Here is a 57,671-nt window from a genome sequence, read left to right as displayed (position 1 = left end):
TGCTAACCGCACTTAAATCGCCAACTGAACTTAAAGGCCATGTCCGTGGTGCACTCAACAATGGTTGTACAGTTGAAGAGATTCAGGAAACTTTATTGCATAGTCTGCCATATTGCGGTGCTCCCGCTACTCAAGAAGCTTTTCGTGCTGCTTTAGAAGTGATTCAAGAATATCAACAACAATAACTTCAATCTGAGCCAGAACTCTACTGGCTCACTTTGATCTAATTTAATTTAGTCGAATAAATATTTAAATTACGATCACCAATTACAATAGCCTGTCGACAAATTCCTTCTGCTTTACGTTGATTCTCAAAAACTGCTGCCGACATCGGCTCAAAACTATCAAAAAAGCAAATTTCTTTTGAATCTATAGAATAAACAAGAGACTGATTACCGACCCCATCCAAAGTGTCGTAGTACACGATTACCATTTGCCCATTTTGAATTGCGACTTGAATGTCATAATAGCTCAGTGCTGGTCCCGTTGGTATTTTTAATACCTTTGCTTCTTTATAACTCATGCGTTCGCTGGGGCTAATGTTAGGATCTTTATCTGAGTGAAATGAAACATCAAATCCAAACTTTTTTAAAGCAACAGCTAAAGCAATGGTATAGGTACCATCTTGCTCATATCGGCAAACTTTAATTAACTCAGCAACATCAATTTGTACCCCATAATGCTTTAGCACCATCCAAACTGCAAAAACACCACTGTTTGCCTCGAGGTTTGCCAAAGATTCGGGAATATTTAAGGCCATAATTTAAATCTAAAGTCGTAATTAAGCAGATAATAAACAAAACTGGATTGGCACTAAAAGCTTTTCCAAGTACAATGTTTCACTAGTCGAGGGATGCTGCGACAAATGATCGGCACTAAAGATCATTTTGCCAGGCTCGACGATCGGTTAAACAATCGTTTTAACCAACAACGGCATCCGCGAACAGAATGATCAATACTATTTTTTCCTAGGAGATCCTGATGAACGCGGTTAATGCTTCATTTACAGATTACAAAGTTGCTGACATCTCACTTGCTGACTACGGTCGTAAAGAAATCAAACTTGCTGAAGCAGAAATGCCGGCTCTGATTGGCTTACGTAAACGCTATGCAGCATCTAAACCACTTGCTGGTGCAAAAATTCTTGGTTGTATTCACATGACCATTCAAACAGCGGTTCTAATTGAAACGCTTGTTGAATTAGGTGCTGAAGTTCGCTGGACATCATGTAACATTTTCTCGACTCAAGACCACGCTGCTGCTGCAATTGCTGCTCGCGGTATTCCAGTTTTTGCTTGGAAAGGTGAAACTGAAGAAGAATATGTATGGTGTCTTGAACAACAAATCAATGTAAATGGTCAACCTTGGGATGCCAACATGATCTTGGACGATGGCGGTGACTTAACTGCTCTTGTTCACGACAAATACCCTGCTCTTTTAGAACGTATTCACGGTATTACCGAAGAAACAACTACAGGTGTTCAACGTCTTATCGAAATGTGGAAAGACGGTTCTTTGAAAGTACCTGCAATTAACGTAAATGACTCAGTTACTAAGTCTAAAAACGACAACAAATATGGCTGCCGTCACTCATTAAATGACGCAATCAAACGTGCTACAGATATGTTGTTATCTGGCCGCCGTGCGCTTGTGATCGGTTACGGTGACGTAGGTAAAGGTTCTGCTCAATCTTTACGTCAAGAAGGTATGATTGTTCGTGTAACAGAAGTTGACCCAATTTGTGCAATGCAAGCATGTATGGACGGCTATGAAGTTGTATCTCCATACAAAAACGGCGTACAAACAGGTAAAGAAGAAGACATTAACCACGACCTTCTTGGTAACACTGACCTTGTTGTAACAACGACTGGTAACTACCACGTGTGTGATGCAGCAATGTTAGACAGCTTAAAAGCTGGTGCAGTTGTATGTAACATCGGTCACTTCGATACAGAAATCGACACTGCGTATTTACGTGGTTACAAGTGGGTTGAAGTTAAGCCACAAGTTCACCAAGTTTATCGTTCAGAAGACGAAAACAACTACCTTATCCTTCTTTCTGAAGGTCGCCTTGTAAACCTAGGTAATGCAACTGGTCACCCATCACGCGTGATGGACGGTTCTTTTGCTAACCAAGTTTTAGGTCAAATTCACTTATTCCAAGAGAAATTTGCTGACCTTCCTGCAAGTGAAAAAGCTGCAAAAATTCGTGTAGAAGTTCTTCCTAAGAAACTTGATGAAGAAGTTGCTGCGGCAATGGTTGCAGGTTTTGGTGGTGTACTTACTCAGTTAACTCAAGAGCAAGCCGATTATTTAGGCGTAGCTGTTGAGGGACCATTCAAGTCTGACGCTTACAAGTACTAAGAACTTAAGGGCAGACGGTGAACCGACTGCCCTTTTTTCTAAATAATGTTTCGCTGTTTACAAGGATTTGACATGACTAAACGTACACCTATTTCTTTTGAGTTTTTCCCGCCAAAAACTGATGCTGGTGCTGAAAAACTTCGTATTGTTCACCAAGAATTACAGCTATTAAACCCTGAGTTTTTCTCAATTACTTATGGTGCTGGTGGTTCTACTCGTGAGCGTACGCTTGCTGCCATTGATGATTTCAACGGTAAAGGCACGCCTGTTGCTCCTCACCTCTCTTGTATTGGCGATGATAAGACACGTATTGCTGAACTACTCGATTTGTACAAGGCACAAGGCATTGACCGTATAGTCGCTTTGCGTGGTGACTTACCATCTGGTCAGGTTGGACTTGGCGAGCTTCCTTATGCTCAAGATTTAGTACGTTTTATTCGTGAACACTCAGGTGATCATTTTCATATTGAAGTTGCAGCTTATCCAGAAATGCATCCTCAAGCTGAAAGCCTTGATTCAGATATCCAACGTTTTATTGAAAAAGTACAGGCTGGTGCCAATGCAGGAATTACCCAATTCTTCTTTAATCCAGACTCATATTTTTATTTTATAGAGCGTTTGGAGAAAGCTGGAATTAATATTCCGGTCGCTCCTGGTATCATGCCAATTACCAATGCAAGCAACTTAATTCGCTTTGCAGATGGCACTGGTGCTGAAATTCCTCGCTGGATTCGTAAGCAATTACAAGCCTATGGTGATGACAGTGAAAGTATTAAAGCTTTTGGTCATGAAGTTGTTGTTAAGCTATGCGAACGCCTGATTGCAGGTGGTGCACCGAGCTTGCACTTCTACTCAATGAACCAAGTCGAACCAACTCGTCAACTTGTTGTTGATCTTGGTTTAAATTAATTTTGTAAGGCGTACCCAATGAATCGTTTTTTTATCGAAACTGAACTTACAGTTGGCTCAACAATTCAACTGACTGAATCGGTATTCCATCATTGGGTACGTGTTTTACGCGCACAACTACAAGAACAAGCGACGCTATTTAATGGGCAAGGTGGCGAATATCTCGCGACACTCACCGAAATTAATAAAAAAAATGCATTTGTCACCATTGAGAATTTTAATCCTGAAAACCGTAATGCTCCTTTTAAAGCTGTTCTTGGTCAGGTCATGAGTAAAGGTGACCGAATGGATTATGCCATTCAAAAAGCCACCGAACTTGGTGTAAGCAAAATCCAGCTTTTAACCAGTGAACGTTGTGAAATGCGTTTAAAATATGACAGAGATCAAAAAAAATTAGATCATTGGCAAGCCGTTGCAATTGCAGCATGCGAGCAATGTGGGCTTAACTTAGTCCCAGAAGTTTTAGCGCCAATTTCTCTTCATGAATGGTTAAATTCTTCTGATCTTCCTGCATCTAAATTTGTTTTAGCTCCGGAAAAAGAACAAAAAGATGTATTGGCAGGAATACAACCCGAACTTGCTCTCTTAATTGGTCCAGAGGGTGGTTTAAGTGAAAATGAAATTACTCAGGCCAATGAAGCAGGTTTTATGAACTGGTGCATTGGAGACCGTGTATTACGCACTGAAACTGCCCCAGTTGTTGCATTATCTATTTTAAATTATCGGTTTTTATCCATATAAACTAATTGAACATTGATTAAATCAACAATTAAAGTTAACTTACTTTTACTGTATGAATATTAATTTAAATTTTTTTCCACTGATAAATCAGATTCTTTCTGTATAAATGTAAAAAAATAGGATAGAAAAATCTTATGTCTGGCCTTCAGGAAGAATATTTACAGCATCAAACCAAAATTGAACAGCTCCGGCTCTCAATTCAATATATTCGCTGGTATCTGATTAGCTTAATATTACTTTGTCTGATTTCAGCCATTATTTTCTCTTGTTACTTTATTTCTTACATTACTAAATTTATTTGGTCAATTGGCTTTACTGTTTTAACTTTTACTTGTCTATTATTTATTCCAAAACTTTTAACCCAGTATCGTGATATTAATTTTATTAAAAAAACTGATTTAACGCTGCAAGGTATTTGTTTGCTCTCTGGAATTTTAATGGGAATAAATATAATTGTTCTTCATTTTTCACTTCCAGCTACATTAATATCCGTCTCTGATGTTCATATCCTCATTGCTCTATTTATTACCTCAGCACACATTATTGGCCTGACCTTTCTGACTCAGCAGCCCCGATATTTTTATTTACTGTTTATTCCAAGTACAGTTCCACTCATTATTAGTCAATTTACCCATTCTCAAATCACGCAACTTCCTTTTTACTTTGCTTATAACTTAGCCTTTGTCGCAACTTTACTTTGTGCTTATGCAACTCAACGTAACTATCAAAAAATCTCTCAACTACTATTTAAAAATAAACAACTCGTACAAGTCGCAGAACAGCATACACAATGGGCTGAAGAATTATGTGTACAGCTTCAGCAAGAAGTAAATAAATCCAAAGATATTGAGGCACAGCTTCAATTTAATAATCATTTACTCGAACAAAAAGTACGTGAAAGAACATACGACTTAACTAAAATGAATGAGAGGCTTGAAAGCAATCATCATAATTTAGCATTTGCCCATGAAACCGCAGGTATTCGACCGTGGGACTGGGATATTGAAAAACAAAAACTAGAAATCACTTTCTTTGATCAGCAAAAACAAACGCAAAATACGTCTTTACACCTCAAGACCATATTAGAGCGTATTCATCCCAATGACCGACAATTATTTGATGAGCGTTTAAAAGAACACTTGGAAGGAAAATCTGATCATTTCAATATTACTTTCCGTATCTTACGTCGTAATGGCTCTTGGCGTTGGATTCATGATGTAGGTCGTGTCATTAGCCGTGATCCTAAAACCAATAAAGCTTTACGTATGGTCGGAATGACCAGAGATATTCATCAAGAAAAAAAAGATCAAGAGCATCTAAGACTCTGCGCTATTGTGCTTGAACAAGCTGCTGAAGGAATTTTTATTCTAGATGAAAAACTTAATTATATTGATGTTAACCCCTATTATGAAAAATTAACTGGTTTTTCAAAGTCTGAATTATTAAATCAGCAGCTATTTAACATCGCAATAAATCAGAAATTACAGCAACAACAGTTTCATGACTCAATTACTCAACAACTTCTAAAAACTGGCGAATATATGGGCCAATTTGATGAAAAGTTTGCATCGGGTAAGAGTGTTTATTTATGGCTTCATATTAATGCAGTGAAAGATGAACACAACCAAGTTATTAATTATATTGGTTTTGCACGTGATTTAACTGAGCAAAAACGCCAAGAGCAACATTTATCTTATTTAAAAAATTATGATAGTTTAACTCACCTTCCTAACCGTTTTTATTACTACAATCAATTACATCAGTATTTAGTCAATCCCTCTTATAGTTTTAAAAATTTGGCATTAATAAGAATTAATATTGATAGATTTAGAGCATTTAATGAATTTCTAAATAATGATAGTGGCGATGAACTGCTAAAACAATTCGCACAGCGTCTACGACTCACTAATATTAATGCCATTTTAGTTGCTTATTTAAATGGGGATGATTTTGCAATCATTTATGAAATATCACCGATTCACCCAAATATTGAGCAATATTGCCAAAATATATTACAAGCATTAAATGCCCCTTTTTATATTGATCAGCAAGAATATTTTATTACAGCCTCTATTGGAGTTGCTTGTTTTCCTGAGCACGGCAGACAAATTGACCATCTCAACAACCACGCAGAACAAGCATTGTCCGAAGCAAAACGCTTGGGTGGCAATACTATTAGCTACTATTGTAATAAAACAACGAATCCCTATAAGACAGCAGATTTAGAACAAGAGCTACGAAAAGCCATTCAAAATGATGAATTTGTGGTCTATTACCAACCAAAAATTAATTTAAATGATAAATCGGTTAAGGGCTTTGAAGCTTTAATTCGCTGGCAGCATCCTGAAAAAGGACTAGTTATGCCAAATATGTTCATTCCTTTTGCCGAGCGTAGTAGTCTTATTTCCGATATTGGTAAAGTTGTTTTAGATAAAGTCGGCAAACAATTACAAGAATGGAAAAATGCTGGCTATACAGATATTCAAGTCTCTGTAAATATTGTGGCTCAACAAATTCACCGTGGATTATTGCTTAACGATTTAGATGAATTTTTAGAGAAATATCAGCTAGATGGCTCAAATATTGAACTAGAAATTACTGAATCAGCTTTATTGGACAATACCGATAATGTGAAGAAACTATTGCACTCAATTAAAGAGCGCAACATTTCGATCGCACTCGATGATTTTGGTACTGGCTATTCATCTTTAGCTTATCTAACCGAATACCCAATTGATGTTTTGAAAATTGATCGAGCCTTTATTTCGAAAATCGGTGATCAAAAACAAGAAGCTATTGTCAATGCCATGATTGCAATGGGCAAAAGTATGGGACTTAAACTGGTTGCTGAAGGTGTTGAAACTGAAGAGCAAGTTATTTATCTACAAAAACAACAATGTGATTTTTTACAAGGCTATTTCTTTAGTCGCCCGCTCCATCCAAATCAGATTATTCAATATCTACAATCAAATACGTATATTTCATAATTGTTTTAACAGTCTATTTTACATGCGCTGGTTTTTCCAAAAATGAGCGTTTTTGACTGTGAGAAATAAAGAAGTAGTGTTATATTCTTTAGCATTTAGCTCACTACGGGGCTATTGGCAATTCGTCTACTATTCTCTTAATTGGTAAAAATTAAAGCATAGTAAAAGAACTGAGTTGCCTCCCCCTAAATGAGTGATTTGACTAGTTTGCTTTTTTGTATCAAATAGAGACTCAGATGGACGATCAATCTTTAAAACAGGCCGCTTTAAATTACCACGAATATCCAAATCCAGGGAAAATCAGCGTCACGCCTAGTAAGCAACTCGTCAACCAACGAGATTTGGCTCTAGCTTATTCACCAGGGGTTGCTGCTCCATGTTTAGAGATTGAACGTGATCCTTCAGCTGCTGCAAAATACACTGCACGTGGCAACTTGGTTGCTGTTGTAAGTAACGGTACTGCGGTTCTTGGTTTAGGTAACATTGGTCCATTAGCTTCTAAACCAGTAATGGAAGGTAAAGGCGTTCTGTTCAAAAAGTTCGCTGGTGTTGACGTATTTGATATTGAAATTGCTGAAAACGATCCAGATAAAATCGTTGATATTGTTGCTTCATTAGAACCAACTTTCGGCGGTATTAACCTTGAAGATATCAAAGCGCCAGAATGTTTCTATATCGAGAAGAAACTTCGTGAACGCATGAAAATTCCTGTGTTCCATGATGACCAACACGGTACAAGTATTATTGTAGGTTCAGCATTATTAAATGCTCTACAACTGGTTAACAAGAAAATTGAAGAAATCAAAATTGTTGCTTCAGGCGCAGGTGCTGCTGCCCTTTCTTGTTTAGATTTACTTTGCGCTCTAGGCGTAAATAAAGAAAATATCATTGTTGCCGATTCTCGTGGTCTACTTACGACTTCACGTGAAGGCTTAGATGAATCTAAAAAACGTTATGTACAAGACATTAAAGCGACGCAATTACATGAAGTAATGGCTGGTGCAGATATGTTCTTGGGTCTTTCAGCTGCGGGTATTCTCACCAAAGATATGGTGAAACAAATGGCTGAAAATCCAATTATCTTTGCTTTGGCAAACCCGGATCCAGAAATTTTACCTGAACATGCACATGAAGTACGTCCTGATGTCATCATGGCAACTGGTCGTTCGGACTACCCGAACCAAGTAAACAACGCTTTATGTTTCCCTTATATCTTCCGTGGCGCACTTGATGTAGGTGCGACAACCATTAACGAAGATATGAAAATTGCATGTGTACACGCAATTGCACGTATGGCTCATGTAGAAGCTGATGCTGCAACATATGGTGAAAAATCTGCTTCATTTGGTCGTGACTACTTAATTCCACGTCCACTTGACCAACGCTTGATTTTAGAAATCGCGCCTGCTGTTGCTAAAGCTGCAATGGACTCAGGTGTTGCAACTCGTCCTATCGAAGATTTCTCTGCATATCGTCAAAAACTTTCTGAGTTTGTTTATAACTCAGCATTCTTGATGAAACCAATCTTTGCTCAAGCAAAAACAGATCCTAAACGTATTGCATACGCTGAAGGTGAAGATGAGCGCGTATTACGTGCTGTTCAAATTGCAGTTGATGAAGATTTAGCTAAACCAATTTTAGTTGGTCGTACTGCAGTCATTGAAGCAAATATCAAAAAATTAGGCCTACGTTTACAACATGGCGTGAACATTGAGATTGTAGATCAAGAACAAAACCCAATGTATGAAGAGTTTTGGAAAGACTACTATCAAACAATGCAACGTAAAGGCATTACTGTTGAATATGCTCAACGTGAAGCTCGCCGTCGTTCAACTTTAATCGCATCTCTTCTGGTTAAATTTGGTAAAGCAGACGGTATGTTATGTGGTACTTACAGTAGCTATAACATTCACCTTGATTTCGTACGTAACGTTATTGGCCTTAAAGAAGGTATGAACAACTTCTTTACGCTAAATGCATTAATGCTTGAAGACCGTAACTTGTTTATTGCTGATACGTATGTAAACACTAACCCGACTGCTGAACAACTTGCTGAAATGACAATTTTAGCAGCTGAAGAAGTACGTCGCTTTGGTATTACACCACGTGTAGCTTTACTTTCTCACTCAAGTTTCGGTAGCGACCAGACTGATTCAAGTGCTCAAAAAATGCGTGAAGTTTATCGTATTTTATCTGAGCAAGCTCCTGAGCTTGAAGTTGAAGGTGAAATGCATGGTGATGCAGCATTAGACGAAAGCATTCGTCAATATGCTTTCCCAGGTTCACGCTTCAAAGGTTCAGCAAACTTGCTTATTATGCCGAACCTAGATGCAGCAAACATTTCATTTAACTTGTTAAAAGCAACTTCTGGTAACAACGTTACAATTGGTCCAATTTTGCTAGGTGCTGCTAAACCAGTTCATATTTTGACACCTACAGCGACGACTCGCCGTCTTATCAATATGACTGCTTTAACAGTTGCTGAGATTCAACAACAAGAAAAGTAATTTAGAAACCGCTTTTTACGAAAAGCCTTTCTAATGACTTGAGAAAACCTCTATTCTGTAGCATGATTGCTTGAAGAATAGAGGTTTTTTCATGCAAGTGTATTTAGTAGGCGGTGCTGTTCGAGATTATTTACTTGGGCACCCCTATCAAGAAAAAGACTATGTTGTGGTCGGTGCAACGCCGGAACACATGCTCGCCCAAGGTTTCCAACCTGTAGGCAAAGATTTCCCTGTGTTTCTTCATCCCCAAACCAAAGAAGAATATGCACTTGCACGAACCGAGCGAAAGTCTGGTCAGGGATATCACGGTTTTCAATTCTTTACTGATACCACTGTAAGTTTAGAAGACGACTTAATTCGTCGTGACTTAACTATTAATGCAATAGCCATGGATCAAGACGGCAAAATATACGATCCATATGGTGGCCAAAGCGACTTAGAAAATAAAATTTTGCGTCATGTTTCGGAAGCATTTGCTGAAGATCCTTTACGGGTTTTACGTGTTGCTCGTTTTGCAGCTCGATATTTCCCATATGGTTTTCAAATTGCTCCTGAGACCTTGCAGCTTATGCAAACCATGGCAGAGTCAGGCGAACTAGATGCATTAACACCAGAGCGTGTCTGGAAAGAAACTTCTCGCGCTTTAATGGAAACTCATGCTGATATTTATTTCCAAACTTTGCGTGATTGCGGCGCATTGAAACATCTTTTCCCTGAGATTGATGCGTTATTCGGTGTGCCTCAACGCCCTGAATACCATCCAGAGGTAGATTGTGGCGTTCATACCCTCATGTCTCTGCAACAAGCTTGTAAATCGAATTATTCACTCGATGTACGTTTTGCTGTTTTAGTACATGATCTGGGTAAAGCGCTTACTCCAGCCGATGAGCTTCCTCGTCATATCATGCATGAAGAACGTGGAATTAGACCGGTTACTCAATTATGTGAGCGTTTAAGAGTTCCAACACAAACCAAGCAATTGGCATTATCAGTGTGTAAAGAACATTTAAAATGCCACCAGATTATGTCATTAAAACCAGGCACTTTATGGCGTCTATTACAGCGCTTAGATGTTTTACGTCGCCCAGAAAGAGTTGAGGCTTTTGTCCAAGCCTGTGAATGCGATGCAAAAGGAAGATTAGGACTAGAAGATCGTCCGTATCCTCAAGCTCAATATATGCGTGAAGCCATGCAGATTGTTCGCTCTATTAAAGTTCAGGATTTACCAGAGAACATTAAAGGTGCGGAAATTGGTGAAATGCTCATTCAATATCGAATTGAGGCTTTAGCTGAGTTTAAAAACCAACATCAAAGTCTTAGCCACTCTTAATCAGTAGTCATAAAAAAAGCCTCATCATGAGGCTTTTTTTATTGAGGTTCTAACGTTTAGGAAGCGGGATATACTGGGATTGCGTATTTTGCGCTTTTCGCTCACCCACAGTCACAACAAAGTTTTGTTGTTTCCCATCTCGTTCAACCAACACATTAATTTCGCTATTTGGCGCTTGTAAAGCCACGTAATTAATCAAATGAGAAGCCGAAGTAATCGGTTCATTATTTACCTGAACAATTTTATCGCCAACTTTAATGCCAGCAGAAGCCGCTGGACCACTTTTTAATACATCAGCAACAACTACACCTACTGGTGGTTTTGGTGCCAATACATCATCTTGTGTAGGTGGAAGTAAACTAATACCTAACCAACCACGAACTACACGACCATCTTTTAAAATTGAGTTGAGTACTTGTTGACAAACCTTAGCAGGAATTGCGAAGCCAATACCTAAAGAACCACCTGATTGTGAAAAAATAGCAGTATTCACACCAATCAAATTACCAGCCACATCAATTAAAGCCCCACCTGAATTCCCAGGGTTAATTGCTGCATCAGTTTGAATAAAGTCTTCATAGGTATTAATACCTAAATCTGAGCGACCTGTTGCTGAAACAATACCTTGGGTTACCGTTTGCCCAACACCAAACGGATTACCAATTGCTAAAACAACATCACCTACCTCATTACCACTTAACTTAAATGGCAATACTGGCAGCTTATCTAAATCGATTTTAATGACTGCCAAATCGGTATCTGGATCAGTTCCAACAATTGTAGCTTCTGCACGACGCCCGTCATGTAAAGCAACTACAATCTGGTCAGCTTGAGCAATCACATGATTATTGGTAAGGATATAGCCATCAGCACGAACAATAACCCCTGAACCTAAGCTATTTTCATTTTGCTGTTGTTGTTCGGGAACCTGATTTCCAAAAAATTCACGGAAAACCGGATCACTTAATAAAGGATGATTTTGTTTAACTTTCTGGGTCGTAAAAATATTAACAACTGCCGGCGCTGCAACTTTTACCGCAGCACTATAAGACACCACCCCGCCCGTTCGAGAAGTATCCACCAGTGGCTCAACTTTCTCAGCAGGCATTTGCACCCCATCAACTGCAACAGTTGGTTTCGGCTGATGGTATTTTTGCCATGCAATAAAACTGGCAATTACAATAATAAGTAACACCCAAGGTAACCATGTAAAGGTGCGGCGCACGTTCATATCCTCTACGCAAAGAAGTTTTTAATTAAATTAATATATTGAACAAAAAGAGTTTTCAGTTAAGCATTTTAAATTAAATATGTCGATATACATAAAAAAGTCAAAAAAGATTTGTCTAGCTTTAGTTACACAACAAAATATGTTTCTATAGCTTTAGCAACTATTTACTACTCAATTCAGGAAATATCATGGCGAATTTGCATGAAATTATTCAGTGGTGCGACCAAACCTTAAAAGCAGCAGAGTTTAAAGATTACGCACCAAATGGCCTGCAAATTGAAGGTTCAACTGAAGTAAAACGTATTCTTTGTGCGGTTACTGCTTCTGAAGATGCAATTGATGCAGCAATTGCTCAAAATGCAGACTTATTACTCGTACATCACGGTTATTTTTGGAAGGGCGAACCATATCCAATCACTGGTATGCGAGGCAATCGCATTAAAAAACTTATTCAAAATAATATTTCATTAGTGGCTTACCATCTACCTTTAGATGCGCATCCAAGTTTAGGCAATAATATCGCTATTGCAGAAAAACTAAACTTACAAAATTTAGAACCCCTTGATCCAAATGAGAAACATCCGATTGGTAATATTGGTTATTTAGAACAAGCGCTTTCTGTAGATCAATTTAAAGCAAAACTACAAAACAGTTTTGATTTTAAAGTGATTCACTTACCAGCGGAAAAACAAAGCATTCAAAAAGTAGGCTTCTGTACAGGAGGCGCTCAAGATTTTATTGCTAAAGCTGCTTTGCAAAACTGCGATGCTTACATTTCAGGCGAAGTCAGTGAACGAACTTTTTATGAAGCAAAAGAATTAGGTGTTCATTATTTTGCCTGTGGTCACCATGCAACCGAACGTTATGGTGTTCAACGTTTGGCACAAGCTATTTCAAAACAGTTCTCTGTTGAAAGTGAATATTTTGAATTGAATAATCCGATTTAATTAAGTCTTTTTTTCAATCTGTGTTATGCGTATTAATTAGATCTTTATTGTGTATAGTTCTTTAAAACGATGCCCTATTGTGAACAGAATCATTTACAATAGAGCCACTTAATATTGTATAACCCAGCAAATGCAAGGAATAGAACATGACAACCATTACTTTACCTGCACTTCCATATGGCTATGATGATTTAGCGCCACATATCAGTAAAGAAACTTTAGAATACCATCACGACAAACACCACAATACCTATGTTGTTAACTTAAACAACTTAATCAAAGGTACTGACCTTGAAGGTAAAACTTTAGAAGAAATCATTAAAGCAACTGCTGGTGATGCATCTAAAGCTGGTATTTTCAACAACGCTGCTCAAGTTTGGAACCACACGTTCTACTGGAACAGCATGAAACCAAACGGTGGTGGTAAGCCTACTGGCGCGATCGCTGCTAAAATTGACGAAGCTTTTGGTAGCTATGAAAAATTTGCAGAAGAATTTACTGCTGCTGCAACGACTCAATTCGGTTCAGGTTGGGCTTGGTTAGTTGCTGATGAAGTAAACGGTAAACTTTCTATTACTAAAACTTCTAATGCAGACACTCCACTTGCACATGGTCAAATTGCTGTATTAACAATTGACGTATGGGAACATGCTTACTACATCGATTTCCGTAACTTACGTCCTAAATACATCGCAACTTTCTTAGAAAGCCTTGTGAACTGGGACTATGCAAATGCAAAACTTGCAGGTCAACCAGCTGGTGTAGAGAAATAAGTTTATTTCTTTATAAAAAACCACCCTCTTTAGGGTGGTTTTTTTATTTTTAGTACAACAAAAGCATATTAATCAAGCAAACGATTCATTTTCTTTAATATTCTTATTGACGCTTTTAGATTTCATCCATAAAATGCGCATCAGATTCTCCAATAGCTCAGTCGGTAGAGCGACGGACTGTTAATCCGCAGGTCCCTGGTTCGAGCCCAGGTTGGAGAGCCATCTACTAATCTCCCATAGCTCAGTCGGTAGAGCGACGGACTGTTAATCCGCAGGTCCCTGGTTCGAGCCCAGGTGGGAGAGCCAAGATTCTAAAAGCCCGCATTTATTGCGGGCTTTTTCTTTTCTAATCATTTAATAATTTTCTATTATTTTGAATAAAATCAATGTTTCGAGTATTTTTAAGCCAATCAGTTAGATATTCGCTTTAATTCTCTTATTAACCCTTGACCTAGCCCCCTTTCCTGCCTAAAATCCTTTTCCAGATTCTCCCATAGCTCAGTCGGTAGAGCGACGGACTGTTAATCCGCAGGTCCCTGGTTCGAGCCCAGGTGGGAGAGCCAAGATTCTTAAAAACCCACTCATTACGAGTGGGTTTTTATTTGTATGATGTTATCCCATGTTCGAATCGAGTCATTTATTTTTTATTATTTTAGGTTGCTTAAGCACCTGCATTTTTCTTGTTGTTTGTTTACGTCCCTATTTATTTCCAAAACAAAAATTCTTTGCCCGTCCTGTCATTACTAATTTTGAAACTCAGATGTTTATACGTTTAAAACAGAGTTTCCCCAGTTACCATGTTTTAGCTCAAGTGGCCTTTAGCGCGTTAATTACCAGTAATGATTATAAAATTCGTAGTCAGTTCAACCGTAAAGTTACCGACTTTGTGGTACTAAACGACAAAATGGAAGTCATTGCAATTATTGAATTAGATGACCCCTCTCATCTTGAGAAAGCAGAAGAAGACCGTATCCGTGATCAAATGCTTACCGAAGCAGGTTATATCGTAAAACGATATACAAGCATTCCTAGCGTACGCCAACTACAAAGAGATATTCTTTAAATAGCTAATACTATTTTTTATCCGAATTTGCAGCTTCTTTCTCAGCTATTCTTTTTTCCATTTCTAAACGTTGCTGCTCATATTGCTTTTTATTCTCAGCATCACTCTTTGCAGCAAAGAAAAGTATTGCAATAATCAAAAAAGGAATAAGCAACCCTAATCCCATTAATAGCCAAGGAACAGATTTCTTTTCAACAGGTTGCTGGCTCATAAGTGCTTTAAACTCGAACATCGTTAATTTTAAGATATGTAACAATATAACAAAAAAGAGCCCTTTTTAGGACTCTTTTAAATTGAATATTTTAAATACAAAAATTATTGTGCTACACCAGTGCATTCAAAATTCTTACTTGCATCTATTACCGATGGATCGAGCACGATATTGGTTTTTGCTGGCATCTTAGATTGTACAAATTGATAAATTTCAGCATTTCTACATACAATCGCTTGAGTATGGGCAGCCCCTAGAACAGGTACAAACGTCACGTCAGTTCCCATATTTTTAAGCCCCTTTTGCAAGGCATCTGTGACTGGATATGGTACAGCCATATCAGCAGTACCTTGAACAATCATGACAGGTGAATTAATTTTTTTAGTAGCAGGTTGGTTATCTACCAAGAATTTTTTCACAGTTGGGTTTTCTTGGAAATTACCCGCTAAACCAGGATAATCAGTAACTGTTTTACCAGCATTAGCCGCAAGATAATCACGAATATCAGCTGCAAATTTATTATGTAAATCGGTTAAGCACATACCATTTTCGCCTGTAGTGCCCTCTGCGAACTCAGCTATACTTTGTGAACGTTGTTGGAAAATTTCACGATAATTAAATTTAGGCTCATAAGCCGTAATACCTACCGTGGTATATGCAGCATATGCAAGTAGCTCAGCATAAACTTCTACAGCCGTACCAATAGGTGCTGTACCAGCTTGCTCTTTTTTAAGAATATCTTGGATTGCTTGTGGTGCAACTGTAGAAATAATATAGCCAAGGCTAGAAGCTGGTGCTGTTGCAACTGCACCTTTATAGTTGGTGTCGTTATTTGCAAACTCTGCAGTACCTAGTGAAGCATGCCCACCTTGAGACTGTCCAATCGACATCCACGCACCGTTTAGCTGATTACCATAATGATCTTTTGCAGCCTTAACCGCTGCAATTGCAGATTTAGCTTCACTTCCCAAATTAAGGTATGGATGCATTCCTCGCGTACCTAAACCTTCATAGTCTGGGGCAATCACAACATAGCCAGCTGCCAATAAAGTATCTGCTAAAATTTTGAAACGTGGATTAATTGTATTATTGCTTGGTGCACAACCATCCCCTACACCTACTGTTCCATGTTCCCAGACCACGACCCTATAACCATCTTTAGGTTGAGCAATTTTAGGGAACATGACAAGTGCCGTTGCTTGAGCTGTGTTCCCTTGTACATTCTCCATGTTATAGGTCATCACTTTGATAGATGCAGCGCCACTTAAACTGTCCTGAGAATAGTTTTTTTCTGAAATATAAGTTTTATCAGGGTTTACACCAATATAGTCATCATCATTGTCATCACAGGCTGCAAGAAAAAAAGTTGAAGCTGTTAATGTTATAGCTAAAGCAATGTTTGACCGTTTCATACAATATCCTTTTTATGTTATGTGTTATTTATTCCGCATATTTCTTATGCACAAATATTAAGACATAAAAAAAGTGCTCTGCATAGAACACTTTTCAACCTCACGGTCATTTTTACTATATGAAATTTAAAAATATTCCTATAAAAATGATTAATCCAACCCAGCGATTGTGACGAAATGCCCAGAAACAAACCTGAGGGTTGCGGTCTTTGGTTTTAATTGTTTGATATATAAAATCGAATGCCACAACAATTAAAGTAATGATCGCCCATGGAAATAAGATATTTTCTAAATATAACGCCGTTCCTATCAAAACAAGACTGGTTGCTTGTAAAAGTGCAATAATTTGGATGTCATACCGACCAAAAAGAATAGCTGTAGATTTCACACCAATTTTTAAATCATATTCACGATCGGTAATTGCATATTGAGTGTCATAAGCCACTGTCCAAGCCAAATTGCCAAAATAGAGCAACCAACAAGTTAAATCTAAGGGCTTACCCATTGCTGTAAAAGACATTGGAATGCCCCAAGAAAATGCCATACCTAATACGACTTGAGGTAAATGGGTATATCTTTTCATGAAAGGATATATAAATGCTAAAACCAACCCTCCTAACGCACAATAAAATGTCGCGATAGGTAAAAAGAAAAGCGTACAAGCACTTGCAAATACTAAAGCTAAAAATACATATATAGCTTCTCTTGGGCGAATTACACCAGTTGCTAAAGGACGAGTTTTTGTACGTTCTACATGACCATCCACTTTACGATCAGCAAAGTCATTAATGGCACAGCCAGCAGCACGCATAAAAATTGTACCTAATACCATTGCTAAAAGAATATGTAGAGGCGGCATTCCCTCTGCTGCAACCCAAAGTGCCCACATGGTTGGCCAAAACACCAGCTCAGTTCCAATTGGCTTATCAAATCGGCATAGATAATAATAAGCCTCTAAACGCTGACGCCATGTTGTGCCTGTTGCAGTCGTCATAGTAATTCCTTGTCGTGCTGCTGATATAAAAAAGCTTCAAAAGCCGGTAAGAATGTTTCTTGAACAATAAATTTACATCCATGCCAAGTATAGCAACTTTGTCGCGTCCAGCCTTCTGGTAAGCGAATAACACGGCGGTCACACAGAGGTGTTGTTCTTTGAAATAAAAAACGGCCTATCGGTTTAGAACCAATATGCTGAAATATACGGGCTTTTTTTTGTAAACTTTGAATTGGAAAAATACTTTTTGCTTTTACCCATGGCTCAACTTCACAGCCATATAAATAAGTTTCCCTCACCCATGAAGTGTGGGTATGAGGCATACTCATCCATTGACTGTCTGCAAAAGTTAAACGTTGAAAGTGTTCTTTAAAAGGCTTTACGCTGAACTGTCCACCGCCAAGTTCAGTCAATTGTTGGGTCAGAGAACCAGACGCATACAACCATGTTTTCAATGCAGGATTTAAAACTTGTTCCTGTTTAAGTACTGGTTGTCGTTTACGCATAATCTGCTCACATGAAAACTCGCACCTAGTTTACCCCAATTTTTTGATAAAAAACGTAGATAATTCAATCAACATTCTAAGCAATAAAAAAGCCTGCATAAGCAGGCTTTTTTAAGAAATACGTATTACAAGCTGTAGTACATATCGAATTCAACTGGGTGAGTAGTCGTGTTAAGACGACGTACATCTTCAGTTTTAAGTTCGATGTATGCATCAAGCATTTCTTTAGTGAACACGCCACCTTTTAACAAGAATTCGTGATCTGCTTGAAGTGCTTCAAGAGCCATATCTAAGCTATGAGCAACTGTTGGGATTTTTGCTTCTTCTTCTGGAGGAAGGTCATACAAGTTCTTATCGGCAGCTTCGCCCGGATGGATCTTGTTTTGGATACCGTCGATACCAGCCATTAACAATGCAGCGAAACCTAAGTACGGGTTCATCATTGGGTCTGGGAAACGAGCTTCGATACGCTTACCTTTAGGGCTAGAAACGTATGGAATACGGATAGACGCAGAACGGTTACGCGCTGAGTAAGCAAGCATAATTGGTGCTTCGAAGTGAGGAACCAAACGCTTGTATGAGTTTGTAGATGGGTTTGTGATTGCATTCAATGCACGAGCGTGCTTGATGATACCACCGATGAAGTACAACGCCATTTCTGAAAGGCCAGCATATTCATCACCAGCAAACAAGTTCTTGCCATCTTTAGAGATAGACATGTGAACGTGCATACCAGAACCGTTATCACCTACCATTGGTTTAGGCATAAACGTAGCTGTTTTTGCATATTGATGTGCAACGTTCCAAACAGCATATTTGAACTGTTGAACTTCGTCAGCTTTACGAACAAGAGTGTTGAAGCTCACACCAATTTCTAACTGGCAAGAAGCAACTTCGTGGTGATGTACTTCTACACGACCTGGGCCCATGATGTCTTCGATTTTTGCACACATTTCTGCACGCATATCTTGTGAAGAATCAACTGGAGGAACTGGGAAGTAACCACCTTTAACGCGTGGACGGTGACCAGAGTTACCAGACTCATAGCTGTTACCAGTAGACCAAGCAGCTTCTTCAGCGATTAATGTATGACGAGCGCCAGACATATCGATGTCCCATTTCACTTCGTCAAATACAAAGAATTCCGGTTCTGGACCGAAGAATGCAGTATCACCGATACCTGTAGATTTTAAGTATTCTTCTGCACGGCGAGCAATCGAACGTGGGTCACGCTCATAACCTTGACCAGTTGAAGGTTCAATAACGTCACAAGTCACAACTACAGTTGGTTCAGCAAAGAACGGGTCGATGAAACCAGTTTCCGCATCTGGACGTAAGATCATGTCAGATGCTTCAATACCTTTCCAACCAGCGATTGAAGAACCATCAAACATTTTACCGTCTTCAAAAGTATCTTCATCAATAGAATCAGCTGGGTAAGTTACGTGCTGTTCTTTACCCTTAGTATCAGTAAAGCGAAAATCGACCCATTTTGCGCCACTTTCTTGTATGAGTTGAAGGACCTTGTTCGCCATGCTCATTTTGCTCCAATGAAATTTTGTTGCACTTGTTAAGTGCGTGTTAGTTGCTGGTATTTATTAAGCAATTTTCATACCAACTTTATAAGACTTACCTAAAACATTGAATTACTTATAAGTATTCATGATTTAGGCCCCTTGTCTTGAACCCATTATACTGTTTGCTTGTGCAAATGCACCATATTCACACATTTTCAAATTATGGCATATTTAAACAGCTCATTATTGCCCTAATTTAGTGCAAAATTGTTGCACTGATATAATCCGCTGCATCAATTTCTAACAGTCGTTCCTGATCATAATACTTTCTTATATATAATGTTGAGATTCTTATGAGATTACACAAAAATATTTACACCTCTTAAAAAGCTACAGATTACGCCCTTTTTTACGCTTCTTAAAAGACTCAAGTTTCTTGACTAAGCAAGTTTGAAAAGTTCTTTATTGCTTATTCACAATCTACCAAATACTTTTCATTTTTATGAATTCTTATAGATCATTCCGCTTCTTAACAGTTCTTTGATTTGTCAAATGAACGCACCTTACTGTTATTTATCTAATAATAAACTCCACTATTCATGTTCTTTTTCATTCACTGTTTTTATACAAGGTAAATTTGCTTTTATTGTTAAAAATAACTAAAAAATAAAAACATAAATTTTGGTTATAAATAAACAAACTAAAAGTTATGTTTATAAAAAACATAAAATCATTCAAGGATTTGAATAATGAAACATGAACTTGAACAGTCCGATAAAGCATTTTTCGGTCATCCAAAACCATTAAAAACTTTATTTTTTACAGAACTTTGGGAAAGATTTTCTTATTACGGAATTCGCCCCTTACTTGTTCTTTATATGGTTGCAATGGTCAATAACGGTGGTTTAGGGTTGGATCGACCAACTGCCGCCGCCATTGTGGGATTATTTGCAGGCTCCATGTATTTAATGACCGTCTTCGGTGGGTGGATTGCCGATAACTGGTTAGGTCAGGCGCGCGCTGTCTGGTACGGTTCAATTATTATTGCTTTAGGTCACTTATCAATTGCCCTCACCACCATTTTTGATCAATTCTTTTTTTATTTCGGTCTAGTTCTGATTGTTCTTGGCTCAGGTTTATTTAAAACTTGTATTTCAGTCATTGTAGGAACTTTATACAAAGCTCAAGATAGTAGACGAGATGCTGGATTCTCCATTTTTTATATGGGAATTAATACGGGCTCGTTTATTGCCCCGCTCATTACAGGTCTATTAGCTCGCGATTATGGCTGGCACTTAGGCTTTGGTATTGGTGGCATTGGGATGCTCATTGCTTTATTAATTTTCCGCTTTTTGGCTGTCCCGCAACTCCAAACTTTTAATGAATTGCGACAAGAAGCCAATAGCTGTAGCAAACCTGTCGTAGAAAATAAAAATGCACCTAAAATTGTATTTAGCTTTTTATTCGCTGTTGCGGTGGTTATTGGATTAACTTTCTTTGGGATTATTCACATCAACCCAGTCGTTGTTGCAACCTACTTAACTGTAGGAATTAGCATTGGAATTATTGCTTATTTTGCATACTTACTACTTTTCCTGAATTTAGAGCAACATGAAAAATTTAAAATCATTATTTGCTTCGTTTTATTAGCAGCATCCGCTTTATTCTGGTCAGCTTTCGAACAAAAACCCACAACTTTTACTTTATTTGCGCAAGATTATACGGACCGTATTGTTTTCGGATTTGAGATCCCAACTGTATGGTTTGAATCAATCAATGCTCTTTTTATTATTATCTTTGCTCCTGTAGCAGCTTGGCTATGGGCTAAACTTGGTAAAGCAAATAAAGATCCAAGCTATATCAGCAAATTTATTATTGCGTTGCTATTCGCAGCAGGTGGCTTTTTGCTTATGACTTTAGCCAGTCATTTTGCTATTCATGGCGGAGTAGTTTCACCATTTTGGTTAGTCGGTACTTTATTTCTTCTTACCATAGGTGAACTTTGCTTAAGCCCGATTGGCTTATCAACCATGACCAAACTTGCACCTGATGTCATACGCAGTCAAATTATGGGTTTATGGTTCACTGGTTCAGCTTTAGGCAACCTCATGGCAGGTTTGATTGGTGGACATGTATCGGCAGATGGTATTAATCATTTACCTAGCCTATTTATGCGCTGTGTATTAGCCTTGGTTATTGGCGCAATCGTGTTATTTTTATTAAAGAAACCAATGAATAAATTAATGGACAAAAGTACCAACAAAGTTCAACCTGATTTGGAAACGATATGAACGACTTAACTGTTCCAGAAAAACTAGCGAAACTTCGTGAACTCATGATCAATCAACACGTTGATGCTTTGGTTGTCATGAGTGCAGATCCCCATATGTCAGAGTATTTACCTGACTACTGGAAAGCAAGGCAGTGGTTAAGCGGTTTTAGTGGCTCTGTTGGCACCTTAGTCGTGACTCAAAACTTTGCAGGACTCTGGGCTGATGGGCGCTATTGGGTACAAGCCGAACAACAACTCGCTGGAACTGGCTTTCAATTACAAAAACTGACCAGTGATGAGTCTTCAACACATCTCGCGTGGATTGAGAAAAATTTATCAACTGGTTCTGTCATTTCAGTAAACGGGCAAACGCTTTCAATCCAGCAATTTAAAGCGTTGGAAAATACGGCAAAACAACGTGGCTTTAAACTTGAAACACAGCAAGATTTAATTGGTTCAATCTGGTCTAATCGTCCAGAACTTCCTTTAGAGCAGATTCATTTAATGCCTGAAGGGTTAAATGCCCTATCTCGTAAAGAGAAAATACAAGCAATTCGCGAAACGTTAAAAACTAAGGCGATTGAAGGACATTTCATTTCATCTTTAGATGATATTGCTTGGATCTTAAATGCACGTGGACAAGATGTAGAATACAATCCTGTATTCCTTTCGCATTTATATATCAGTACTCAACAGGCTGTTTTATTTGTTGATAGCAACAAGGTTGATCTAACCATCCAAGAGGCGTTCAAAGCTGATGGTATTGAGATTCGTAACTACCAAGATACAGCTCAATTTTTAGCAAATATTTCTGATGCCTCAGTACTTTTAGATCCAGCCAAAGTATCGATTTTTCATGAGCAAGCCATCGCAAAAGATATTCGGGTTGTATATGACATCAATCCAAGTACACTTTTTAAATCGCGTAAACATGAAAGTGAAATTGCTCATATCCGACATGCCATGCTTAAAGATGGAGTCGCGCTTTGCCACTTTTTCCACTGGTTAGAAAAAGCACTTCATCAAGGTCAACGCATTTCAGAACTCACCATTGATGAGAAAATTACAGCCTTCCGTGCTCAGCAAGAGGGTTTTATAGGCCCAAGTTTTTCAACGATTGCCGGCTTTAATGCGAATGGTGCTCTACCCCATTACCGTGCAACTGAAGAGCACTACTCGTTCATTGAAGGTGATGGTCTATTACTGATTGACTCTGGCGGACAATACGTAGACGGCACTACCGACATTACTCGTGTTGTTCCTGTAGGCACGCCAACAGGGCAACAAAAACGTGACTACACCTTGGTTTTAAAATGTCACATTGCTTTGGCAAAAACGATTTATCCAGAAGGTTTAGCTGCTCCTCTACTCGATTCAATTTGTCGCAATACTTTATGGCAACATGGTTTAGATTATCGCCATGGAACAGGACACGGCGTAGGCTTTGCGCTTAATGTTCATGAAGGTCCGCAAGTACTTTCTTATTACGCGCCTATACATGCCTACAGTAAGTTGCGTGAAGGAATGATTATTTCTAACGAGCCGGGTCTGTACCATGAAGGACAATACGGTATTCGCATTGAAAATCTGGTGGCAAACAAACTTCACTCTGGATTTGAAAAAACTTACGGTGAATTTTTAGAGTTTGAAACGCTGACCCTTTGCCCAATTCATTTAGATTGTATTGTCGTTGACATGCTAACGAATGAAGAGAAAGACTGGTTAAATGGTTATCATCAAACTGTTCAAGAAAGACTGGCTGAACATTTATCTGACGATGTTTTAGATTGGCTGATTTATAACACACGTAAAATTTAATCTTCTTTTTGATTAAGGCAGAATAATTTTTATTTCCAATAGAAACTTATTCTGCCTTATTTGTACTTATCTATAATTTCAAAAAGCTTCACTTCTCAAAGCCTTTTTTCATCAAATTTCTAACGAATGAAATAGTTAAACTGGTTACTTCTTTTTTTGCTATATTAGCCCATTAGAAAGCGGCTTCTTATTTTTTAAACCTAAAAAGTCTTTTCTAAACAGTGAGTATGAATGTGAGTAATATTCTAACCACTCATTAAATATATTTTAATTATCATGAGGTTAAGTTCATCATGCTTCTAATGATCGACAATTACGACTCTTTTACCTACAACATCGTCCAGTATTTTGGCGAGTTGAATCAGGAAGTAAAAGTAGTTCGCAATGATCAAGTCACATTAGAGGATATTGAACGATGGCAACCTAAATATCTCGTGATTGGTCCTGGTCCTTGCTCTCCAAGTGAAGCTGGTATTTCAATTCCTGCAATTAACCACTTTGCCGGAAAAATACCTTTGCTTGGCGTATGTTTGGGACATCAAAGTATCGGGCAAGCTTTTGGTGGAAAAATTGTAAGAGCCAAAACGGTGATGCACGGACGTTTATCTGATATGTACCACAGCAATAAGGGTATTTTCAGTAATCTTCCTAGCCCATTCTCGGCAACTCGTTATCACTCTTTGGTGATTGATCAGCAAACACTTCCTGATTGCCTTGAAGTAACGTGCTGGACCAATGAAGCAGATGGTTCAATGGAAGAAATTATGGGTGTTAAACATAAAACACTTCCTGTTGAAGGCGTGCAGTTCCATCCTGAATCAATTTTGAGTCAGCATGGCCATCAAATCTTTAAAAACTTTTTAGATATATATGCATAAGGCAGCCGTAAATAGATTGTTTTAAAAGTAATGTGATAAGAACCCTGAATAAAAAAGCCAACTACGATCAGTTGGCTTTTTTTATGGCTGAATCAATTATAACTTTAACTGTTGCACAATTGATCCATCTTGTTTTGCCACCAAAGATTCGCAGAGTTGAATTCGCTCTTTGGTCTGTTTCAATCCTCTTTCAACCCCAACCAATTCTTTAGTTCGTGGTGCAAAAAAGTCATTTAACTGTGCCGCTTGTTGTTGGGTACAAGCTGTCCCACTAAACATTGCAGGAAAACGCCCAGCCGAAGATTTACCTAAACGATCAAAAACGGCGTCATGATTTACCTTAAACCAAGACCATAAGCCACCTTGTTCATCTCCATAATTATTGATTGAGTTGACCACGGTACGAACCTCACCGACTTTAACACGCGGGTTCAAAATCAACTGACGGGCTTGTTGGCGTGTCGCTTCTTGATTTGCTGAACCTAGGGCTGTAAGTATTGCAAGACGTTGTGTCGGTTGAGTCACGCGTTGTAACTCTCCAGATAAACGATCAAAAGCTGGTTGACCTTTTTCTTGTACACGTACAGCTAAAATGGTTGGCAATAATTCAGGGGTTACTTGCGCAAAGTTAAGCTGCTTTTGAGCAAAAAGTGCATCTGACTCTTTTAACAGTTGTGCACGGACTTCAGGAACTTGAATATCTAAAGCAAGAAATCTAACTAACTCACTACGCCATAAACTGTCTTCAGCTGATTCAGCTTTTTTGTTTACATAACCCAACTGATTTAATTTAGGTAAATATAAATTGGCTAAGACTTTTCTAAAATGTTCACGTTCAGCATCTGTTTTCAACACATGACGATGAATGGTACTTAACTGGGAAAACAAAGCTGTACTAATTTGTCGGCTATTCGAATTAGCAAATTTCTTCGCAGCATCTACGACAGCCAATAAATTAATATCCCCATGGTTAAATGCCGCTGAAATCGCATAGGCATAGGCCAACTGTTCAGTGTTAGAAAGCTTTTCTGTAGCGGCAGTTAGACGAGTAAATTCTTTTTGAGGCAAACTGAATTGATAATATCCCGCCGCATCTGCATTTGGAATATACCAACTGCCAAGGCTGGCACCTTTGAGTTCAATCTTAGCTTCTGCTTGGTCTACCAGTTCACACTGAACTTTACTGCCTGCATTTGGAACTTCATAACGGACACATAACGGTACGCCCCACAGGCTTCTTGCATCACCTTTTGAGCCCACAGGTAGATAACGGCTTTGCTTCACATTTAAAAAGACTTTATTGCCTTCTTGCTGTAATGCGGTGTTAATTAAAGGCACACCTGGTTGATCAAGAAAACTTTTCATCGCTCTAGTAAAGCGCTCACCTTGTCCAGATTGTTCTGCTAAAGCGCTAATTAAATCATTAGCTGTCGCATTACCATATTGGTGCTTATTAATATAATTGCGTACGCCTTGTTTGAATTTTTCTTCACCTAAATAGCTTTCAAACATATTTAAAACAGCTGCACCTTTTTGGTAAGTGATGCCATCAAAAGCAGTTTGAATATCGGCATTGCTTAAAATAGGCTGACGTATACGACGTACACTCACCAAGCTATCACTTTTCATCGCATCAGCAGTATCTGCAATACGTTCTAGGTCAGCATTAAATTCGGGATGTAGTTTTTGAGTGATTTTACTTTGCATCCATGTGGCAAAAGATTCATTAAGCCACAGATCATCCCACCATGGCATCGTGACAACATCACCGAACCATTGATGTGCCAGCTCATGTGCATTGACGTTAAATGAATTCTGTACAAAAGAAACTGGTGAGTCCTTATCTAGCAACATTAGATAGTCTCTGAAAGTAATCAACCCCGGGTTTTCCATAGCCCCAGCGGCAAAGTCTGGTGCTGCAAGTAAGTCGAGCTTGTCAAATGGATAACCAAAGGCAAAATAATCTTCTAAAGTTTTTAAAATGGCTGGCGTTTCAGATAAGGCGTGCTGCATTTTTTCAGCTTTAGCATCAGGTGCAATACCACGTAACTGGATCGGCTGTTTACGCCATGAGGTTGCCCCAATATCTGGCCCTTTTTGTAATTGCCATGGTCCGACAGCCAATGCAAATAAATAAGTGGGTAGTGGTTTGGTTTGTGCAAAACTGAGTGTTTTCCAACCCGACTTCTCTATTTGCTCAGATGTTTGTTGAGTATTGGCAAAACCTGAATATTTGCTTGGAATCGTCAAACGAATATTAAACGGCGTTTTAAAACGTGGTTCATCAAATGATGGGAATGACTGGCGTGCACTAATTGCTTCCATTTGAGTCATCACATAAGGTTTACCCTCAAACTCAATTTTATAAATACCATCGAGCTGCTGGTCGTACGCCGCATTAAAATCTAGAACGAGTTGATACTGGCCTGCGGGCAAGGTTTTGGCAAATTTAATTTTACTCACCCCATCTATTTCAGAGGCTTGCTCATATTTTGCCTTGGTTTTAGTACCCTGTGCCGATGTAATATTCACATCTTTCACCGTCAAAGATTTACCATGAATCCAGATGTGATCTGTGGCTTGAGCCAGCTTTAAATGAATCGTAGTTTTACCGGTATAGCCTTTTTGTGCGGGATCAATCTTAAAATCTAAATCATAAGATTCGGGTACGACCCACTCGGGTAATTTACCAATCGGGATTTGTTCACTGTTATTCGATGCAAAAATCTGTGTTGCCGATAAAGATAATAATGTTGTAAGTAACAATCTTTTTTTAAATGAAGGCTTGACCAGCATAAGGGGTTTTATCCTCTGTAGTTTTAAATAAAAAGATGCAGCAATTGCTGTACCACATCGCTGCATCCATACATCATTCTTAAAATTTATAGTTAAACTCCAACCAACCTTGACGGCCAAATGGTGAATATGATCCTATCGGATAATACGGCCAACCGCCTGTGTCATCTCGTTTCACTTTGTCAAATAAGTTATTAATAATGATTGAAGCAGAAGCTTTTGGAGAGATTTGATAAGTACCACTCCAGTTCACCAAATACGTTGGGCTTAAATAGGCAGTCTGGTCGCCGTTTGGAATTTTGCCATAACGATTAACTAATACTGTTGATGCCCAATCACCAAAGCTCCAGCTGAGACTGGTATTAAAACGGTCACGCCAATCAGGAATACTTAAATCTTTTAAGTAGTCATCTTTCTCGCCATCTTTTGATTGTTGATATTCATGTTCTAGTACACGGCTATAATTCACTGTCCAGAGAAAGTTACCAAAGCTGTCTGTTTTCCAGCGCCATCTACTAGTGAAATCAATCCCGCGGGTATGGTCTGATGCTGCATTAATCGGAACGATATTAATATTCTTAATGACATTTGGATCGACAACTGCATTTGCAGGGTTACGCTCTACACGTGCTAAAGCATCAATACAGGCCGCAGAGTTAATATCTTGGTTGCCTAAACGACAATCTGCTTCCAAACGTAGAATTTTGTCCGCACTTAAGTTGGTCACAAGATTATCAATTTTGATATCCCAGTAATCGACGCTGATATCAAATTTATTGGTTGGTGACCATACAAAGCCTGCACCATAAGATTTACCCTCTTCAGGTTTCAGCTCTTTGTTTCCGGTTAAAGTGTAGTTCGCCCCAGGTGCATAATCTTTAAAGCTACATTTATCTAAAGGTTGTCCCGTTTGGCTACAACGTAAATAATCGGTGGTACTTGGGAAATAACCTTTTTGTTTATTTAAAAACAGATAGTTCATATCTGGTGCACGAAAGCTGGTCGCGTAGTTACCGCGCACCAATAAAGTTGGATGTGGTCTAAACTCAAGGCCTGAACCGAAAGTTAGCTTATCAATACTGTTATCTGATAAAGCATAACGGTCATAGCGTCCGGACAGGGTTAAATTTAACGGTTTTGTTAAGGGTAAGAATAATTCAGCGCCGAGTGCTTGGCGCGTACGTGTACCTCCATATTCGCCACTAGAACTTGCATTATAATATTCACCATTTTCGATCGCCTGATCTGGCTTAATCGAGAAGCCTTGACGCCCGATTTCAGCTACAGCCGCAAGTTTGGCAGTTCCTGCAGGTAGCTTAAATACGTCACCATTCGCGCTTAAGGTTAAACTTTGTGCCCACGACTTATCTTTTTCTTTTGTTGTGCCCGAAATGCTTTCAAATTCGCTTGCTGTGAGTGGTCGACTTAAACGATCTAAGCGAGGTGAATAAATAGGAATACCATCTGCATCTGTACCAAGTTGCTTACCTAAGAAATATTCATCAACATTCGAACGTAATAAGCCTTGGCGGCGTAGCTGACTGGTATAAATAGAACCATTATAGGCTGCTTCATAACTCCAGCTCGTTTCTCCAATATCACCTCGAATTCCGAAGTTTAAGTTCGAAGAAAGTTCTTTCCACTTTTTATTTACGCGTTCCACCCCGCCTAATTCTTCAGGCGCAAAACGACGATTCCAAATTTCATAATTTCCCGAATCTTGATTTAGAAAATAACCACTCGTTGCAGCTAAAGAAGTCCATGTCGGCCCACGGGTATTATTTTCAATTTGATTTGCCCCAATTAAAAAATCGGCAAATAGTTGGGTTTTATCATTTAACTCATAATCTAAACCGAGATAACCATTTTGACTGCGATTTTGAGTTTGAACAGTCCAATAAGTCGGTCGAGCCAAACCACTGGCACAATTGTCCGCCCCTGCTTGTCCAATATTATTGACTGATCCGTTAAATAAACCATTAAAGGCCTGACACCCACCAATTGAAAGATATTTACCAGTATCAGCATTTTTACGACCCACAATCGTGTCTGGTTTTTCTCCTAAACGAGTTCGGCTCTTCATAAAATCTCGATCGGCTGCCCATATCGGTTCACGGCCGCTGAGTTCAACCCCATAAACAAGGCTGAGCTTGTCTAAAGTTTTACTACCACTTAGTTGTAAACGTAAATTTTCACCGCCTTCTTTGGTTCCGCCTGCCTTGATATTAAATTGTGTGCCGTCTGTTTTCTTTTTCAGAATAATATTCACCACGCCTGCAATTGCATCTGAACCATAAATTGCTGAGGCACCACCGTTTAATATTTCAATACGGTCAATAATGGCTGTTGGAATATTGGCTAAATTTACGAAATTGACAGAGCCATCATAAGGTACAGGATAGTCTGCAACCCGATGTCCATTAATCAAAGTTAAAGTATGATTAGGTCCTAAACCTCGTAAACTAATGGCATTAGCCGCAGGTGTAAAAGTATTTCCGTAATCGGCACCTTGTACAAAACCCGTGTTCTGCGTCAAATTATTGAGTGCATCAAATGCATTACTAAAACCTTGTTTTTCAATATCGGCTGCGGTAATTACGGTGACACTGGACGGGCCATCTTTTTGTGCTTTTGAAATCCGAGATCCTGTCACAGCAACACGGACTACTTTATCTGGTTTAGCTTGGTTTTGTGGTTGCTCTACAGTTTCTTGTGCATAGCTTTCTAATGGATGAAAAAGTGCAACAAATACAAAAATAAATGAGCGCTTATTTTTTAACGTCCCTAGATATTTCAAGTTATTTAAATACATATTTATTAGTAGACAAAATAAAGATCGCCCTACTATATCCACTTTTATTTGGTTGATTTATACACATTTTTTCTAGGTATATTTATGTTTAATATATACCAAATGGTTAATTATTTATCATAAAAACTCACAACAAACTAAAACCTTTTTCCATAAATAAATTTTGTTTATGAATAGACTCAAAATCTTCACTGAGCAAAATTTCTAATTCTCTTATCGAACAGCAAAAATCTTTGGTTATTTTCTGCTAACATAGCTCCCCGTAGCTAGTGAAACATGGAACGCAATAGGCCGAACCTCCTACTCTTGATCAACTTCACCTAAAAATTTTAATCATTAATGCTGTAAATCATGACTATGAATATCCAACAGGCGCTTAACCACATTACCAAGAACATTCATTTGACTCAGCCTCAAATGGAAGAAATTATGCGCAGCATCATGCAAGGTGAGGCAACCGAGGCACAAATTGGTGCTTTAATGATGGGCCTACGCATGAAAGGTGAAAGCATTGACGAAATGACGGCAGCCGCACGTGTCATGCGTGAATTTGCGATTAAAATTGATGTGAGTGATATCAAACACTTGGTTGATATTGTTGGAACTGGCGGTGATGGACAAAATTTATTTAACGTGTCTACAGCGTCTAGCTTTGTGATTGCAGCAGCGGGTGCAACCATTGCAAAGCATGGTAACCGTGGCGTTTCAAGTAAATCAGGCTCATCAGACCTACTTGAACAAGCGGGTATTCATCTTGATTTAGATATGCAACAAACCGAACGCTGCATCCGTGAAATGGGTGTGGGTTTCTTGTTTGCACCAAACCACCACAAAGCCATGAAATACGCTGCTGGCCCACGTCGTGAACTTGGTATTCGTAGTATTTTCAATTTACTTGGCCCATTGACCAACCCAGCTGGTGTAAAGCGCTTTGTCATTGGTGTGTTTTCAGATGAACTATGTCGCCCAATTGCCGAGGTAATGAAACAACTTGGTGCCGAACACGTGATGGTTGTTCATTCAAGAGATGGTCTTGATGAAATTAGTCTTGCAGCCCCTACCACTGTTGCCGAACTCAAAGATGGCGAAGTTACTGAGTGGACACTTAACCCGGAAGATGTCGGAATTGAGTCACAAACATTAAATGGTTTAGTGGTTGCTGATGCATCGGCAAGTCTAAAGCTCATTAAAGATGCTTTAAGCAAAAATAAATCAGATATTGGTGAAAAAGCTGCAAACATGATTGCGCTTAATGCTGGTGCAGGTATTTATGTAGCAGGCATTACCAAGACTTATGCTCAGGCTGTTACATTCGCGCAAGATATTATTTACGGCGGACAAGCATTAGAAAAAATGAGTGTTTTGGCTGAATTTACCAAAACATTAAAACAATCTCAGGCAGATTAAGGACTTCTCATGATTAATATTCAAAATACCATTTTAGGTAAAATTGTTGACCGTAAACATGAGGAACTTGCTGCACGTTTAAAACAACGTAATTTGCAAGACGTTGAAGAATTAGCAAAAGCTGCGACTCCAGTGCGTGGCTTTGCCAATGCTTTAAAACATAAACGTCCAGGTGTGATTGCTGAAATTAAAAAAGCATCTCCATCAAAAGGGATTATTCGCGCGGACTTTAATCCTGCTGAAATTGCCCAGCAATATGAACAAGCTGGAGCAGCATGTTTATCAGTACTGACTGATGTTGATTTCTTTCAGGGTGCAGATGAAAATATTGCCATTGCTCGCAATCATTGTGCCCTACCTGCTTTACGTAAAGACTTTCTGATCGATCCATATAATGTAGTTGAAGCACGTGCTTTGCATGCTGACTGTATTTTATTGATTGTTGCTTGTTTGTCTGACCAGCAACTCGAAGAAATGTCTAAAACTGCGTTTGAACATCAACTTGATGTATTGGTTGAAGTTCACGACGAAGAAGAAATGGAACGTGCTTTAAAGCTTTCTGAGCAATGTTTATTAGGTGTGAATAACCGTAATTTAAAAACGTTTGATGTAGATTTAAATACATCTATCCGTTTGAAAAAGTTACTTCCGTCTTCACGCTTATTAATCACTGAAAGCGGTATTGCGACACCAGATGATGTGCGTATGATGCAAGAACATGATATTCACAGCTTCTTGGTTGGCGAGAGTTTTATGAAACAACCACGTCCAGATCAAGCTTTTACTGCTCTTTTTGGACAACCTCAAACGGTTTAATGAAGATATATGAGTAATAAAGATTCATCGCTTTCTAAAGAGCAACAAAAGTTATTGAAGCAATTTAAAAAGCAAATCTCCAATCCTCATTCAAGCAAAATCGCAAATCAGCCTGAGACTAAAAAATCTCAGGTTGAGACTGAAGAATTGGAAGATACACACCTGTTTCAACAGGCTGTTGCAGGTGTTAAACGCATCAACAATAGTAATGTGGCTGATGTAAAACCACCTCGTGCTAAAAAAGTCGATGCACAAACACTAGCAAAACGCGCAGCCGCTGAAGGCGGACGTGATACCGAACATGCCGAGTTATCAGATACTCAAGCAGCATTAAATCCAGTTGCAAGCCAAGCAGCTTTAAGTTATCGCATAGCCACTCTTCAGCATAAAGTTTTTGAAGACTTAAAAGCTGGTAAAATGCGCTGGTTTGAAGCAGTGGATTTACACGGCTGTACCATTGAACAAGCACGTGAAGCCGTTTTACAAATCATCCAGATGGCAAAAGATGAAAATCAAAATGTCATTAAAATTGTGCATGGTAAAGGCCCTGAAGCTGTTTTAAAAACCTATGTCAACGGATGGTTACGCCAACATCGTGATGTTTTAGCCTTTGTAAGTGCTCCAGAAAATCAAGGTGGCACAGGTGCAGTTCTCGTGCTGCTTAAACGCTCAGAAAAAAATCCAAAGTTCGAACAAAAAAAATGATCCTTTGGGATCATTTTTTTGCATCAAATACCTGCAATAATTGAGCAACTACTGCAATGGCAATCATTGCAGGTTGTTTCGATGAAATCCCTTCTACCCCGATCGGGCAAACTAAACGTTGCAAAGTTTCGGGAGTATAACCACGTACTTGCATACGCTTTTCAAAAATGGCCCTTTTACTTTTTGAACCAATCATTCCTACATAAGCAAATGGTTTCGCCGTAGGTTTTAAGGCTGTAAAACACAATTGCAAATCTAGTTGATGATCGTGCGTTAAAATTAAAATTGCCCCCGAACGATCAAATTGCTCGATCTCGGCGTCTAAGGTATCAGTCGTTATACATTGCACCTGTTGCAGTAAATCGGATGGAAAAATATCATCACGCGGATCAATCCATTTCACCCGAACTCCAATAGGTAATAAACAACGAACAATTGCTTCACCCACATGCCCTGCTCCACAAATCAGCACTTGCATGGCATAAGGTTGAATCTGCTGGCTAAATTGCCATTCTTCACTGCTGCCAGAATGAAACTCGAAACTTGGTTGTTGTTCTATATCCATAGTCTGCCAAGTGGACACATATTGATGTGAGACCTTACGCCCTATACGCTGACCAGCTCGCCATGCTTGTAAAATCGCAGATAAATCCAATGTGATCGCACTGGGTGATATTTTTTCAAACAATAACCACATCACTCCGCCACAACACTGCCCTAGCCGAGCACTGAGGTTAAAGCGTTCAATACGCCTCACACAAGTTTCCGTTTCTTTTAACATTGCTTTAGCAATATCAATGGCCTGAAACTCTAAATGCCCGCCACCGATCGTATCGGACTGCTGCCATTGCTGTTGCAAATTAAACCGCAATAACATGGTTGCACCAACTTCTCGTGGTGTTGAACCATTTGCACGTACCACTGTGACCAATACCATAGGCAGAGCATCGACTTGCCACGCTACAAAATCAGTCCACCATTGTAAATGTTGCATAATCTTCTACATTTTAGCTTGTGGTCGGTCAGCCAAAGCTTGTCCTCGTCCAATCGCAATTGCACGTAAAATTTCTTCGGCAGTTGCTGGAGCATTGAGTACGAGCGGTGCATTTTCTGGAATAGCCGCCTGTACTGCCTGACGAATTGCAGAGAACACTGATAATGCCAACATAAATGGCGGTTCACCTACCGCTTTGGAGCGGTAGATGGTGTCCGCCTGATTTTGGTTATCAAAGAGTTTGACATTAAAAATATGAGGAATATCCACACTAGTCGGGATTTTGTAAGTTGAAGGTGCATGGGTAAACAAGCGGCCTGCGTGTGGCTCCTGCGGCTGCCAATACAACTCTTCTGTCGTGAGCCATCCCATCCCTTGAACAAAACCACCCTCAATTTGCCCTATATCAATTGCAGGGTTAATTGACCGTCCAACATCATGCAAAATATCGGCACGTAATACTTTCATTTCCCCAGTTAAGGTATCTAGTGCGACCTCACTGACCGCTGCGCCATAAGCATAATAGAAAAATGGACGTCCTAAATGGTTGACCTGATCATAGTGAATTTCTGGTGTTTTATAAAAACCGCTGTCCCATAGTTGTACACGTGCCATGTATGCCCGTTGAACTAAATCTGGAAATGTCCATGAGTGACCATTCGCTGTTGTGACCATACTATCTTCAAACTGGACTTGGTCAGCATCACTATTACTTATTTCTGCTGCAAGTTTTGCCAGACGCTCACGAATTTTAATACAGGCATTTTGAACAGCTTTACCATTTAAATCTGCTCCACTCGATGCTGCAGTTGCAGAAGTATTTGGAACCCGAGAAGTATCTGTTGCAATTAAGCGAACGCTATCGATTGGTAAACCCAACTCATGTGCAGCAACCTGCCGTACTTTGGTATATAACCCCTGTCCCATTTCTGTACCGCCATGGGTAATAGAAACAGTGCCATCCATATACACATAGACCAGTGCACCCGCCTGATTGTAATGTACGGCATTAAACGAAATACCGAACATTAATGGGGTTAACGCAATACCACGTTTAATGATGTCATTGTTCTGATTAAAGGCATGAATGCTCTGTTTGCGTTTCGCATAATCACTACTTTGCAATAATTCGGCTACTAATTTTGGCGCAACATTATCACGGACTTCTGCCCCATAGTGCATACGGTCACGTCCAGCACCGGGCTGCTCGGCAAAGAAATTACGTTGACGAATTTCAACTGGGTCACAACCTAAATAACGAGCAATGTCATCAATAATATTTTCAATGACGAACATGCCTTGCGGTCCACCAAAACCACGGTATGCGGTATTAGAAACAGTGTTGGTTTTACAACGTAAGTTACGTAGCTCAACTGCATTTAAATAATAGGCGTTGCCAATATGGCAAATTGCTCGTTCATTTACTGGCCCAGAAAGATCAGCGGAAAAACCGCAGTTTGAAGCCAGTTGCACCTTTAAGCCTTGCAGAACACCACTGTCATCAAAGGCTACAAACCACTCATAAGCAAAACCGTGACGTTTGCCTGTAGCACTCATGTCATCATCACGATCTAAACGTAATTTACACGGACGGCCTGTTTTTTGCGCTGCCAAAGATGCAATGCATGCCCACTGTGCCGACTGCGACTCTTTACCGCCAAATCCACCACCCATACGGCGACTTTCCACACTGACCTGATGCATATTCATGCCTAATGCATGACAAATCAGCAGCTGCATTTCGGTTGGATGTTGTGTTGAGCAATAGACTTTTAAGCTCTGATTTTCTTGGGGAATCGCATAGGAAATCTGACCTTCTAAATAAAAATGCTCTTGCCCACCCAGCTCAATCGCACCTGAAAGTTGATGGGCTGCGTTTTGAAATACCTGTTCAACTTCACCATGGCTAAATTCAACAGGCGGCAATACCCACGATTCTTTTTCAATCGCATCTTGAATCTTTAAAATCGGAGTTTCGGGCACATACTCAATTTTCGCCAAGCGAACTGCCTGACGGGCTTGCTGATAACTCTCGGCAACAACCACAAACAAGGCTTGCCCGTAAAATTCGACCTGCTCCTCAGCAAAAATCGGGTCATCTTTAACAATTGGTCCCCAATTGTTTTCAACCTCAATATCCTTTGCTGAAAAAACTGCATGGACACCATTGGCCTGACGTACTGCATCCAAATCAAATTTAATAATTTTACCTTTGGCACAATTTGAAAATCCGACCGCCAAATGCAGTGTATTTTCAAGCTCTGGTAAATCATCAATATAGGTTGCCTGCCCAGTCACATGTAAATGGGCGCTCTCGTGTGGAATCGAGTCGCCTGCTTTAGCGGATTTTTTAGAAACTCTTAAGTCAATGGTTTGGTTCATGTTAGATCTCCACCATAGCAATCAAGTCATTCACACGAGTAATCGTTTTAGACAGGACTTTTTCTACATAAAAACGCTGTAAACAGTTTTTCGCGACGTGTAACCGATATGCCGAGCTAGCACGTCCATCATCTAAAGGTTGATAGTCTTGCGATAATGCCTCTTGAGCCTTAGCTATCAATTTTGCTGTAAGTTGCTGACCTTCCAATATGGCTTCTGCATATTTTGCACGTTTGGGAATAGCAGCCATGCCACCAAAAGCAATTCTGACATTGTGAGCGACATGATAAGTATCTAACTCACATGAAATGGCCGCACATACCGCAGAAATATCTTGCTCAAAACGTTTAGCAATTTTATAGCTGGCAAATTTAAAACGCGTCTGTCCTTCGCGAAGCGGAATAACAATCGCCTCAACAAACTCACCAAGCTGTAATGCAGTTTTTTGATAATCGAGATAAAAGTCTTCCAAGACGATTTCACGAGTCTGCTCACCTACACGCAAAATCAATTGTGTACCTAGGGTAATTAATGCCGGCATTGAGTCGCCAATAGGCGAACCATTGGCAATATTTCCACCTAGAGTTCCTGCGTTTTTAATCGGCATAGAAGCAAAACGACGCTGTAATTCTTGAAAATCGGGATAAAACTCTGAAATTTTGATGAGTGCATCACTCAAACTGACATTTGCCCCAATCGTTAAAACATGGTCTGTGACTACAATCTTTTTCAGCTCTTCCACCTGACCAATATAAAGCATATCGCCCAAATCACGGCCCTGCTTTGTTACCCACAAACCGACATCTGTACTACCTGCAACAATCCGTGCTTGCGGTAACTGCAAACGTAATGCGGCAAAATCCAGCAAAGTCTTTGGTGCAAAGAATTGTTGACCATGATCATTTAAATGTAATGCAGGTAATGTTCTGATCTCTTTTAATACATCAATTATTTTTTGACGGTTTAATAAAACACGCGGATAGTCATATGCTTTTTGTGCTGCATCTAAAATAGGGCGATAGCCTGTACAGCGACATAAATTTCCAGAAAGATAATCACTGATTTTATCTTTACTTGGAGAATGTTGTTCATTTTCGTACATTGACCATAAGGACATGATAAAACCGGGCGTACAAAAACCACATTGTGAACCATGCATATCCACCATTGCCTGTTGTACTGGGTGAAGTGTTCCATCTTGTGCAGGCAATAAATTATGCAGATCTTCTACTGTAAATAGGGCTTTACCATCTAAAGTCGGTAAAAACTGAATACACGCATTCACACTGCGCAATTGCAGATTGTTATTGACCAACTCACCAATCACTACGGTACATGCACCACAATCGCCCTCAGCACAGCCCTCTTTTGTACCAGTCTGCCGAGTCTTACCCGATTGAGTATATTCTCGTAAAAATTGTAAGACTGTCATTGTGGGTAATACATTTTCTACTTGTTGCTGACTACCACGAAAAAAAAAGGTGATTGGACGTTTTGACATGTTTTATCCTTATGCTCTATCGTACGGCATATTTGCAAATATGATGCCATCAGGCGATCATTTATAACTTACCCATATTAGTTGCACATTTCATGCTCAAATAATTGACTATTAACGATAAAAAACATGAAATTTATTCACCATTTATCTAATGCGCGCCGAACAGGATAAATATAGTGCGACGAGTTATGAACATCAGGGCATGTTTCTGATACAATGCCGAGCTTGTCTAATAGAGTAAATTTATACGCCTTATGTCAATGCAGCAATCGTACGCAAACATTCTGACTGCCGTCGGTGAAGACCTTAATCGTCCCGGCCTTAAAGATACGCCTGTGCGTGCGGCTAAAGCTTTTTCATATTTAACTTCTGGCTATAGTAAAACTTTAGAAGAAGTCACCAATAATGCGGTTTTCCCATCAGATAACCATGAAATGGTATTGGTGAAGAATATTGAATTTTATTCGCTCTGCGAACACCATCTTCTCCCATTCTATGGCCGTGTTCATGTTGCCTATTTACCAGAAGGCAAAGTTCTTGGCTTATCTAAATTTGCACGTATTACCGAGATGTTTGCTCGCCGTTTGCAAATTCAGGAAAACTTAACTCAGCAAATCGCTGAAGCTGTTGCTGAAGTGACTGGCGCTCGTGGCGTTGCTGTAGTCATCGATTCAGCACATATGTGTATGATGATGCGTGGTGTAGGTAAACAGGAATCTACCACCCGTACAGTTTCATTTGTCGGAGATTTTAAAACCGATAAAGAAGCACGCCGTGAATTCTTAAGTGCTGTACCAGAAAGCTACTAATCTGGTTGTTAATGCACAAAAAAGCCCAACCATGTTGGGCTTTTTTATAGGCTAGCTTTATAAAGTTCAACCCAACTCTATAAAACATAACAATTAAATTAGGTGATTTTTGCTATAAAAGTACGCATCTTTATTTTTAAATAATTTATGAGTTAATCATGCGATTTAAAAAAATTTCTTGCTTACTTTTACCTTCTCTTTTTATTCTTAATACCTCAATTTATGCAGGTAATACCTCTAAAGATCAAGAAATTAAACAACTGGTAGATCAAAACTTTAAACCCTTATTAGAAAAATATAATGTGCCGGGTATGGCGGTAGGTGTTATTCAAAATAATAAAAAATATGAAATGTATTATGGCTTGCAGTCCGTTCAAGATAAAAAAGCCGTAAACAGCAATACTATTTTTGAGCTAGGTTCTGTCAGTAAATTATTTACTGCAACCGCAGGTGCCTATGCCAAAAATAAAGGAAAAATCTCTTTTGAAGACACCCCAAGTAAATACTGGAAAGAACTAAAAAATACGCCAATTGACCAAGTTAACCTACTTCAACTTGCCACCTATACCAGTGGTAACCTCGCCCTTCAATTTCCAGATGAAGTACAAACAGATCAACAAGTTTTAACTTTTTTCAAAGAATGGAAACCTAAAAACCCAATTGGTGAATATAGACAATATTCAAACCCAAGTATTGGTTTATTTGGAAAAGTTGTTGCTTTGTCTATGAATAAACCTTTCGACCAAGTCTTAGAAAAAACCATTTTTCCAGATCTGGGCTTAAAACATAGCTATGTCAATGTGCCTAAAACTCAAATGCAAAACTATGCATTTGGCTATAACCAAGAAAATCAACCGATTCGCGTTAACCCCGGTCCACTCGATGCTCCAGCATATGGGGTTAAATCGACGCTACCAGATATGCTAAGTTTTATTCATGCCAACCTGAACCCACAGAAATATCCAGCAGATATTCAAAGCGCAATTAATGAAACTCACAAAGGTTTCTATCAAGTCGGCACCATGTATCAAGCATTAGGTTGGGAAGAATTTTCTTATCCAGCGCCTTTACAAACTTTATTAGACAGTAATTCAGAACAAATTGTGATGAAGCCTAATAAAGTGACTGCTATTTCAAAAGAACCTTCAGTTAAGATGTTCCACAAAACTGGCTCAACCAATGGTTTCGGAACATATGTCGTGTTCATTCCTAAAGAAAATATTGGCTTAGTCATGTTAACCAATAAACGTATTCCAAATGAAGAACGTATTAAGGCGGCTTATGCTGTGTTGAATGCGATAAAGAAATAATTGTCTTTTCTTAAAACAAAAAAAGAGAGAAATAGACTTCATCTACTTCTCTCTTTTTTATGAACATACTATTTAAAAGAACAAGACATATCCTAAGCTTGATTTCATCCAGTCCAGATGATTTTGTTTTTCATAATCCCAATTAAGACGAATAGCATTGTTGCTATTAATGGCATATTGCCACTGTGTATTTAAGCGTAAGTTCCATTGGTTTTGGTCTTCCCAATATGGCAGCTCAACTTGTACCACTGAGTTAAACTTTTCAAACCATTGGTTCATACAGCCTAAAGTTGGGCCCATTCCCACACGCCAGCCTTTATCTAAATTTGAACCCGCTTGAACATAAGCTTGAACTTGACCATAGCACACATGTTTACGCTCATAGTCTGCAACACTGTAGCCGACTTGGGTATTAAAACTTGCTACACCGTGCTGTTTTTCATCACTATAAACGCCGTCATGGACTGCTTCTTGACGCCAACCTAAGTTAAATCCCCAAGTGAGAGGTGTTTTAAAGGGTTGAAACGGGTTATAAGAGTTCACTTCTAGCAGATCAAGATGCTCTAGCTTTAAGTGATCGTTACGCCACTGCGCACTACCATTTAAAAAGAGCAATTGAGTACCAGCTCGATACCCCCCTTGAGGATCAATCAAGTCATGGTAAGCCTGTCTATGTCCAATTTCGATAAACTGCTCACCCTGCACTTCGCCCAGTTTTAGCGAAACATTACGTGCATTATGGCCTTGTGTTGGCTCAGTCGATGGTCGTTTCGGTTCTTGACGCTGTTTATCTAAATCAATCTGACTTCTTAAAGCCAAAAGTTGCCGTAACTGTGGTTGAGCAACGCTTTCTTCAACTTTTCGACTAATGAATTGCAAATATAAATCATCGTAAGCCATCTCAAGAATTTTGGCCTGATCTGGCTGACTATATGACTTAAGTATTTCAGAAGACTGCTTGGTTGGCATCATTGCTACTTTATGAGCAACTTTTGCTAAAGACGCACCATGCTGATGAGCTTGGGCCAATAATTGAGTTTCTAAAGCGGGTCGATACACAGGTGCTTTGGTTAGCCCTTGTTGATGCATCGCTTTAATGGTTTCCATTGGAATAGAAGCGTAATTAAACTTTTCTTGTAAGTTAGACTCAGGTTTAACTAAATCAACTAAACCTAATAACCGATAAGCACAGTTGTCACTCACAAAGTAATAAGGGAAGCTTACATGTTGCATTTCCCAAATATGACTCACTAAAAAGCGTGTTTCTTCAGGGGATAGTTTTAACTCATATTCCCATAAATCACGGCTCTCGAAATCACCATATTCTTTTACCTTACGGTAGTAAGGCATAAGTGAATATTCACCCGGATACTGCCCTGTTAAACCTTTCCATGCATATGACCAGTTGTCGTTACCTGCTACAGTTGCTGCGTAGTTTACGGCGTAAGAAACGAGGTTTAACTGCTGTTGATCTTTAGGGTCCAGGCGCAATAAGGTATGCCCGAACATGGAGCTTGGGTTCCCCATAAAGTCAGTCGCGTAAATTAAGGTCGCTTTATAAGGCTTAATTTGGCCAATCCAGTTTTCAAACTCAGGACATTTTACTTGCGGCAATTCATTTTCTTGAATGCCTAATTGCTTTATAAGCCACTGACTACGTGCCGGAAATTTACAACGAATTGACTGATTATCTGGCGCAGGTGTAAACAATGCCGCGATATCGGCTTTTAACTCTTCTTTTAAATTATTTTTTCCATTTGCTGCAATAAAATAACCCGAATAACTCACTTCACTGTTATGGTTTTTATTGGCATACATGAGCCGTTGCCATGTAATGTCTTGGTCTAATTTTTTTTGTTCTGCAATTGACCAGTAGTTTTGAATAGATGGATTTATTTCTGCTGAATACGCAATATTAACTGCCAATGAGGCAAAAATTAAAACAACTGATTTCATTAAGCTCATCAATTTTTATCATTAAATATAAGAAAAACCCTGCCAAAAGACAGGGTTTTCAATTTCAAACTTATACGTAAGCTTTTAAAACTTCATCTTTAGCCATTACGTTTTGTAATGATGCCAATACTTGAAGTGTGTTTTGGTTGTTTGTTGAATAGATTTCACCAAAGTTTGCTTTTGAAACTTTGAAGAAACGGTCTTTGTCTTGTGGTTTGATTTGCATTAACTCAGCAAGAACGTTCAGACTTTCACCTTGGCCTACAGCCATATCACGCGCTAAAGCTTCTGCATTTTCATTTGTGAATGTAACAACTTGAGCTGTTACTGTTCCGCCTTGGCGGCAACCTAAAGTACCAAAAGTAATACCTAATAATTGGTTAGTAAAAATACCGTTTGTTGTTGCAGCAAGAATTTTAGGCGCTACTCCTTTTTTGCCTGCCCATACTTGCGTACCCACACCACAACCTACATCGTTATCAGCCATAGCAACACTTGAACCAGCTGCTAACAAAGCAGCTAAAGCTAATTTTTTTAACATGATGTATATCTCCAAAAATCATTATTGATTGTTTCTTATGTATTGTTATGTGTAATTATTATTACACCCTTCAAAGATAACGATAAGCTTGTCTTTTAGCAATTAAAAATTAAACAATATGATAAAAAGAGAAAAGGAAATTTTTATCTTAAATTCCAATTACCTTGATTATCTCGATGACCTAATATTTTAAGTACTAATACTAAACTTAGTAGTAATAATAAATACCATGAACCGAGTTTACCCCACCCCACCATATGCCAAGCATTAATCTGACTTGGATAAACCCAGATTTTATAAAAGGTACTAATATTTTCAGCAACCCAAATAACAAACGCGAGTGTCAACAACACTGGGAGCATTGGGGTTTTAAATTTACGTTCATTTATTTGAAAATAAAGTGTAGTTTTCCAGAAAATATAAACACTAAAGGCAAATAAAATATAGCGAATATCAGGAATAAAAAATTTACTCATAAAATTAATATATGAGAAAAATGCGAGAAAAAGCATGCTTCCAAAACTTGGAAGTTTCTCAAACGAAACCTGAAATAAACGGATTGAGCGAGCAAAGAAACTGCCTACAGCCGAGTACATAAAGCCTGCAAATAAAGGCACAGTAATAATTTTAAACACAGCCGGCTGCGGATATTGCCATGAAGCAATGCCAGGATGTGTTAAAAAGATTTCCATGACCATTGCCATGATATGAAATAAAGCAATCACCTTGGCTTCTTGCCATGACTCAAGCTTTAAATACAACAAGCAAATTTGAATAATGAGCGCATAGATGAGTAAATAATCATAACGATAAAAACCCATATATTCATGGCTTCCCATCGGAGCTGTCAGAGCAAAAGCAATTAATAGCAAAATACCAAACAAGGCTGCCGAAACAGCCTTGCCAATAAATTGAAGGGGTAAAAACAGATATTGCACAAAAAACTATCCTAGATATTTAGCACTATACTCATGTACTGTATCTACAAAGATTTTTGGCTGCGCTGGATCTACCCATTGGGTAATACCATGACCCAAGTTTGCAACATAGCCAGTCTTTTCACCATTTGCATAAGCATCATCCAGCATTGCTTTCACTGCTTTTTCAATCGTAGCTGCTGAACCATATAAAACCGCCGGATCAAGGTTCCCTTGTAAGGCAACACGGCCTGCTACAGTTGTACGCGCTGTATTTAATGGTGTGGTCCAGTCTAAACCTAATGCATCAGCACCTGTTGTAATCATTGGCTCTAGCCACTGACCACCACCTTTAGTGAAGACAATCACTGGAATACGGCGTCCATCTTTTTCACGTTGCAAGCCCGCGATAATCTTTTTCATATAGTTCAGTGAGAACTCTACATATTCACGGTGTGCTAAAGCCCCACCCCAACTATCAAAAATCTGAATAGCTTGAGCGCCTGCATCAATTTGTGCATTTAGATAGTCAATTACTGAATCTGCTAAATGGTCGAGCAACGCATGCAAAACTTCCGGCTGCGCATACATCATTTGCTTGGTAAAACGGAACTCTTTGCTTGAACCACCTTCAACCATATAAGTCGCCAGTGTCCAAGGACTACCCGAAAAACCAATCAGTGGAACTTGTCCACCTAAAGCAGAGCGAATTGTGCTTACTGCATTCATGACATAATTAAGATCAGATTTAGCATTTAACTTCGGTAAATTTGCTACATCTTGTTCAGTACGAACCGTTTTATGAAACTTAGGGCCTTCACCTGTTTCAAAATAAAGGCCTAGTCCTAAAGCGTCAGGAATCGTTAAAATATCTGAAAATAAAATTGCTGCATCTAAATCGTAACGACGCAAAGGTTGTAAAGTTACTTCACAAGCAAACTCTGTATTTTTGCATAAAGATAGAAAATCACCTGCTTTTGAGCGTGTTTCCCGATATTCAGGCAAATAACGTCCTGCTTGGCGCATCATCCATATTGGAGTGGTATCTACAGGCTCACGTAATAAAGCACGTAAGAAACGATCATTTTTAAGTGTCGTCATTGCCGATCTCTATCTTTTTCATGTGGCAGCATCATATCAAAAAGGTGAATGTTTTTATAATTTCAATTTCATACAAAAAACTTGTCAATCTACTAAAAAATGCATATTTACACAAAAGTCTACTGCAAGTAGCTCGGTTTTCTGCAATACTTGCAACATGTTACATCGGGTTTATTGATATTCCTTTAATGCTTAAATTCACCAATACTTAAATACGCACACATTGCGTTTTTGGTGATTTTATAAACATTAGGATCAGTCTTCTTACCCTATTGCTTATATGAAAATTCTTAAGGTTGAATTACATGTTTGTTCGCTCATTACTCGCTATGAGTTTAAGTTGTATTATTGCTAATGTTGCTTTGGCTGCGTCAACAACTGAGCAACCAGTCACTCCTAAAAAAGTATCTGCTCCTGTAGAAGATCCGATTGATCCGCTTGCTGTAGATGCTGCTTCAACTGTTAAAGCTCAAGCTCAGACACAGATTACTGCTCAAGAACAAAATGACTTAAATCGAGCGTCTACAACATTACAAAATTTGCAAAAAGCTGAAGACCCAAATGCTGATTCAGGCATTGCTGCTTCAGAACCAACAGCACCAGCTAAAACAACAACAGCATCTAAGTCTACTACTTCTGCTCCAGCTGTTTCATGGACATTAGATGGCTTAAATAATGCTGAGTGGTATGAAAATATTGGTAAAGGTCAATTACCAGTTTATGCACGTGCCCACGTCATGCTCAATAACGCGCATGCTTCACCGGGTGCGATTGATGGCATGAGCGGTAAAAATACCCTAAAAGCAATTGCATCTTTCCAGCAAATGAATGGTTTATCTCCTACTGGCGAGTTAACTAAAGAAACTTGGGATGCGCTTGTTGCAAAACAAACAAAACCAGCATTTATTGAATACACGATTACTGATGCAGACCTAAAAGGTCCATATGCTGAGTCAATTCCTTCTGACTACGCATTACAAGCAAAAATGAAAGGTTTGTACTACACGCGTGTGACTGAAATGTTGGGCGAAAAGTTCCATATTGATGAAGGTTTCTTAAAGAAATTAAACCCGAAAGCGACCTTCAAAAAAGTTGGTGAGAAAGTTATCGTTCCAAACGTACGCAATGACTTACCAGAAGACATTCATTTAATTATTGCGCATAAAGGTGCTAAACAGTTGTATCTGTTTAATAGCCGCAATCAAATGATTGCCTCATTTCCTGCAACAATTGGCAGTACTGATACGCCATCTCCGACCGGTACTTATAAGGTAGTTGGTGTTGCGCGTAACCCTTGGTATAGCTACTCACCTTCGAACTTCGTACAAGGTAAAAACTTAAAACCACTTTCTTTACCACCAGGTCCTAACGCTCCTGTAGGTAATATCTGGATTGGTTTAAGTAAAAAATCATTCGGTATTCACGGTACGCCAAACCCGTCTTTAATTTCTAAAACTGCATCACACGGTTGTATCCGTTTAACCAACTGGGATGCTAATGATTTAGGTAATAAAGTACGTTCTGGTGTTACTGTTAAATTCTTAGAATAATCTTTAAAAAAGAAAGCCTGCTTTATGCAGGCTTTTTTTATATCTAAAATTTAAAACGAATATTTATAGACATTTCATCATATTAAAAACGCAACAATATGTTGCATCTACTCTATTTTTAGCTTGATTCGACAGGTTTAACATAGTCCTCAAGAGATCAATAATAATTTGAGGAGATCAAATCATGAATGCTTTTTTGCATCGTAGTGAAGATCGTGGTCATGTTAAAGCGGGTTGGTTAGAGTCTTACCATAGCTTTTCATTTGGTAACTGGTATAACCCTAAATATATGGGTGTTAGTGCATTACGCGTTATTAATGACGACCGAATTGATGCCCATAACGGTTTCGGCACGCATTCTCATGACAACATGGAAATTTTAACCTGTGTGCTCGATGGTGCAATTTCACATCGTGATACGATGGGAAATGAAGGTCAAATTAAGGCTGGTGAATGGCAACTCATGAGCGCTGGTACAGGTGTGGCGCACAGTGAAATCAATAACACTGATACACCTGTGCATCTATTACAAATTTGGATTATTCCAGACGTAAAAGAAGCCGAGCCAAATTACCAACAAATTAATTTGGACCCACGTAAAGATCCAAATAAATGGCATTTAATTGCAGGCCCAGATGCAAATGCACCGATGCACATTCGCCAAAACGCAGAAGTAAAATCTGCTGTATTGGAAAAAGGAAATGAACTTCCTGTTGAAACATCAAAACGGGTAAATTACGTTCATGTGATTTCAGGTGTAATTCGTATTGGTGATCAAGAAGTTAAAGCTGGTGATGCTTTAGTGTTTGAAGATAATGCCGTGATTCATGCACTTGAAGACAGTCAATTTATTTGGTTCGATTTACCTTAAACAGCTAAAAGCCCTTTTATATGAAAGGGCTTTTTAGTCACTGCTACCGCCACTATCGCAGCTGCCAGAGTCCGAATATGACGAACAATCATTTGAATGGCTTGAGCTATGATGATGGCTATTGTCATAAACATGAGGGTTTGCTGACGATGAATAATCATGCTCACTCGATGATGAATAATTCTTTCGATAGTAAAGAGCTGCAATTAAAAGAAATAATCCAATACTGGAAAAAATGGTAATAAATACAATAATAAATACCTTCAAATAACCACCTCCTTAGTACAGCTATAACAAACATGATTTATGTCTATTCAATTATTTAAATGAGCCACATCTATTAAACAAGTTATTTTTTGATAAATACCACAAAACTTTCAATGTAAAAACTAGATGAGTAACCTTTCAAAATAACTCGAAGGTTATACACTACCACTCTCATTTTATAAATTATTAAAAATCGTTTTGAGTTTCCTTTACATATAAATAGGCACTTGCTCTAGATATACCTAAATGCTGAGCAACCGTTTCCACGGCCTTTTTAATGTCTAATAAGCCATTATTCTTGAGTTCATGTATTAACTGTTTTCGCTCATTGAGTTTTAGCATACGCGGTGTCGTAGCGTGTTTTGAAGCAAATTGATCGATATATCTTCGAATTGCTTCTGTACCATTCGGTTCCAGATTTTCAATAATGTTGTCAGTTTCAATTTTAGTAAACTGGTCTAAAGCGCTTTGCATCCCTCTAAATAGGGTTAAATCTATATTCATACATAAAGCAGCTACATATTGCCCTTCTTCATCTTTAATCCCAATAGATGTACTTTTGGCAGGACGACCATCTGCAAATTGGTTTGCATAGTTTGAAATGAGGTTTGGAAACTCTGGAGACATGATTCTAGCCAAGCCCAGCTCAGTTGCTGGATCTCCAATTTTTCGACCAGATAAATTGTTATGTATAGAGAGTATGGCATGCTCAGGATTTGTTAAGTCATGGACAACAACTTCGCAAAAAGGAAATAACGTTTCACTTAGCCCCTTCGCGATAGTATCTAGTTGAGTGAGTAAATGTTTATCACGATTGCCCAATGTATTTCCTCCAAATGACTTAGTTACTATTTCAAACCCTAGCGTAAAGCATGCAATAGTAATTTAGACTTTTTATCTAATTTTAAACTTAATGTAAATCAAAATCTTATATCTCATTGTTATCACATTAGAAAATAAAATTAGACATTTTATCTAAATCTATATATTTTATCTAAACAAGGTCCATATATTGGATGTTCCTTGAGCAATAGCAAATCTTGCATCCGAAAACATTGAATAGCATTAGGTTTAATTATGAAAAATTTAACCCTTCCCACTTATGAAGATGTCGCAACCGCTGCTGAACGTATAAAAGGTTTTGCAAATAAGACTCCTGTTTTAACTTCACGTACTGTGAACAATGAATTTGAAGCAGAAGTATTTTTTAAATGTGAGAATTTTCAGCGTGTTGGCGCTTTCAAATTTCGTGGTGCTATGAATGCGCTTTTGCAATTTAGTGAAGCTCAAAAAAAAGCGGGCGTAGTTGCTTTCTCTTCGGGAAACCACGCACAAGCGATTGCACTTTCAGCAAAAACTCTTGGTATTCCAGCCATAATCGTTATGCCGCAAGATGCTCCTGCTGCAAAAATGGCAGCAACACGAGAATACGGCGCCGATATTGTTGAATTTGACCGTTATACGGAAGATCGAGAAAAAATTGGAAAAGAGATTGCCGAAAAAAATGGCCTGACACTCATTCCATCTTATGACCATCCACATGTAATTGCAGGCCAAGGTACGGCTGCAAAAGAGTTATTTGAAGAAGTAGGTGAATTAGATTACCTGTTTGTATGTTTAGGTGGCGGTGGTTTATTGGCTGGTTCTGCCCTGTCTGCTCGCCACCTTTCTCCAAACTGTAAAATATATGGTGTTGAACCTGCTCTAGGAAATGATGGGCAAATGTCTTTAAGAAAAGGAGAAATTGTTCATATTGATACGCCACAAACCATTGCTGATGGCGCTCAAACTCAATATTTAGGCAAATTAACATTCCCTATTATTCAACAAAAAGTGGATGACATTTTGACAGTAGAAGATGAAGACCTCATTAGCTGTATGAAGTTCTTTGCTGAAAGAATGAAAATGGTGGTTGAACCGACAGGATGTCTCGGATTTGCTGCTGCACGTAATTTAAAGCATGAGTTAAAAGGCAAACGTATAGGTATCATTATTAGTGGTGGCAATGTCGATATTTCTAAATATGTAGAGTTTTTATCTGCTTAATAAAAGTTAGTGCCTATCTATGAGTTCAGTTAATACGTCATAGATAGGCATTACATGCTACTCGTCTCTCGACTTGCTCATGTCTTAATTTAAATAAACTTTTGGAGATGGTGATGAGATTTATTTCTGAGTCTGAATCTTCTGCTCTCATCAATCATGAACTGGCTTATGACGCCATTTACCAAGCTTTAATTGCTGCAACTCAACCTGACACTAAAAGTTTTCCTGTGGTTCACGGTCAAGGTTCCGATAGTAAAAATACATTTAGTGTTAAGTCATCGGCGACCCAGCACTTGGCTGGCCTTAAAGTTGGTTCTTTTTGGGAAGATAACCCGAAAAACGGTTTACCTCGGCATAACGCACTCATTTTATTATTTAATCAAGCCAATGGAAAAATGGCAGCAGCCATCGAAGCAGGCAAAGTCAACGCGTTTCGGACAGCTGCGTCTAATGCAGTTGCAACCCATGTATTGGCAAGAAAAGATTCAAAAGTCTTGGCGATATTTGGTACAGGAAATCAGGCCAAATATGAATGCGAGGCTTTAGCGAGAATTAGAAGTTTCGAACAGATTTTGATAGTCGGGCGCGACCAAAGTAAGGCTGAACAAATGGCAGAAGACCTCAAACCATTAGGTATTCAGCTTAAAATGACGAGTGCAAAAGAAGCTTGTGAACGGGCAGATATTATTGTGACTGCAACTTCTTCGCACACTCCTCTTTTTAAAGCTGAATGGGTCAAAGCTGGCACTCATATTTCATCGATGGGTTCAGATAAACATGGCAAACAAGAGCTTCCGCCAGAGCTATTTTCACATAGTGGTTTATTTTGCGACCTTAATGTCCAGTCTAAACTCATTGGTGAATTTCAACATGCGTCTGAGTCTGCAACCTTAATCAATATAGGTGATGTGCTTTTAGCAAATGCTCAAGGTAGACAATCTCAGGAACAAATCACAATTTATGACAGTTCAGGTTTATCTATACAAGACTTATATATCGCTCAGAAAATTTTAGAAATTTCTTAATATTGATCATTTAACTGCATCGTTCAGGCTGATGCAGTTAAATTAAAAGTATGTTCCTTTTCATAATGCTTTACTGAATTTTGTTTTTAAAATCAGAATGAATCTTAAATAAAAACTTTGGCAAAAGACGCGATATACTGCTCAGCCTTCGCCTCATAATTTTGAAAACCCGCATCAAATATCCATTTTTCAATTTCAGATTTTTTGACTAATTTTTGCAAATAAAGCTGATGATGTTTGTCTAATTCTTCTTTTAAACTTCTTAGCATCAGTTCATTTAAACCAGTAGGAGGATTCAGACCTGTATCTAAAAGACTCGGCGCAAATGCCACACTTTTGAGTTCCAATTGATGCGCTGTTCTTACAGCAGTTTTTATCGCAGTCTCGATTCGCTCTATCGTGAAATCTTCTGGTGCCCCCATGCCTATAAGCAAAACTTTAGAAGCTTGTATGGTTGAAGGCGTTTGATTTATTAAAAGAACATCATTCAGTTTTGCACTAAACCAGTTATTTTTCCGTATTTCATATAGTCTGCCGTTTAGAGCTTCATCTAAATGTGCCAAACCACCCGAAAAAGAACGGTTATCCATTTCATGTTCAAAAATACAAGCACAGGAAAGCTCAACCTCGGCCGTGGTACAGTCCCAAGTCACAAGTTCAATGTTTAAATTTTGGTAACGCCCAATTTTAGTTTGCTTTAATTCTGTGCTCATATTTTTACTCTTCTCGTTTTACCAACCATATTTCAGCTCAAGGCCTAAATAGTTTGCGTCTTTACCACCCGCTTTCTTAATGGTATTTCCAACCTCAAAGTGCACGCCTTCGGCAGCCACAGACAGATTGGAATTAATTTTTCGATCTGCTCCGAGTTGAATATATGCCCCAGTCCAGCTCGAACCTTGCCCCGCAGTATTTGCCATGCTGTTATTGCCTTGGAAATAAATCGCATCTTGGGTGGTTTCACGCCACTGAAAACCTAAGGCACTTAACAGAGTAAGCTTCTCGGAAGGCTTAAGCGTCAGAGACGGTTTTATGTGAATAATATTGCTATAACCACTATAACCCGCCAAAGTAAAATATGAGCCATTAGCAAAAAGCTGGTTAAATGTATTGAGCTCATTATCATTGGGACTTTTATCCCCTGTGGCAATATCAAATTGCACTCCTAAACGAGGTGACCACACTTGGTCAGCAAAAGTGTATCCCGTAATACTACTGACCGCCCAAGCTTGAATTGTTTGCCCACCGATTTTTCCATGCTGAAGCATGCCTTCAACATCCCAATCTATATTATTCTTTTTACCCATGTGACGAAGGTCATATAAGTCTCGAACCTCATTGCCCTTAATACTTGGAAAAGAGGCATTATCTCGTTCATAACGCGAGTAATAACCCGATAACTCGCCATCCCCTACATTTTGTTTATCTACGCGAAAGCCACTAAAACTTAAATTGCTTTTCGAGCGGTCATTAAACGTGGAATCTTTTTCTATTTGAACAGGTCTGGTGAGATAACCTAAAATTCTCCATTCGCCATATTCATACCCCGACCATACCCCATCAAAGGCTTGCCGAACGTTTGGGCCTTCTCTATTTGAAATAAAGCGCTGTAAGTCAAAAGCCATTTCTTGACGGCCGACTCTAAATTTAAAAGTTCCATTATTTAAAGGACTCACCCACGCAATAAAGGCTTGTTCTATATCGAGTCTATTTTGATCGGTACTGGTAATATTCTTTTTATCAAACGCACGGGCATCACTGAGCTGAGTAAATAATTGTAAATGATCACCTATTCTTACATCTGCATGCGCTTGTAATCTTTGAATTAAATAGCTGTCAGCCTGATTATTTCCAGTACCAAACTTGGCATTATTATTGACTTCAAAACGTTCACGAATATTTGCCCCTAGTGATAAATAATTATTATCGCCAAAAGGTATATATTTGAAGTCGTCTCCTATTTTCTTTGGCACACACGGATTTTTTAAAACATCCCAATTTTCTTGCCAACGATTCGTTGAGATTTTTGGACGAGTTGGACATGCATCTGTGTTTGAGACTTCATTTTCTGCATAAGCAGATTCGTAGAAAAATAAACTGCTGGTTAATAACAGACTCATTTTTATTATTTTCAGGTAAGTCTCTGAGTGCTTAGTTCGATATGTTCTATCTTTAAAAACATGCGAGGCCATCAAGTGTTATCCATAGTAATAAATAGGTCGTTGCAGAGACTTGGGGTTTTGCACTCATACTGCTCTTAGGCAACATGAGTGCAAATTTCAATCGATCATTTAGGCTATAAATTATTTGATAGACGCATGAATTTCAGCGATATAACCGCCCGGGAACTGTACCATTGCTGACTCACGACCATCCGACTTATACGCATTCACCAAAACAGATGCACCTGCTTTTGTGGCTTTATCTAAAGTTTCAGATAAGTTTTTAACTTCATAACCCGTCATATCGCGCCCATACGGATAAGGAAGATGACCATTGGTCACGAACACTGTCATTTTGCCGAAGTCAGACTCAACGCGAATACGTCTATAGGTTTCATTTGGGCGACCAATTTCTATCCCTGCGGCTTTAGGGTTATCGGAAACGACTTTACCGTGCGAGAAACTCACGAACTTCTTAACAAACGAGTCAGCACTTTGTTTTGAAACATAAATACGATTTTCTGGAACAGTCTCTAACTGGTTATAGTTAGGCTTAGTCGTGTGCCAGTAGAGCTGCATATTTACGCCACCCGGCCATTGGACAATCGCATCACGCCCAATTGGGTCTGGAAAAGCGTCTACAATGACATCTGCCCCATTTGCTTTGGCAGCCTGCACTGCTGCATCCATGTCTTTGACTAAATAGCCAGTTCTTTCCAAACCAAACGGATATGGAATTGGAGTTTTAAAACCAAATACAGACAATGTACCTACTGGGGTCAATACAAGCTGAGACATCGTCTGGCTCGGTGTTGGTGTGACTTGGAAAACACCTTGTTTCGACTTGGTGCCACCGAATGTTGCGACTAAGCTATCGGTAAATTTGTCAAAGTCTTCAGGGTTTACATAAACATGCGTTGTATCGTATTGAGGAGCTACACCGGGCGCCTCACTTTTTATACTTGTTGTTGTTTTGGCAAAAACTTGAGGAACTAGGGCAACATTTGTGCCCACTAACATGGTGCTTAAAAGCAATGCTGATAATGATTTACGCATAAAATGCTCCTGTTTAAATGAGATGCTTAAACTTATTGTGATTTTGAAGATTGATTAGAAAGAATGGTGACCATCACCAACGCAGCGATGAGCCCAAGATGTTCGAAGAAACTATTAAACGTACTAAAAAATGCTGGGCCTGTATGATTCCAAAAGTCGTTTGCAACCAGCATTGCGACTGCGGTTAGACAGCCTAAAGCCCCTACTCCTAACCAGACAAAACGATTAAAAATAACTAAGAGCGAACCAACAATTTCAATAAAAATCGCTGTAGCTGCCCAGAGCCAAGCAGGCTGTAACCCAAAACTCGCCTGCTCTTCAATAGCCGCATGAAATCCGATGAATTTATTAATTCCCCCCACTAAATACGCTGAAACGAGTGCAAGTCGAAGTAGCGGAAGCAATCCATGAATTGATAAGATCTTTTTTACCCATACTGGGTTATTATTAATCAAGTCACTCATCTATTTACCTTTTTGAAATCTCATAGTTTTAATATTTTAAAAATATAAGTTTCATGTATTAATAAAAGTTTATAAAATATGCAATATTCATGATCTAATTTATAAAATTATCTTTATAAAAATAAGATAATTTAAATAGTTTTAAATATTTTATTAACCTTTAAAAAACCAAATAACTCACGGTATATAAAATCAAAAAACCGTGTAAACTACTAGATATTTATTTAAATACAAACTGTATTCTAAAAAGATACAATGATTGATATACAGATATTCCTCATATAATTTAGCGGCAAGATCATTTAGCCTTTAAAATTTAATGGATAAAATAGACTGTATTAATACTTTTATAAGTGTGGTAGAGAATGGAAATTTTAGTCATGCTTCTAGAAATCTAGGCATTACGAGAGATCAAGTTTCAAAAAGAATTTTTTATTTAGAAAGTCTATTTAATACATCATTATTTATACGCAACACCCGAAAGATGGACCTGACTCGCTCTGGAGAAAAGTTCTATAAGCGATGCAAAGTGATTGTAAAAGAGTTAGATTTAGCAGCTCATGACTTTGTATACGACCAGAAGTACCCTGAAGGCTTACTCAAAATTAGTGCTCCACATGCCTTTATCCAAACGTGCTTTTCAGATGTTATTTCTAATTTTCTAATCAAATATCCTCATATTGAAATTGATCTTATGTTTTCAGACCACTTCACTCATATCAATCAGCATAAGTTTGATGTGATTTTAAAAGTTGAGGAAAATATTGAAGAGCAAAATACTTTTATTTTAAACACGTATAAAAGAAGCTTTTATGCAACAGATGCATATTTAAATAAATATGGAAAACCGAAAAATATAGAAGAGCTTAGAGAGCATAGCATTTTACTATATTCTAAAGATGACTTAAAAAATAATATTATTAACTCAATACCAAAATTGACATGTAATAATATAGAAATTCTTTTAGAACTTTGTAAGAGAAATCAGGGTATTTTATTTGCACCTGACTTTTTAGCAAAAAAATATGAAGATGAGGGAATTATTATTAATTATTCAAAAACTCTTTTAAACTCTGATCTTTATTTTTATGCAACCACACCTTATGGATCGAGAGTTCCAAAGAAGGTTGAACTTTTTTTAAATTCTTTAAAGCAGCATTTTTCAAATTATCATTAAGTTAATAAAACTTTAGCCGCTAAATTACTCTTTTTCTTTATCTACATTTCTCAAAAACTCTATTTATCTCTGCCCTAAAAAGCCTTAAATTACTTTAATTTAGGGCTTTTTCGGTCATACAAAGCTATCAAGTTTATTTGTTATAAGTTAGAGCCCGCAGAAAATATTCAAGCATCTGCTCTTTTTCATCTGTCCCATCAGAACCTAAAAGTTGAATAATTCCACCTTCAATCATATATAAAAAGAGTTTGGCATCGGTAAATGAAACATCGGTTTTAACTAATCTAAGCTGGCTATAAATTTCATTGGTGAGCCATGTTCTGTACCTCACGGCGGTTATGTACGCGTTTGGATAGCTATTTTTAGTTTCAAAAATGGCCTTAAATAATAGGTAATACGGCCCTTCTATATCACTATGTAGATAATATAGTTTCTTAATTTTATCTAACGCGCTTGTAGCATGGTCATATTCGACCATTTCAATGACTTGGTCTTGGAGCCGTTCTTTTTGTACAACGAGGCAAATATCAATAAACCGCTCTTTAGAGTGAAAGTAGTTATAAAACGTCATTCTCGTTATTTCAGCTTCTCTCACGATTTTGTCGACACCGACTTTGTGAAACCCACCATGATGAAATACCTGAATCCCGTTATTTATAACTTTTACAGCACGTGCTGGGAGAGTTAAATTTGGCATAGTTTTACCGTTATAAATTAAATTTTTGTTGTATATAAATGAGATATAAAAGCCTTTCACTTTTTTAAAGCTGAAAAAAAGCATAGCAAAGCCATAAAGACTGTGCTTGGCACATCTCAAGTTTTATTGTTGATGCAAGTTTTTTGAGCCGTAATGACTGAAAGCCTGAAAACTATATAGGTCATCAAGCTGCTTTAAATTTTTAAGTGGTGTCGTTATAGCTTTTGGCAACGGCTGCCAAGAAATAATGGATGTGCAAAGCCAACTCCTTTTTATTGGGAGTTCTGCCAGACATTTATAGAATTATGGTGGCAGAACGGAAGAAGGTTGACAGACTAGTAATAACTCAAACTAGCACACCCGAAGGTGTCCCTCTCCCGTCCTACCGCTACGGGAGGGAACGAGTGGTCCACCACACACAAAACTATTCCTCAGAAGGAAAAGCTCTGATGCGGGAGTTATTGTTCAGCCTGTCAAAGCCGGCTGGCAATGTGGCCAGCAGGCAAAGAATAGTGCCCAACCCTGTTGCAGTCAAGCACACAAAATGACATTTGTTTTAAATTAGATCATTAAAAAGTAAGAATAAATAATGGATAAGTGATTGTTAAATGAGGGTTTATAAAGGGGGGTTTTAGGGAATTAAACTTTAAAAGAGTAAGCTTTTGAAGGCGTAACCTTTCTTAAAGGTGAGAAGATTACACCGCCCAATTAAGTTATAGATAGAAATTAGACTTCATCTATTTTCATAAAATATAAATCAGTGCCTTTTGCAATTGTTTGTTCTTGAAAAGGAACCATCACAATACAATTCGCTTTAACAAAAGATTCTATTTGATATGGCTGCTGTTGGTCGATAATTTCTAATATATATTCCCCATTTTCTTGAGCCTTATAATGCCCCCATAACAACTTTCTGTTTGTCATATCAGGAACAATCTCTATATCAACTTTACCCTTAAAGTAAGCATGATCAAAAAAGTCTGAGATATGCTTATTCAAAATATATTTCACGAAAGCATGCATCAGAATCGCAATATCTTGGATATCACCCGGTAAGTTAATAATAGTCGCTTTGTCTTCTGTAACGACTACTCTCATACCTTTATGATTACCGCTTTCATCATAAATTTGCACTGTCTCACGACTAGGTGGAGTTCTATCTTTACCTTTAAGAATTTTAATTTCATGGGCTGGTATACAACGTGTATTCAAGGCCGATGACATGCTGCTTTGATCAAAGATTGGAAGTTTTTCAAGCTGGAATAAAGAAGAACGATTATTTTGATATGTGCAGCAAAGAATGACATCAAAGTTTGAGGTTTGTTCTTCAAAGAAGTTTATATAATCGTCCCTGCTCGTCGTTAATGAGTCATCTAAAGCTGGGTCATTATCTTTTTTAAGATTATTAAATGCAGCATCAAAACGTTCAGGTTTAAGTGATTTAATTTCTACCTGTTCATAGCCCCATGTTTTCAAGAGATCTTTAACATATAGACTTTCCTCACTCATTTCATTTTTATCGAAGGAATGCATACTTACAACGAGAATTCTGGGATTTTTATATATAGATAATTCTTTGATTCCCGCTCGTCTTAAAACAATTAATTTTTCAGGAGTCAGTTTCTCATCTTTTTTTAGAATCACATCGCCTTGTTTAAATATACTGCCTTTAGAAATGACACCATGCATGGCAGGAATAGAGCCAGTAATTTTTTTAGCCTCGGTATCAGAAAGATCTAATCTTTCATCTTGTTCGTCAACGACTGAATCTAAAGAGTCTGGCAATTTTGTATAGGCAGGAATTTCTAACAAGCTCGGAGCTTTTAGGTCTAATTTATATGGATTAATA

46 protein-coding genes, 3 tRNA genes and 1 pseudogene (2 of these 50 cut by a window edge) are annotated in these 57,671 nt (G+C 38.5%); 26 read left to right on the top strand and 24 right to left on the bottom strand.

The window, feature by feature from the left end; translation table 11 throughout:
- Positions 1-185, top strand: the 3' portion of a protein-coding gene (locus tag AC1PJ9_RS10615) for a carboxymuconolactone decarboxylase family protein (RefSeq protein ID WP_000043121.1). Its footprint begins 199 nt before the window's first position; 185 of the gene's 384 nt are visible here — the last part of the coding sequence; its start codon lies off the left edge, out of view; the stop codon is at positions 183-185.
- A gap of 38 nt (positions 186-223) precedes the next feature.
- Here the strand turns inward: AC1PJ9_RS10615 and AC1PJ9_RS10610 are convergent, their stop codons facing one another.
- The gene (locus tag AC1PJ9_RS10610) at positions 224-760 is read right to left on the bottom strand and encodes a cysteine peptidase family C39 domain-containing protein (RefSeq protein WP_212511087.1); all 537 of its coding nucleotides are present in this window, start codon (positions 758-760) and stop codon (positions 224-226) included.
- A gap of 221 nt (positions 761-981) precedes the next feature.
- Between AC1PJ9_RS10610 and ahcY the strand changes: the two genes are divergently transcribed.
- The 6 genes from ahcY (at position 982) to AC1PJ9_RS10580 (ending at position 10,838) form a co-directional block, all read left to right on the top strand.
- Positions 982-2,364 (top strand): adenosylhomocysteinase, encoded by a 1,383-nt coding sequence (gene ahcY / locus AC1PJ9_RS10605; RefSeq protein ID WP_311086868.1) that lies wholly within the window; start codon positions 982-984, stop codon positions 2,362-2,364.
- A gap of 72 nt (positions 2,365-2,436) precedes the next feature.
- The gene (gene metF, locus AC1PJ9_RS10600; RefSeq protein WP_311086867.1) at positions 2,437-3,273 is read left to right on the top strand and encodes a methylenetetrahydrofolate reductase [NAD(P)H]; all 837 of its coding nucleotides are present in this window, start codon (positions 2,437-2,439) and stop codon (positions 3,271-3,273) included.
- Positions 3,274-3,291: 18 nt separating this feature from the next.
- The gene (locus AC1PJ9_RS10595) at positions 3,292-4,014 is read left to right on the top strand and encodes a 16S rRNA (uracil(1498)-N(3))-methyltransferase (protein ID WP_311086866.1); all 723 of its coding nucleotides are present in this window, start codon (positions 3,292-3,294) and stop codon (positions 4,012-4,014) included.
- A 134-nt stretch (positions 4,015-4,148) separates the two neighbouring features.
- The gene (locus AC1PJ9_RS10590; protein ID WP_311086865.1) at positions 4,149-7,001 is read left to right on the top strand and encodes a putative bifunctional diguanylate cyclase/phosphodiesterase; all 2,853 of its coding nucleotides are present in this window, start codon (positions 4,149-4,151) and stop codon (positions 6,999-7,001) included.
- A gap of 236 nt (positions 7,002-7,237) precedes the next feature.
- Positions 7,238-9,508, top strand: coding sequence for an NADP-dependent malic enzyme (locus AC1PJ9_RS10585; RefSeq protein ID WP_151817803.1), 2,271 nt, complete (start codon positions 7,238-7,240; stop codon positions 9,506-9,508).
- A 91-nt stretch (positions 9,509-9,599) separates the two neighbouring features.
- A complete protein-coding gene (locus AC1PJ9_RS10580; RefSeq protein ID WP_311086864.1) occupies positions 9,600-10,838 on the top strand; it encodes a multifunctional CCA addition/repair protein in 1,239 nt (412 codons plus the stop codon).
- A 49-nt stretch (positions 10,839-10,887) separates the two neighbouring features.
- Here AC1PJ9_RS10580 and AC1PJ9_RS10575 read toward each other — a convergent pair whose 3' ends face one another.
- A complete protein-coding gene (locus AC1PJ9_RS10575) occupies positions 10,888-12,063 on the bottom strand; it encodes a S1C family serine protease (RefSeq protein ID WP_151817802.1) in 1,176 nt (391 codons plus the stop codon).
- 194 nt (positions 12,064-12,257) lie between these two features.
- Here AC1PJ9_RS10575 and AC1PJ9_RS10570 point away from each other — a divergent pair, with 194 nt between their 5' ends.
- The 6 genes from AC1PJ9_RS10570 to AC1PJ9_RS10545 all read left to right on the top strand — a co-directional run bounded on the left by AC1PJ9_RS10570 (position 12,258) and on the right by AC1PJ9_RS10545 (position 14,852).
- The gene (locus AC1PJ9_RS10570) at positions 12,258-13,016 is read left to right on the top strand and encodes a Nif3-like dinuclear metal center hexameric protein (protein ID WP_311086863.1); all 759 of its coding nucleotides are present in this window, start codon (positions 12,258-12,260) and stop codon (positions 13,014-13,016) included.
- Between the two features lie 146 nt (positions 13,017-13,162).
- Positions 13,163-13,789 carry a superoxide dismutase gene (locus AC1PJ9_RS10565; RefSeq protein ID WP_000208083.1) on the top strand — a complete coding sequence of 209 codons (627 nt, stop codon included), beginning with the start codon at positions 13,163-13,165 and terminating at the stop codon, positions 13,787-13,789.
- Positions 13,790-13,935: 146 nt separating this feature from the next.
- A tRNA-Asn gene (locus tag AC1PJ9_RS10560) sits at positions 13,936-14,011 on the top strand.
- A gap of 8 nt (positions 14,012-14,019) precedes the next feature.
- Positions 14,020-14,095: transfer RNA gene (locus AC1PJ9_RS10555), tRNA-Asn, on the top strand.
- A 181-nt stretch (positions 14,096-14,276) separates the two neighbouring features.
- Positions 14,277-14,352, top strand: a tRNA-Asn gene (locus AC1PJ9_RS10550).
- Positions 14,353-14,408: 56 nt separating this feature from the next.
- Positions 14,409-14,852 carry a DUF2726 domain-containing protein gene (locus tag AC1PJ9_RS10545; protein ID WP_311086862.1) on the top strand — a complete coding sequence of 148 codons (444 nt, stop codon included), beginning with the start codon at positions 14,409-14,411 and terminating at the stop codon, positions 14,850-14,852.
- Between the two features lie 10 nt (positions 14,853-14,862).
- Here the strand turns inward: AC1PJ9_RS10545 and AC1PJ9_RS10540 are convergent, their stop codons facing one another.
- The 5 genes from AC1PJ9_RS10540 to glnA form a co-directional block, all read right to left on the bottom strand.
- Positions 14,863-15,063, bottom strand: a complete 201-nt coding sequence (locus tag AC1PJ9_RS10540) for a hypothetical protein (RefSeq protein WP_311086861.1) — start codon at positions 15,061-15,063, stop codon at positions 14,863-14,865.
- A gap of 104 nt (positions 15,064-15,167) precedes the next feature.
- Positions 15,168-16,475: an alpha/beta hydrolase gene (locus AC1PJ9_RS10535; protein ID WP_311086860.1), complete on the bottom strand. Its 1,308-nt coding sequence runs from the start codon at positions 16,473-16,475 to the stop codon at positions 15,168-15,170.
- A gap of 115 nt (positions 16,476-16,590) precedes the next feature.
- Positions 16,591-17,469 (bottom strand): 4-hydroxybenzoate octaprenyltransferase, encoded by an 879-nt coding sequence (ubiA, locus tag AC1PJ9_RS10530; RefSeq protein WP_311086859.1) that lies wholly within the window; start codon positions 17,467-17,469, stop codon positions 16,591-16,593.
- Positions 17,466-17,975, bottom strand: a complete 510-nt coding sequence (locus tag AC1PJ9_RS10525) for a chorismate--pyruvate lyase family protein (RefSeq protein WP_198072309.1) — start codon at positions 17,973-17,975, stop codon at positions 17,466-17,468. The genes ubiA and AC1PJ9_RS10525 overlap by 4 nt, the downstream gene beginning before the upstream one ends.
- Before the next feature lie 125 nt (positions 17,976-18,100).
- Positions 18,101-19,516 (bottom strand): type I glutamate--ammonia ligase, encoded by a 1,416-nt coding sequence (gene glnA, locus AC1PJ9_RS10520; RefSeq protein WP_171057781.1) that lies wholly within the window; start codon positions 19,514-19,516, stop codon positions 18,101-18,103.
- Positions 19,517-20,221: 705 nt separating this feature from the next.
- Between glnA and AC1PJ9_RS10515 the strand changes: the two are divergent.
- The 3 genes and pseudogenes from AC1PJ9_RS10515 to AC1PJ9_RS10505 all read left to right on the top strand — a co-directional run bounded on the left by AC1PJ9_RS10515 (position 20,222) and on the right by AC1PJ9_RS10505 (position 24,460).
- Positions 20,222-21,783, top strand: a pseudogene (locus AC1PJ9_RS10515) (peptide MFS transporter).
- Entirely contained in the window at positions 21,780-23,582 is a 1,803-nt protein-coding gene (locus AC1PJ9_RS10510; RefSeq protein WP_311086858.1) for an aminopeptidase P family protein, read from the top strand. The pseudogene AC1PJ9_RS10515 and the gene AC1PJ9_RS10510 overlap by 4 nt, the downstream one beginning before the upstream one ends.
- A gap of 293 nt (positions 23,583-23,875) precedes the next feature.
- Entirely contained in the window at positions 23,876-24,460 is a 585-nt protein-coding gene (locus tag AC1PJ9_RS10505) for an anthranilate synthase component II (RefSeq protein WP_000925676.1), read from the top strand.
- Positions 24,461-24,556: 96 nt separating this feature from the next.
- On the opposite strand, the gene AC1PJ9_RS10500 is transcribed toward AC1PJ9_RS10505, so the two are convergent.
- Both AC1PJ9_RS10500 and AC1PJ9_RS10495 read right to left on the bottom strand, forming a co-directional pair.
- Positions 24,557-27,322 carry a M1 family metallopeptidase gene (locus AC1PJ9_RS10500; protein ID WP_311086857.1) on the bottom strand — a complete coding sequence of 922 codons (2,766 nt, stop codon included), beginning with the start codon at positions 27,320-27,322 and terminating at the stop codon, positions 24,557-24,559.
- A 13-nt stretch (positions 27,323-27,335) separates the two neighbouring features.
- A complete protein-coding gene (locus AC1PJ9_RS10495; protein ID WP_311086856.1) occupies positions 27,336-30,068 on the bottom strand; it encodes a TonB-dependent receptor plug domain-containing protein in 2,733 nt (910 codons plus the stop codon).
- A 357-nt stretch (positions 30,069-30,425) separates the two neighbouring features.
- Here AC1PJ9_RS10495 and trpD point away from each other — a divergent pair, with 357 nt between their 5' ends.
- The 3 genes from trpD to AC1PJ9_RS10480 are packed head-to-tail and all read left to right on the top strand — an operon-like array spanning position 30,426 to position 32,996.
- Positions 30,426-31,475 (top strand): anthranilate phosphoribosyltransferase, encoded by a 1,050-nt coding sequence (gene trpD, locus AC1PJ9_RS10490; RefSeq protein WP_009498528.1) that lies wholly within the window; start codon positions 30,426-30,428, stop codon positions 31,473-31,475.
- A 9-nt stretch (positions 31,476-31,484) separates the two neighbouring features.
- A complete protein-coding gene (trpC, locus tag AC1PJ9_RS10485; RefSeq protein WP_311086855.1) occupies positions 31,485-32,291 on the top strand; it encodes an indole-3-glycerol phosphate synthase TrpC in 807 nt (268 codons plus the stop codon).
- Between the two features lie 9 nt (positions 32,292-32,300).
- Positions 32,301-32,996, top strand: coding sequence for a Smr/MutS family protein (locus tag AC1PJ9_RS10480; protein ID WP_263614269.1), 696 nt, complete (start codon positions 32,301-32,303; stop codon positions 32,994-32,996).
- A gap of 10 nt (positions 32,997-33,006) precedes the next feature.
- Here the strand turns inward: AC1PJ9_RS10480 and xdhC are convergent, their stop codons facing one another.
- From xdhC to xdhA, 3 genes are read right to left on the bottom strand one after another with little or no spacing between them, the layout of a single operon-like run.
- A complete protein-coding gene (gene xdhC / locus AC1PJ9_RS10475) occupies positions 33,007-33,990 on the bottom strand; it encodes a xanthine dehydrogenase accessory protein XdhC (RefSeq protein WP_263614270.1) in 984 nt (327 codons plus the stop codon).
- 6 nt (positions 33,991-33,996) lie between these two features.
- Positions 33,997-36,372 (bottom strand): xanthine dehydrogenase molybdopterin binding subunit, encoded by a 2,376-nt coding sequence (xdhB, locus tag AC1PJ9_RS10470; protein WP_311086854.1) that lies wholly within the window; start codon positions 36,370-36,372, stop codon positions 33,997-33,999.
- Position 36,373: 1 nt separating this feature from the next.
- Positions 36,374-37,873, bottom strand: a complete 1,500-nt coding sequence (xdhA, locus tag AC1PJ9_RS10465; RefSeq protein ID WP_311086853.1) for a xanthine dehydrogenase small subunit — start codon at positions 37,871-37,873, stop codon at positions 36,374-36,376.
- 260 nt (positions 37,874-38,133) lie between these two features.
- Here xdhA and folE point away from each other — a divergent pair, with 260 nt between their 5' ends.
- Both folE and blaADC read left to right on the top strand, forming a co-directional pair.
- Positions 38,134-38,682, top strand: a complete 549-nt coding sequence (gene folE, locus AC1PJ9_RS10460; RefSeq protein ID WP_001187844.1) for a GTP cyclohydrolase I FolE — start codon at positions 38,134-38,136, stop codon at positions 38,680-38,682.
- Positions 38,683-38,840: 158 nt separating this feature from the next.
- Positions 38,841-39,992 (top strand): ADC family extended-spectrum class C beta-lactamase, encoded by a 1,152-nt coding sequence (gene blaADC / locus AC1PJ9_RS10455; protein ID WP_311086852.1) that lies wholly within the window; start codon positions 38,841-38,843, stop codon positions 39,990-39,992.
- 72 nt (positions 39,993-40,064) lie between these two features.
- On the opposite strand, the gene AC1PJ9_RS10450 is transcribed toward blaADC, so the two are convergent.
- The 4 genes from AC1PJ9_RS10450 to hemE form a co-directional block, all read right to left on the bottom strand.
- A complete protein-coding gene (locus AC1PJ9_RS10450) occupies positions 40,065-41,948 on the bottom strand; it encodes an Lnb N-terminal periplasmic domain-containing protein (protein WP_479762257.1) in 1,884 nt (627 codons plus the stop codon).
- A gap of 70 nt (positions 41,949-42,018) precedes the next feature.
- Positions 42,019-42,489, bottom strand: a complete 471-nt coding sequence (locus tag AC1PJ9_RS10445) for a DUF3015 family protein (protein ID WP_000914197.1) — start codon at positions 42,487-42,489, stop codon at positions 42,019-42,021.
- A gap of 143 nt (positions 42,490-42,632) precedes the next feature.
- The gene (locus AC1PJ9_RS10440; RefSeq protein ID WP_311069354.1) at positions 42,633-43,427 is read right to left on the bottom strand and encodes a DUF817 family protein; all 795 of its coding nucleotides are present in this window, start codon (positions 43,425-43,427) and stop codon (positions 42,633-42,635) included.
- Between the two features lie 6 nt (positions 43,428-43,433).
- Complete coding sequence (gene hemE, locus AC1PJ9_RS10435; protein WP_311086850.1) at positions 43,434-44,507, bottom strand: uroporphyrinogen decarboxylase; 1,074 nt, start codon at positions 44,505-44,507, stop codon at positions 43,434-43,436.
- 305 nt (positions 44,508-44,812) lie between these two features.
- Here hemE and AC1PJ9_RS10430 point away from each other — a divergent pair, with 305 nt between their 5' ends.
- Both AC1PJ9_RS10430 and AC1PJ9_RS10425 read left to right on the top strand, forming a co-directional pair.
- Positions 44,813-46,057, top strand: coding sequence for a L,D-transpeptidase family protein (locus tag AC1PJ9_RS10430; RefSeq protein ID WP_263614277.1), 1,245 nt, complete (start codon positions 44,813-44,815; stop codon positions 46,055-46,057).
- Positions 46,058-46,241: 184 nt separating this feature from the next.
- On the top strand, positions 46,242-46,928 hold the full coding sequence (locus AC1PJ9_RS10425) for a pirin family protein (protein ID WP_019457751.1): 687 nt from the start codon (positions 46,242-46,244) through the stop codon (positions 46,926-46,928).
- Here the strand turns inward: AC1PJ9_RS10425 and AC1PJ9_RS10420 are convergent.
- Entirely contained in the window at positions 46,925-47,089 is a 165-nt protein-coding gene (locus AC1PJ9_RS10420; RefSeq protein ID WP_311086849.1) for a hypothetical protein, read from the bottom strand. The two genes, AC1PJ9_RS10425 and AC1PJ9_RS10420, sit on opposite strands and share 4 nt — an antisense overlap.
- Before the next feature lie 292 nt (positions 47,090-47,381).
- Positions 47,382-48,017, bottom strand: coding sequence for a helix-turn-helix transcriptional regulator (locus AC1PJ9_RS10415; protein ID WP_077169524.1), 636 nt, complete (start codon positions 48,015-48,017; stop codon positions 47,382-47,384).
- Between the two features lie 255 nt (positions 48,018-48,272).
- Between AC1PJ9_RS10415 and AC1PJ9_RS10410 the strand changes: the two genes are divergently transcribed.
- On the top strand, positions 48,273-49,241 hold the full coding sequence (locus tag AC1PJ9_RS10410; RefSeq protein ID WP_311086848.1) for a threo-3-hydroxy-L-aspartate ammonia-lyase: 969 nt from the start codon (positions 48,273-48,275) through the stop codon (positions 49,239-49,241).
- A 113-nt stretch (positions 49,242-49,354) separates the two neighbouring features.
- Entirely contained in the window at positions 49,355-50,266 is a 912-nt protein-coding gene (locus AC1PJ9_RS10405) for an ornithine cyclodeaminase family protein (protein WP_311086847.1), read from the top strand.
- 104 nt (positions 50,267-50,370) lie between these two features.
- On the opposite strand, the gene AC1PJ9_RS10400 is transcribed toward AC1PJ9_RS10405, so the two are convergent.
- From AC1PJ9_RS10400 to AC1PJ9_RS10385, 4 genes are all read right to left on the bottom strand, one after another.
- On the bottom strand, positions 50,371-50,979 hold the full coding sequence (locus AC1PJ9_RS10400) for a M17 family peptidase N-terminal domain-containing protein (RefSeq protein ID WP_311086846.1): 609 nt from the start codon (positions 50,977-50,979) through the stop codon (positions 50,371-50,373).
- An 18-nt stretch (positions 50,980-50,997) separates the two neighbouring features.
- Positions 50,998-52,458, bottom strand: coding sequence for an alginate export family protein (locus AC1PJ9_RS10395; RefSeq protein ID WP_311086845.1), 1,461 nt, complete (start codon positions 52,456-52,458; stop codon positions 50,998-51,000).
- A gap of 111 nt (positions 52,459-52,569) precedes the next feature.
- A complete protein-coding gene (locus AC1PJ9_RS10390; protein WP_004700180.1) occupies positions 52,570-53,484 on the bottom strand; it encodes a hypothetical protein in 915 nt (304 codons plus the stop codon).
- A 32-nt stretch (positions 53,485-53,516) separates the two neighbouring features.
- Entirely contained in the window at positions 53,517-53,948 is a 432-nt protein-coding gene (locus AC1PJ9_RS10385) for a DoxX family protein (protein ID WP_311086844.1), read from the bottom strand.
- A 319-nt stretch (positions 53,949-54,267) separates the two neighbouring features.
- On the opposite strand from AC1PJ9_RS10385, the gene AC1PJ9_RS10380 reads away from it, so the two are divergent.
- Positions 54,268-55,125, top strand: coding sequence for a LysR family transcriptional regulator (locus AC1PJ9_RS10380; protein ID WP_311086843.1), 858 nt, complete (start codon positions 54,268-54,270; stop codon positions 55,123-55,125).
- A gap of 133 nt (positions 55,126-55,258) precedes the next feature.
- On the opposite strand, the gene AC1PJ9_RS10375 is transcribed toward AC1PJ9_RS10380, so the two are convergent.
- Positions 55,259-55,822, bottom strand: a complete 564-nt coding sequence (locus tag AC1PJ9_RS10375) for a TetR/AcrR family transcriptional regulator (protein ID WP_311086842.1) — start codon at positions 55,820-55,822, stop codon at positions 55,259-55,261.
- 726 nt (positions 55,823-56,548) lie between these two features.
- Positions 56,549-57,671: the 3' portion of a molybdopterin-binding domain-containing protein gene (locus AC1PJ9_RS10370; protein WP_311086841.1), read on the bottom strand. The gene runs 290 nt beyond the window's last position; the window shows 1,123 of its 1,413 coding nt (coding positions 291-1,413); its start codon lies beyond the right edge, outside the window — the gene reads right to left on this strand; the stop codon is at positions 56,549-56,551.

The organism is Acinetobacter sp. 70_2 (assembly GCF_056736115.1).
This window is presented reverse-complemented; position numbering and strand designations above follow the sequence as displayed.

What these genes read in the sequence shown, in the direction of transcription:
- AC1PJ9_RS10610 (WP_212511087.1), bottom strand. Translation starts at nt 760, where the DNA reads ATGGCCTTAAATATTCCCGAATCTTTGGCAAACCTCGAGGCAAACAGT.
- ahcY (WP_311086868.1), top strand. Translation starts at nt 982, where the DNA reads ATGAACGCGGTTAATGCTTCATTTACAGATTACAAAGTTGCTGACATC.
- metF (WP_311086867.1), top strand. Translation starts at nt 2,437, where the DNA reads ATGACTAAACGTACACCTATTTCTTTTGAGTTTTTCCCGCCAAAAACT.
- AC1PJ9_RS10595 (WP_311086866.1), top strand. Translation starts at nt 3,292, where the DNA reads ATGAATCGTTTTTTTATCGAAACTGAACTTACAGTTGGCTCAACAATT.
- AC1PJ9_RS10590 (WP_311086865.1), top strand. Translation starts at nt 4,149, where the DNA reads ATGTCTGGCCTTCAGGAAGAATATTTACAGCATCAAACCAAAATTGAA.
- AC1PJ9_RS10585 (WP_151817803.1), top strand. Translation starts at nt 7,238, where the DNA reads ATGGACGATCAATCTTTAAAACAGGCCGCTTTAAATTACCACGAATAT.
- AC1PJ9_RS10580 (WP_311086864.1), top strand. Translation starts at nt 9,600, where the DNA reads ATGCAAGTGTATTTAGTAGGCGGTGCTGTTCGAGATTATTTACTTGGG.
- AC1PJ9_RS10570 (WP_311086863.1), top strand. Translation starts at nt 12,258, where the DNA reads ATGGCGAATTTGCATGAAATTATTCAGTGGTGCGACCAAACCTTAAAA.
- AC1PJ9_RS10565 (WP_000208083.1), top strand. Translation starts at nt 13,163, where the DNA reads ATGACAACCATTACTTTACCTGCACTTCCATATGGCTATGATGATTTA.
- AC1PJ9_RS10545 (WP_311086862.1), top strand. Translation starts at nt 14,409, where the DNA reads ATGTTCGAATCGAGTCATTTATTTTTTATTATTTTAGGTTGCTTAAGC.
- AC1PJ9_RS10540 (WP_311086861.1), bottom strand. Translation starts at nt 15,063, where the DNA reads ATGAGCCAGCAACCTGTTGAAAAGAAATCTGTTCCTTGGCTATTAATG.
- AC1PJ9_RS10535 (WP_311086860.1), bottom strand. Translation starts at nt 16,475, where the DNA reads ATGAAACGGTCAAACATTGCTTTAGCTATAACATTAACAGCTTCAACT.
- ubiA (WP_311086859.1), bottom strand. Translation starts at nt 17,469, where the DNA reads ATGACGACTGCAACAGGCACAACATGGCGTCAGCGTTTAGAGGCTTAT.
- AC1PJ9_RS10525 (WP_198072309.1), bottom strand. Translation starts at nt 17,975, where the DNA reads ATGCGTAAACGACAACCAGTACTTAAACAGGAACAAGTTTTAAATCCT.
- glnA (WP_171057781.1), bottom strand. Translation starts at nt 19,516, where the DNA reads ATGAGCATGGCGAACAAGGTCCTTCAACTCATACAAGAAAGTGGCGCA.
- AC1PJ9_RS10510 (WP_311086858.1), top strand. Translation starts at nt 21,780, where the DNA reads ATGAACGACTTAACTGTTCCAGAAAAACTAGCGAAACTTCGTGAACTC.
- AC1PJ9_RS10505 (WP_000925676.1), top strand. Translation starts at nt 23,876, where the DNA reads ATGCTTCTAATGATCGACAATTACGACTCTTTTACCTACAACATCGTC.
- AC1PJ9_RS10500 (WP_311086857.1), bottom strand. Translation starts at nt 27,322, where the DNA reads ATGCAGCGATGTGGTACAGCAATTGCTGCATCTTTTTATTTAAAACTA.
- AC1PJ9_RS10495 (WP_311086856.1), bottom strand. Translation starts at nt 30,068, where the DNA reads ATGTATTTAAATAACTTGAAATATCTAGGGACGTTAAAAAATAAGCGC.
- trpD (WP_009498528.1), top strand. Translation starts at nt 30,426, where the DNA reads ATGAATATCCAACAGGCGCTTAACCACATTACCAAGAACATTCATTTG.
- trpC (WP_311086855.1), top strand. Translation starts at nt 31,485, where the DNA reads ATGATTAATATTCAAAATACCATTTTAGGTAAAATTGTTGACCGTAAA.
- AC1PJ9_RS10480 (WP_263614269.1), top strand. Translation starts at nt 32,301, where the DNA reads ATGAGTAATAAAGATTCATCGCTTTCTAAAGAGCAACAAAAGTTATTG.
- xdhC (WP_263614270.1), bottom strand. Translation starts at nt 33,990, where the DNA reads ATGCAACATTTACAATGGTGGACTGATTTTGTAGCGTGGCAAGTCGAT.
- xdhB (WP_311086854.1), bottom strand. Translation starts at nt 36,372, where the DNA reads ATGAACCAAACCATTGACTTAAGAGTTTCTAAAAAATCCGCTAAAGCA.
- xdhA (WP_311086853.1), bottom strand. Translation starts at nt 37,873, where the DNA reads ATGTCAAAACGTCCAATCACCTTTTTTTTTCGTGGTAGTCAGCAACAA.
- folE (WP_001187844.1), top strand. Translation starts at nt 38,134, where the DNA reads ATGCAGCAATCGTACGCAAACATTCTGACTGCCGTCGGTGAAGACCTT.
- blaADC (WP_311086852.1), top strand. Translation starts at nt 38,841, where the DNA reads ATGCGATTTAAAAAAATTTCTTGCTTACTTTTACCTTCTCTTTTTATT.
- AC1PJ9_RS10450 (WP_479762257.1), bottom strand. Translation starts at nt 41,948, where the DNA reads ATGAAATCAGTTGTTTTAATTTTTGCCTCATTGGCAGTTAATATTGCG.
- AC1PJ9_RS10445 (WP_000914197.1), bottom strand. Translation starts at nt 42,489, where the DNA reads ATGTTAAAAAAATTAGCTTTAGCTGCTTTGTTAGCAGCTGGTTCAAGT.
- hemE (WP_311086850.1), bottom strand. Translation starts at nt 44,507, where the DNA reads ATGACGACACTTAAAAATGATCGTTTCTTACGTGCTTTATTACGTGAG.
- AC1PJ9_RS10430 (WP_263614277.1), top strand. Translation starts at nt 44,813, where the DNA reads ATGTTTGTTCGCTCATTACTCGCTATGAGTTTAAGTTGTATTATTGCT.
- AC1PJ9_RS10425 (WP_019457751.1), top strand. Translation starts at nt 46,242, where the DNA reads ATGAATGCTTTTTTGCATCGTAGTGAAGATCGTGGTCATGTTAAAGCG.
- AC1PJ9_RS10420 (WP_311086849.1), bottom strand. Translation starts at nt 47,089, where the DNA reads ATGATTATTCATCGTCAGCAAACCCTCATGTTTATGACAATAGCCATC.
- AC1PJ9_RS10410 (WP_311086848.1), top strand. Translation starts at nt 48,273, where the DNA reads ATGAAAAATTTAACCCTTCCCACTTATGAAGATGTCGCAACCGCTGCT.
- AC1PJ9_RS10405 (WP_311086847.1), top strand. Translation starts at nt 49,355, where the DNA reads ATGAGATTTATTTCTGAGTCTGAATCTTCTGCTCTCATCAATCATGAA.
- AC1PJ9_RS10400 (WP_311086846.1), bottom strand. Translation starts at nt 50,979, where the DNA reads ATGAGCACAGAATTAAAGCAAACTAAAATTGGGCGTTACCAAAATTTA.
- AC1PJ9_RS10395 (WP_311086845.1), bottom strand. Translation starts at nt 52,458, where the DNA reads ATGGCCTCGCATGTTTTTAAAGATAGAACATATCGAACTAAGCACTCA.
- AC1PJ9_RS10390 (WP_004700180.1), bottom strand. Translation starts at nt 53,484, where the DNA reads ATGCGTAAATCATTATCAGCATTGCTTTTAAGCACCATGTTAGTGGGC.
- AC1PJ9_RS10385 (WP_311086844.1), bottom strand. Translation starts at nt 53,948, where the DNA reads ATGAGTGACTTGATTAATAATAACCCAGTATGGGTAAAAAAGATCTTA.
- AC1PJ9_RS10380 (WP_311086843.1), top strand. Translation starts at nt 54,268, where the DNA reads ATGGATAAAATAGACTGTATTAATACTTTTATAAGTGTGGTAGAGAAT.
- AC1PJ9_RS10375 (WP_311086842.1), bottom strand. Translation starts at nt 55,822, where the DNA reads ATGCCAAATTTAACTCTCCCAGCACGTGCTGTAAAAGTTATAAATAAC.